The sequence below is a fragment of the Enterococcus sp. 125944 genome (assembly GCF_051909435.1).
Taxonomy (GTDB): Bacteria; Bacillota; Bacilli; order Lactobacillales; family Enterococcaceae; genus Enterococcus_D; species Enterococcus_D gallinarum.
Genome location: NZ_JBQASY010000007.1, coordinates 115,344 through 160,564 on the forward strand (window position 1 = coordinate 115,344; position 45,221 = coordinate 160,564).

Annotated in this window: 37 protein-coding genes and 1 tRNA gene (1 of these 38 only partly in view); 29 read left to right on the plus strand and 9 right to left on the minus strand. The window is 41.9% G+C overall.

All coding sequences use genetic code 11. From position 1 onward, the window contains the following. The 6 genes in view from menB to menC are tightly spaced (at most 21 nt apart) and all read left to right on the plus strand, a layout consistent with a single transcriptional unit that may run on beyond the window. Window positions 1–421, plus strand: the 3' portion of a protein-coding gene (menB, locus tag ACTFWY_RS08295) for a 1,4-dihydroxy-2-naphthoyl-CoA synthase (RefSeq protein ID WP_003127527.1). It extends 395 nt beyond the left edge of the window; the window shows 421 of its 816 coding nt (coding positions 396–816); its start codon lies beyond the left edge, outside the window; it ends in the stop codon at window positions 419–421. Beyond that, window positions 421–1,884, plus strand: a complete 1,464-nt coding sequence (gene menE / locus ACTFWY_RS08300; protein WP_176333192.1) for an o-succinylbenzoate--CoA ligase — start codon at window positions 421–423, stop codon at window positions 1,882–1,884. The genes menB and menE overlap by 1 nt, the downstream gene beginning before the upstream one ends. After that, window positions 1,862–3,238: an isochorismate synthase gene (locus ACTFWY_RS08305; protein WP_439927173.1), complete on the plus strand. Its 1,377-nt coding sequence runs from the start codon at window positions 1,862–1,864 to the stop codon at window positions 3,236–3,238. The genes menE and ACTFWY_RS08305 overlap by 23 nt, the downstream gene beginning before the upstream one ends. Then, window positions 3,216–4,934 (plus strand): 2-succinyl-5-enolpyruvyl-6-hydroxy-3-cyclohexene-1-carboxylic-acid synthase, encoded by a 1,719-nt coding sequence (gene menD, locus ACTFWY_RS08310; RefSeq protein ID WP_208774709.1) that lies wholly within the window; start codon window positions 3,216–3,218, stop codon window positions 4,932–4,934. Before ACTFWY_RS08305 ends, menD begins: the two co-directional genes overlap by 23 nt. Beyond that, window positions 4,918–5,736: a 2-succinyl-6-hydroxy-2,4-cyclohexadiene-1-carboxylate synthase gene (gene menH / locus ACTFWY_RS08315; protein WP_208774711.1), complete on the plus strand. Its 819-nt coding sequence runs from the start codon at window positions 4,918–4,920 to the stop codon at window positions 5,734–5,736. Before menD ends, menH begins: the two co-directional genes overlap by 17 nt. A 21-nt stretch (window positions 5,737–5,757) precedes the next feature. After that, window positions 5,758–6,861, plus strand: a complete 1,104-nt coding sequence (gene menC, locus ACTFWY_RS08320; RefSeq protein WP_439927176.1) for an o-succinylbenzoate synthase — start codon at window positions 5,758–5,760, stop codon at window positions 6,859–6,861. A 119-nt stretch (window positions 6,862–6,980) separates the two neighbouring features. Here the strand turns inward: menC and ACTFWY_RS08325 are convergent, their stop codons facing one another. Beyond that, the gene (locus tag ACTFWY_RS08325) at window positions 6,981–8,507 is read right to left on the minus strand and encodes an AMP-binding protein (protein WP_003127533.1); all 1,527 of its coding nucleotides are present in this window, start codon (window positions 8,505–8,507) and stop codon (window positions 6,981–6,983) included. A gap of 345 nt (window positions 8,508–8,852) precedes the next feature. Between ACTFWY_RS08325 and ACTFWY_RS08330 the strand changes: the two genes are divergently transcribed. The 3 genes from ACTFWY_RS08330 to ACTFWY_RS08340 all read left to right on the plus strand — a co-directional run bounded on the left by ACTFWY_RS08330 (window position 8,853) and on the right by ACTFWY_RS08340 (window position 12,556). After that, window positions 8,853–9,506: a GntR family transcriptional regulator gene (locus ACTFWY_RS08330; protein WP_308052207.1), complete on the plus strand. Its 654-nt coding sequence runs from the start codon at window positions 8,853–8,855 to the stop codon at window positions 9,504–9,506. Between the two features lie 118 nt (window positions 9,507–9,624). Next, the gene (locus tag ACTFWY_RS08335) at window positions 9,625–10,836 is read left to right on the plus strand and encodes a quaternary amine ABC transporter ATP-binding protein (protein WP_003127535.1); all 1,212 of its coding nucleotides are present in this window, start codon (window positions 9,625–9,627) and stop codon (window positions 10,834–10,836) included. Continuing rightward, window positions 10,829–12,556: an ABC transporter permease/substrate binding protein gene (locus ACTFWY_RS08340; protein WP_138371617.1), complete on the plus strand. Its 1,728-nt coding sequence runs from the start codon at window positions 10,829–10,831 to the stop codon at window positions 12,554–12,556. The genes ACTFWY_RS08335 and ACTFWY_RS08340 overlap by 8 nt, the downstream gene beginning before the upstream one ends. A 115-nt stretch (window positions 12,557–12,671) precedes the next feature. Here the strand turns inward: ACTFWY_RS08340 and rnhC are convergent, their stop codons facing one another. Then, complete coding sequence (gene rnhC, locus ACTFWY_RS08345; protein ID WP_003127537.1) at window positions 12,672–13,607, minus strand: ribonuclease HIII; 936 nt, start codon at window positions 13,605–13,607, stop codon at window positions 12,672–12,674. A gap of 205 nt (window positions 13,608–13,812) precedes the next feature. Here rnhC and zapA point away from each other — a divergent pair, with 205 nt between their 5' ends. From zapA to ACTFWY_RS08390, 9 genes are all read left to right on the plus strand, one after another. Beyond that, the gene (gene zapA / locus ACTFWY_RS08350) at window positions 13,813–14,253 is read left to right on the plus strand and encodes a cell division protein ZapA (RefSeq protein WP_003127539.1); all 441 of its coding nucleotides are present in this window, start codon (window positions 13,813–13,815) and stop codon (window positions 14,251–14,253) included. 23 nt (window positions 14,254–14,276) lie between these two features. Beyond that, entirely contained in the window at window positions 14,277–14,831 is a 555-nt protein-coding gene (locus tag ACTFWY_RS08355) for a CvpA family protein (protein WP_003127541.1), read from the plus strand. 72 nt (window positions 14,832–14,903) lie between these two features. Next, window positions 14,904–17,267 (plus strand): endonuclease MutS2, encoded by a 2,364-nt coding sequence (locus ACTFWY_RS08360; protein WP_231450646.1) that lies wholly within the window; start codon window positions 14,904–14,906, stop codon window positions 17,265–17,267. Between the two features lie 94 nt (window positions 17,268–17,361). Further along, window positions 17,362–17,676, plus strand: a complete 315-nt coding sequence (gene trxA, locus ACTFWY_RS08365) for a thioredoxin (protein ID WP_021149372.1) — start codon at window positions 17,362–17,364, stop codon at window positions 17,674–17,676. A 155-nt stretch (window positions 17,677–17,831) separates the two neighbouring features. After that, on the plus strand, window positions 17,832–20,051 hold the full coding sequence (locus tag ACTFWY_RS08370) for a L,D-transpeptidase family protein (RefSeq protein ID WP_219645181.1): 2,220 nt from the start codon (window positions 17,832–17,834) through the stop codon (window positions 20,049–20,051). A gap of 481 nt (window positions 20,052–20,532) precedes the next feature. After that, the gene (locus ACTFWY_RS08375) at window positions 20,533–20,859 is read left to right on the plus strand and encodes a PadR family transcriptional regulator (RefSeq protein ID WP_003127545.1); all 327 of its coding nucleotides are present in this window, start codon (window positions 20,533–20,535) and stop codon (window positions 20,857–20,859) included. Then, window positions 20,846–21,526 carry a DUF2812 domain-containing protein gene (locus ACTFWY_RS08380; RefSeq protein ID WP_138371621.1) on the plus strand — a complete coding sequence of 227 codons (681 nt, stop codon included), beginning with the start codon at window positions 20,846–20,848 and terminating at the stop codon, window positions 21,524–21,526. Before ACTFWY_RS08375 ends, ACTFWY_RS08380 begins: the two co-directional genes overlap by 14 nt. A gap of 25 nt (window positions 21,527–21,551) precedes the next feature. Next, entirely contained in the window at window positions 21,552–22,451 is a 900-nt protein-coding gene (locus ACTFWY_RS08385) for an ABC transporter ATP-binding protein (protein WP_003127547.1), read from the plus strand. After that, complete coding sequence (locus tag ACTFWY_RS08390; protein WP_439927182.1) at window positions 22,444–23,697, plus strand: ABC transporter permease; 1,254 nt, start codon at window positions 22,444–22,446, stop codon at window positions 23,695–23,697. Before ACTFWY_RS08385 ends, ACTFWY_RS08390 begins: the two co-directional genes overlap by 8 nt. A gap of 303 nt (window positions 23,698–24,000) precedes the next feature. On the opposite strand, the gene ACTFWY_RS08395 is transcribed toward ACTFWY_RS08390, so the two are convergent. Both ACTFWY_RS08395 and gloA read right to left on the minus strand, forming a co-directional pair. After that, complete coding sequence (locus ACTFWY_RS08395; RefSeq protein WP_005471805.1) at window positions 24,001–24,714, minus strand: gamma-glutamyl-gamma-aminobutyrate hydrolase family protein; 714 nt, start codon at window positions 24,712–24,714, stop codon at window positions 24,001–24,003. Between the two features lie 184 nt (window positions 24,715–24,898). Beyond that, the gene (gene gloA / locus ACTFWY_RS08400; protein WP_003127551.1) at window positions 24,899–25,273 is read right to left on the minus strand and encodes a lactoylglutathione lyase; all 375 of its coding nucleotides are present in this window, start codon (window positions 25,271–25,273) and stop codon (window positions 24,899–24,901) included. Window positions 25,274–25,418: 145 nt separating this feature from the next. Here gloA and ACTFWY_RS08405 point away from each other — a divergent pair, with 145 nt between their 5' ends. Next, complete coding sequence (locus ACTFWY_RS08405; protein WP_005471806.1) at window positions 25,419–25,880, plus strand: NUDIX hydrolase; 462 nt, start codon at window positions 25,419–25,421, stop codon at window positions 25,878–25,880. Window positions 25,881–25,909: 29 nt separating this feature from the next. Here ACTFWY_RS08405 and yidA read toward each other — a convergent pair whose 3' ends face one another. From yidA to ACTFWY_RS08420, 3 genes are read right to left on the minus strand one after another with little or no spacing between them, the layout of a single operon-like run. Continuing rightward, window positions 25,910–26,731, minus strand: coding sequence for a sugar-phosphatase (gene yidA, locus ACTFWY_RS08410; RefSeq protein ID WP_003127553.1), 822 nt, complete (start codon window positions 26,729–26,731; stop codon window positions 25,910–25,912). A 9-nt stretch (window positions 26,732–26,740) separates the two neighbouring features. Continuing rightward, complete coding sequence (locus ACTFWY_RS08415; RefSeq protein WP_439927185.1) at window positions 26,741–28,111, minus strand: HD domain-containing protein; 1,371 nt, start codon at window positions 28,109–28,111, stop codon at window positions 26,741–26,743. Then, on the minus strand, window positions 28,108–28,938 hold the full coding sequence (locus ACTFWY_RS08420; RefSeq protein ID WP_439927186.1) for a lipoate--protein ligase family protein: 831 nt from the start codon (window positions 28,936–28,938) through the stop codon (window positions 28,108–28,110). The genes ACTFWY_RS08415 and ACTFWY_RS08420 overlap by 4 nt, the downstream gene beginning before the upstream one ends. Window positions 28,939–29,117: 179 nt before the next feature. Between ACTFWY_RS08420 and ACTFWY_RS08425 the strand changes: the two genes are divergently transcribed. Both ACTFWY_RS08425 and rpoE read left to right on the plus strand, forming a co-directional pair. Beyond that, window positions 29,118–29,555: a DUF1934 domain-containing protein gene (locus ACTFWY_RS08425; protein ID WP_439927187.1), complete on the plus strand. Its 438-nt coding sequence runs from the start codon at window positions 29,118–29,120 to the stop codon at window positions 29,553–29,555. Window positions 29,556–29,641: 86 nt separating this feature from the next. Further along, entirely contained in the window at window positions 29,642–30,247 is a 606-nt protein-coding gene (rpoE, locus tag ACTFWY_RS08430) for a DNA-directed RNA polymerase subunit delta (RefSeq protein ID WP_439927188.1), read from the plus strand. Between the two features lie 150 nt (window positions 30,248–30,397). On the opposite strand, the gene ACTFWY_RS08435 is transcribed toward rpoE, so the two are convergent. Next, window positions 30,398–30,469, minus strand: a tRNA-Arg gene (locus ACTFWY_RS08435). Window positions 30,470–30,523: 54 nt separating this feature from the next. Between ACTFWY_RS08435 and rpoN the strand changes: the two genes are divergently transcribed. Then, window positions 30,524–31,837 (plus strand): RNA polymerase factor sigma-54, encoded by a 1,314-nt coding sequence (gene rpoN / locus ACTFWY_RS08440; protein WP_135172101.1) that lies wholly within the window; start codon window positions 30,524–30,526, stop codon window positions 31,835–31,837. Here the strand turns inward: rpoN and ACTFWY_RS08445 are convergent. Beyond that, window positions 31,815–32,015, minus strand: coding sequence for a hypothetical protein (locus ACTFWY_RS08445; RefSeq protein ID WP_081131214.1), 201 nt, complete (start codon window positions 32,013–32,015; stop codon window positions 31,815–31,817). The genes rpoN and ACTFWY_RS08445 overlap by 23 nt on opposite strands. A 258-nt stretch (window positions 32,016–32,273) precedes the next feature. Here ACTFWY_RS08445 and ACTFWY_RS08450 point away from each other — a divergent pair, with 258 nt between their 5' ends. From ACTFWY_RS08450 to ACTFWY_RS08480, 7 genes are all read left to right on the plus strand, one after another. Then, a complete protein-coding gene (locus ACTFWY_RS08450) occupies window positions 32,274–33,311 on the plus strand; it encodes a sugar-binding transcriptional regulator (RefSeq protein ID WP_003127560.1) in 1,038 nt (345 codons plus the stop codon). A gap of 40 nt (window positions 33,312–33,351) precedes the next feature. After that, entirely contained in the window at window positions 33,352–34,353 is a 1,002-nt protein-coding gene (gap, locus tag ACTFWY_RS08455; RefSeq protein ID WP_003127561.1) for a type I glyceraldehyde-3-phosphate dehydrogenase, read from the plus strand. Between the two features lie 99 nt (window positions 34,354–34,452). Next, window positions 34,453–35,643 carry a phosphoglycerate kinase gene (locus ACTFWY_RS08460; protein ID WP_003127563.1) on the plus strand — a complete coding sequence of 397 codons (1,191 nt, stop codon included), beginning with the start codon at window positions 34,453–34,455 and terminating at the stop codon, window positions 35,641–35,643. Between the two features lie 69 nt (window positions 35,644–35,712). Continuing rightward, a complete protein-coding gene (tpiA, locus tag ACTFWY_RS08465; protein WP_003127564.1) occupies window positions 35,713–36,468 on the plus strand; it encodes a triose-phosphate isomerase in 756 nt (251 codons plus the stop codon). A 111-nt stretch (window positions 36,469–36,579) separates the two neighbouring features. Continuing rightward, a complete protein-coding gene (gene eno, locus ACTFWY_RS08470) occupies window positions 36,580–37,881 on the plus strand; it encodes a surface-displayed alpha-enolase (RefSeq protein ID WP_003127565.1) in 1,302 nt (433 codons plus the stop codon). A 227-nt stretch (window positions 37,882–38,108) separates the two neighbouring features. Next, window positions 38,109–39,221, plus strand: coding sequence for a UDP-galactopyranose mutase (gene glf / locus ACTFWY_RS08475; RefSeq protein WP_081131216.1), 1,113 nt, complete (start codon window positions 38,109–38,111; stop codon window positions 39,219–39,221). A 159-nt stretch (window positions 39,222–39,380) separates the two neighbouring features. Continuing rightward, a partial coding sequence (locus tag ACTFWY_RS08480; protein ID WP_439948483.1) for a pectate lyase-like adhesive domain-containing protein occupies window positions 39,381–45,221 on the plus strand: 5,841 nt, incomplete at its 3' end.

Below are 45,221 nucleotides of genomic sequence, written 5' to 3' on the forward strand. Positions count from 1 at the left end.
GGCAGATAATGCGAAATTTGGTCAAACAGGACCGAATGTCGGCAGTTTCGATGGTGGCTACGGTTCAGGCTATCTTGCTCGAACGATTGGCCACAAGAAAGCCAAAGAAGTTTGGTTTATGACGAAACAGTATACAGCAGAAGAAGCTTTAGCAATGAACTGGATCAATACAGTCGTTCCTCTTGATCAAGTGGAAGATGTGACGATGGAATGGGCAGAAACGATGCTGCAAAAAAGCCCATTGGCTTTGCGCATGATCAAAGCCTCAATGAATGCCGATACAGATGGGCTAGCCGGAATCCAACAACTTGCTGGCGATGCGACCTTATTGTATTACACAATGGATGAAGCAAAAGAAGGCCGCGATGCGTTTAAAGAAAAACGTCAGCCTAATTTCGACCAATTCCCTAAATTCCCTTAATGAATGGTAGTTGGCTGCAACGGCAAGCACAACTTCATCCAGAACGACCAGCTTTTTATTGGCAAGATAAAAGCTGGTCGTTTGCTGCCTTGCAAAAAGAAGTCACGGCTTATGCTTGCTATTATGAACATCGGATTCCTCAAACAATCGAGCGAGTAGCGATTTTAAGCAATAACTCTCCTGAGATGTATTTCACGATTTTGGCACTTTGGGAATTAGGAAAACAAATTCAGTTCTTAAACACTCGATTGACTGAAAAAGAGCTGTACTTTCAATTAACCGATGCTGCCTGTCAGTGGGTAGTCACCAATCGATCGCTTTCCTTGCCGACAATCAAGTTCCTGCCTTTTGGCAAATTGCAAGAACGTTTTTTTTCTGCGCCGATTTCGATTTACCAAAAAACACAAGTTGCATCGATCATGTACACTTCTGGCACGACGGGTAATCCCAAAGGAGTGCCTCAAACATTTGGCAATCATTTTGCCAGTGCACAAGCCACGCAGATCAACTTGTCGGTGACTGCTGACGACTGCTGGTGTTGTGTCGTTCCGTTGTATCATATTAGCGGTTTATCAATTTTGTTGCGTTCCTTGGTTTTAGGGATCAGTGTTCGATTATATGATCGATTCGATGCGCAGCAAATCGCATCAGACCTAGCTGCTGGTAAAGGAACGGTGCTCTCGTTAGTGACCAAAATGCTGACCGATCTTTTGCCTTTGACTGGAGACAATGGTTACCCTTCATTGCGCTATATTCTTTTAGGTGGTGGTCCGATTGCCAGATCAGTCTTGATGCAATGCCAAGACAAGTGCTTATCAGTTATTCAATCCTATGGGATGACTGAAACTTGTTCGCAAGTCGTTGCTTTGCCTCCAGATAAAGCCGAGGAAAAAATTGGTTCTGCTGGATTACCATTAGCCCAAGTCAATTTGCGGATTCAGTCGCAGTCTTTGAAAGAATCTGTTATCGAAAAAGAAGGAAAACTGGGGGAAATCCAGTTGCAAGGACCTGCGATCGTTACGTGCTATTTGAATGATCGCGGGTTGGAGCAGTGGACGCAGGATGGTTGGTTTGCCACCGGTGATCTTGGCTATTTGGATTCTGAAGGGTATTTGTATGTGGTATCTCGTTTGAGCGAATTGATTATTTCCGGTGGCGAAAATATTTATCCAGCTGAAGTTGAACAGGCATTAGTTAGCCACCCTGCAATTGAAGAAGCGGCAGTGGTGGGCGAGCCAAGTGGAGTGTGGGGACAAGAGCCAGTTGCTTATCTTACACTCAAAGAGCCGATTACATTACCAGAATTGATCGCCTATCTAACCCCACAGCTTGCTCGGTACAAACACCCCCGTCGCTATTATCAAGTAAAAGAAATGCCGCGTACCGCTAGCGGGAAAATAGTAAAGCGTGTATTGCTGACAGAAGAAAGAGTGAACTACATTGAACAGCAAATCAAAGAATGAGTATCAACAAGCATTAGCTGCTGGCAAAAAGGTGTTTAGTCATTATTACCCACTTGCACCTTGTGATTTTGTTCAGTTATATGCTGCTGCCAGTCAATTTATTGGTGAACGTTATTTTTGGCGATCATCAGATCAAGCAACCTGTTTTTTGGGTATCGGCAGTGTGAAACGGTACGCGAACCCATCATTGATTGGTTTTGAGCGGCAGCGTCGAAACCTTAAAAAGCAGCATTTTCAACCAAATACGGACCAAATGGCTGCTACATTATTAGGGGCTTTTGCTTTTGATGAACAAAGCCAAGGAGCAGCAGAATGGGGCACAATCGGCAATGGTCTTTTTGTGTTGCCGAAAATTCTTTTTAGAAAAATAAATGATGTGTATGGTGTGATCTTGACCGTCGAAGCGAAGGATACGAATGACGTGGAAACGCTGTTCGGACAGTTTGCTGATTTACAACAACTCGTTGAGCAATGGGGAAAACAAGCGCAACAGCCTGTAGGGGCTTGTTTGTTGCAGCAAACAGAATTAGACGTACCACAATGGGTAAAAGCGGTCGATGAGACAGTCGCTGCGATCCGCTCTGCAAAAACGCCTTTGGAGAAGGTTGTTTTAGCTCGGCGAATGAAAATCACTACTAAGAAGGAGATTGATTCCTTTGCGGTGTTGGCCCGTCTTGCAGAGCAACAAACCAATACCTATCTCTTTGCTTTTGAAGACGAGGTTTCGTTTATTGGTGCCACACCGGAGCGCTTGTTAAAGGCGACTGCCAGTCATTTCGAGACAGTCAGCATTGCAGGGTCTGCGCCTCGAGGCAACACACCAGCAGAAGATCAGCAAATAGCTGATGCATTATTAACTGATCCCAAAAATACCCATGAGCATCAAGTAGTTGTCAATCGCCTGGAGCAGGCGTTGTCTTCCTTATTGGCGGAAGGGTTCCATTCAGAGGCGCGATCGATCATCAAGAATCGCGACATTCAGCACTTATTCGTGCCTTTGTCTGGCAAGCGGAAGCCCGCTGTTTCTTTTTTAGAAGCAGTGGCTAAGCTGCATCCAACACCAGCCCTAGGTGGGGAGCCAAAAGCTGATGCGCTGGCATGGATTCGTAACCACGAACCTGCGCGTCGGGGATTATATGGTGGACCAATCGGGTGGCTAGGTATCCAAGAAGATATCGGAGAATTTGCAGTAGCGATTCGTTCTGGTGTTTTTCATGGGACAGAAGGCATCCTTTACGCAGGATGCGGGATCGTCGCCGATTCTGTTGCAGAAGAAGAGCGCCAAGAGACAGCCTTGAAATTCCAACCTATGCTAAGAGGAGTGATAGAGAATGAATCAGCAAGTCATGACTGACTACTTGTTGGCAGCAATCCATGGGTTTAAAGCCGCTGGAATAAAGCGAGCGGTGATCAGTCCCGGATCGCGGTCGACACCGTTGGCATTGCTTTTGCATCGGGATCCAGAAATCACTTGTTGGATCGATGTCGATGAACGTTCAGCAGCTTTTTTTGCGTTGGGAATGACCAAAGTCGATTTGCAGCCGACACTTTTACTATGTACATCAGGTACTGCTGCAGCCAATTACTATCCAGCAATTTGTGAGGCGGAAGCCACAAATTTGCCATTGATCGTCTTAACTGCTGATCGGCCACCGGAACTACGTGGTGTTGGTGCACCGCAAGCCATGGATCAGCAAAGTCTGTATGCTTCTCATGTAAAAAAAATGGTAGAAATGACTGTGCCGGAGAATACACCCAACATGCTGAAGTACAGCTTTTGGCAGGCTGCCACGACAACGATCGAAGCATTAAAGCAGCCACGTGGTCCCGTACACCTGAATTTTCCTTTGCGGGAACCATTACTGCCTGACTTCACGCGGACTTGTTCGATCCAACAAAATATCGCTTACCTCCCTACACAGCAATCGCTACCTGCAGCTGTATTGACAGAACTGGCACCATTGTTTATGAAAAAAGGGCTCCTAGTGGTGGGTGAAAGTTTGACACCTTCTGAAGCAGAAACGCTGCATGCGCTTGCCAATCATCTTGGCTGGCCGCTAGTGGGGGATCCACTGACAAATTTGGCCACTTGCGGGGAAACGTCGGCTCATTTTCTCCCACAGGCTGATTTGATTTTTCCACAACTAGATGCGGACTTTATTCCCGAAGTCGTTATTCGTTTTGGTCGCTTGCCAGTGACCAAAAATGTCTTGCTTTGGTTAAGCGGTCTGCCGGAAGGCATCGACTGGCTTTTCGTGGATGAATCTGGACAGTGGCAAGATCAATTGCATCGCTCAGCCTTTTTGCTACAGCTTACGATAGAGGATTTTGTGGAGCAAGTAAGCAAGTTGCCTAGCAGACCACAACCAGAATGGTTTCAGCCATGGCAAAAGCTGCAAGCCGTCGCTGAGGAAGCATTGGCAACGACTCATTCTTTAACGGAGTGGAATGAAACTGCTGCTGTACGGATCTTGCAACAAACATTGGGACATGATGCCCAATTGCTCTTAGCAAATAGTAATGCGATCCGCTTTGTTGATCGATACGGAACGGTTACAGGTAGTGCTTACCAAGTATTTGGCAATCGCGGTGTGAATGGTATCGATGGGTTGATATCGACCGTTGCTGGGATCGCAGCTGCCAGCCAAAAACCGACCTATTTATTGATTGGCGATCTAGCTTTCTTTCATGATATGAATGGGCTGCAATTGCTCAAACAATATCAGCTGCCAGTCACGATCATTTTACTGAATAATAACGGTGGGGGGATTTTTTCCTTCTTATCGCAAAATACCTTGTCAGAAAGTGACTTTGTGCCGCTATTTGGCACCCCGTTGGATCTTGACTTTCAGCAAGCTGCAAAACTTTATGGCGCGAAATGGCACGCTCCAGCAACTTTGACTGATTTTGCCTCCCAAATCGAGCAATCATTAACGACGCCTTGTTTTCAGATCATTGAAGTAGTTGGCCTGCAAAAAGATCCTGTGATCGCTTGGCAAGCGTTGCAACAGGAGTTTCAGAAAAGGATCTCCAATGAAAATAAACGTTAACGGTGTGAACTATTTGTATCAGTGGTATCGACCTTATCTGGCTGATCTGCCGACCCTCGTAGTTCTGCACGGATTTACTGGCACTTCAGATTCTTTTCGCCCAGTGTTTGCTCAAGAAACGTCCTTCAATGTCTTAGCAATCGATTTGTTGGGTCATGGTGGTTCCGCCAGTCATGTGCACCCGTCACGCTATGAGATGATTCAGATGGTAACGGATCTGGCAGAATTGGTGGATCGTTTAACGGTTGACCGTTATTATCTTTATGGCTATTCAATGGGTGCTCGTACGGCATTGGCATGGACGGTTGCTTTCCCAGACAAGATCGCTGGCTTGATCATGGAGAGCGGCTCTCCGGGACTGGAATCAGAATCTGCCCGCAGTCTTCGCCGACGCAATGATCAACGTTTGGCGATACGATTGATTCAGCAACCGCTGGTTGACTTTGTTGATTATTGGCAAGAACTGCCATTGTTTGCTAGTCAAAAACGGTTACCAAAGGAAATACAGCAGCAAGTACGAGCGACGCGTTTGAGCCAACAGGCGTTTGGTTTGGCGATGAGTTTGTACTATAGCGGAACAGGAACACAACCTAGCTTCTGGCAAAATTTGGCAGACATTCAGTGCCCATTTCTGGTTCTCACTGGGGAATGGGATGAAAAATTTTTCCTGATCGCTAAAAAAATGCAGCAGCAACAACCAGCGTTGACTATCCTCTCGGTGTCAAAAGCCGGTCATTGCGTGCATTTGGAACGTCCAGATGTAGTGGCAAATGAAGTGCATGCTTGGTTGACCGCACACTGATATTGGAAAAGGAGAGCGCGTATGAAAATCGTCAAAGCAGAACGGATTGCTTGTCGACTCCCATTGAGGCAGCCTTTTGAGGCGAGTTATGGTCGCTTGACGGAAAAAGCATTTGACCTGCTTGTACTGACCGACCAAGACGGAACCGTAGGTGTTGGAGAATTGGTGGCTTTTCAGCAACCAGATTATATTGAAGAAACGTTGGCTTCAGCTCGAGAAGTCATTAGCAAGTTCTTATTCCCATTGCTGACAGGAAACATCGATCATCCGCGAGATGTTTGGACGTTATTTCAAACAGTTCAAGGAAATTTTATGGCCAAATCAGCAGTTGAAACGGCGATTTGGGATTTATATGGCCGCCAAAAACATTGCAGTCTGACCTCTTTTTATCCTACAACAAGAGACAAGCTTGCTGTAGGGGTCAGTGTGGGGATTCAAGCATCCACAGAACAGCTAGTCGCACAAGTCGCTGATTATGTAGCGCAAGGATATCAGCGAGTAAAAATCAAAATCAAGCCGGGAGTCGACTTAGAGCCGTTGACAGCCGTTCGGGAAACCTTTCCCGAGCTAGTGCTGATGGCTGATGCGAACGGCGCTTATGAAGATCAACCGGAAAAGATTCTCGCATTAGATGAATTGGGGCTGGCAATGATCGAGCAACCGTTGAAGATCCGGGATCTAGTGGGGCATCGCCGTCTGCAGAAGCAGTTAAAGACGCCGCTATGTTTAGATGAAGATATACGTACTGCAGAAGATGTCGCTGTTGTTGCCTCATTAGATAGTTGCCGAGCAATCAATCTAAAAATTCCGCGAGTGGGAGGAATCACCGAAGCGATGCGAATTGTTTCAGCCTGCCAACATTATGGATTGGATGTCTGGCTAGGTGGAATGTTCGAATCAGGAGTGGGACGAGCGTTGAATCTGCAGTTTGCCAGCCAAGCTCCCTTCCACTTCCCTGGTGATCTATCTGCTTCTGATCGTTATTTTTACGATGACATCGTCACTGAACCTGCGAAGATCAAAAATGGCTGTCTTCAGGTGCCTGTTGGTGTGGGAGCGGGCTTCACACTAGATGAAAAGAAAATAGCTGACTATTGTGTTTCCCGTAATCGTTTGTTAGGTTGAACTTTAGAAATAGTTTTTGATCAGCAGATCAATTATCAAGCAGCAAAAAGCACCTTCTCGCTTTTAGTGAGGGTGCTTTTTGCTGTTATTTGGATAAAAGGGCGTGCAAGCGCCTGTTGCTAAGCCTGTTCTTTAAATTCTTTCTCAATTTGCAAACGGCGAACTTTCATTGTTGCTGTACGAGGGATCTTTTCAAAGTCCCAGAGAATTGGCTGATTCAAACGAGGAAGATCTTCTACTGCTTGCCACCAAGCTGTCCAATCCATTTCACGGTTTGGTGCTAAGGCAATGATCGGTTGCGGTGAATTTTCTTTGTCACGAACGATGACCACTTCAGCTAGAAAATCCAATGTATCTAAAAGCAGATCTTCTAAAGCTAAATTACTATCGATGGATTCAATCAGATCCACTTGGCGGTCTTTCAAGAATAAATGGCCTTCTTCATTCATGCTGCCATAATCGCCGCTATCCCACCAATCTCCATAAACATTCTCAGTAAAACGCTGATCTTCTTTATAATAAGTCAATGCCCGTCCTTTGGATAGGAAGTGGATATGTCCGTCTGTATTTGCAGGCAACTCATTGCCGTCAGCATCTGCGATTCGTGCTTTGGTCAAATCGCCTAAACCAATCCCCATATCGCGAGCATCATTTGATTGTATACTTTCTAGCGTATGTGCTTTTAGGATCATTGGGCCGCACTCGCTTTGGCCGTATACTTGCAAGAAGATGGCATCTTGATTGGCAGAAGTTTGTAAGAAAGCTGCCATTGTTTGATTATTGATGGCATCGAATGTGGAGTGATAATACCGTATTCCAGCAAAAGCTTCAGGGTGTTCTTCTGCAACGAATCGCCATTGCACGAAGTTATTTGGGTGTGTCTCTAAGGCAATCGGTGGATTCTCTTTCAACATCCGAACGACGTGAGGACCATTCGCACTAGCAAGAGGCATCATTGGAAAGCCCATAGACATCAAAGAAGAGATCCCAATATTGAAGCGAGAATGAACCGGTGAAATATGGAACGCCACTAATTTTGTTTCTGCGATTTTTGTGAAGACAGTTCGCTGCCACTTTGTCCGCCACCCCATAGAATTGGCCGAGTGACAAATCAATTTTGGTATTCCTGTTGTGCCTGAGGTGTGGGTCATATAAGAAATTTGATCGTGAGGCAATTCGGTTTGGCCAACAGGTTCAGCTGGTTGCAACAATAGATTGCGGACAGCAATCTGCTTGTTCGGGCTGCTGTTTTTGACAGCTGCCACTCGGTTTTCTGTCTCTTCATCAAAAAGGATATAAGGATCTTCTAAGCGGTCAACAAAGACTTCGATCGTTGAAGCTGGAAAATGATAAGAAATCATTGCTGGGACAGCGCCTAAATAAGCAGCAGCTGTAGCTAAAAGATACGTATCAAATTTTGATGATTTATAGATAATGATTTTATCTCCGGCTTGGACGCCAAGGTGGGCAAGTTGATACGCCCGCTTTAAGATTATTTCATGACTTGAATGATATGTGCTGCGGTAACCCAATTCAGGAAAAGCTGGCAAGATCTCATCATGAATGATTGGGACGTCTGGATAAGCCTCCGCCGCATCGCGGTAATTGGTATAAAGATTCAATGGTTGATACGCTAAAATAGACAAGATAACACACTCCTTTAAATTGATGACGGTGTTTTGTTAACTTCGATGGTTAATAAAGTCACCTTTCTCAAACTATGGTTCATTTTAACATAGCGTTTTTTTTAAGAATAGTTACTTTGGGATTTTTTTCACATAACATCTTAAATCAACTGACTTACAAGCCGGGTAGGGCTATTTTGAGACAATCAAGTTTGATTAGTGATACTCGATTGGTATGTTTTGATTGGCACAAGGGCAACCGAGGATAGTTAGAACAAAAGATTCTATTGCGAACATCAGCAGGACGATGGTTGTCAGTATGTCTTTTTATTGCTATCATGAAAAAAAAGACAAAGGAAGATCCCGATGGCCAAAAAGATACAAAATAAAAAACATGTTTCGCTTCCTCGATACCAGCAGATCGCTGTGGAGATCGCGGAAAGAATCGTGGAAAATCGCTACGAAGTTGGACAAAAGGTTCATGCCCGTTCGACATTAGCCAGTAACTTCAATGTGTCGCCAGAAACAGCCCGTAAAGCAATCAATGTCTTGGTCGATTTGGGGATCATGGATGTCCGTCATGGGAGCGGCGCGTATATTGCCTCAAAAGAAAAGGCGCAATCTTTTTTGGATCAATACAAAGATGTTCAATCGATCCAAGAGATTCGTAAAGACATTTTAGAAAGCGTTGAACGGCAACAACAAGAGCTGGATAATTTTTCGGAACTATTGAATGTTTTGGTTCGACAAACGAAAAAAGTGCATAATATGAGCCCTTTTCTGCCATTTGAATTGTTATTGAAAGAAGATGCCCAGCACTTAGAGAAAAGTGTCCACGAGCTGAATATTTGGCAAGTAACGGGAGCAACCATCGTGGCAATCCAAACGGAACAAGAGTTATTGCTCTCACCAGGCCCTTACGCCAAGTTTAGTGCCGGCAATACGATTTATTTTGTCGGAAATGAGTTGGCACTACAACGTATGACGAACTTTTTTTATCCACAAGACTCCACTAATTGAAGAGCGAAAGATTCCATTTCTAAGAAGAGATGGAATCTTTTTTTGACAAAGTGACCACATGCTGTTAGTATAGTATGGTCACTTTCGTGAAATTTTTCAGAAAAAGGAGTCAGTATAAGTGAGTAAAGTTAAAGTTGCACATTTAACGAAAATCTTTGGCAAGAAGAAGCAACAAGCGTTTGCCATGATTCAAGAACAACGCAGCAAGAATGAAATTCTAGAAAAAACTGGGGCCACTGTTGGCGTCTATGATGTGAATTTTGAAGTCAATGAAGGAGAAATCTTTGTGATTATGGGACTTTCTGGTAGTGGGAAGTCAACCTTGATCCGTTTATTGAATCGGTTGATCGAACCATCCGGTGGGGACATTTATATTGATGGGGAAGACATTGCGAAGATGAGTAAAGAAGAATTACGTGAAGTCCGACGCCATAAGATCAACATGGTTTTCCAAAGCTTTGGTTTGTTCCCTCACCGAACGATTCTTGAGAATACAGAATATGGCTTAGAGGTGCGAGGGGTTCCCAAAGAAGAGCGAGTAGCCAAAGCCGAAAAAGCTTTAGCTAATTCTGGGCTATTATCTTTCAAGGATCAATATCCTGATCAACTGTCTGGTGGGATGCAACAACGGGTTGGTCTGGCGCGAGCATTAGCAAATGATCCAGAGATCTTATTGATGGACGAAGCATTCTCAGCGTTAGATCCGTTGATACGTCGTGAAATGCAAGATGAGTTGTTAGAATTACAAGCCAATGTCCAAAAGACAATTATTTTTATCACTCATGATTTGAATGAAGCCTTGCGAATTGGTGATCGCATTGCTTTGATGAAAGATGGACAAATCATGCAAATTGGGACAGGAGAAGAGATTCTGACCAATCCTGCGAACCAATATGTGAGAGATTTCGTCGAAGATGTCGATCGCTCGAAAGTTTTGACGGCTCAAAACATCATGGTACCAGCACTAACGACAAATATCGAAATCGATGGGCCAAGCGTTGCGCTAAATCGAATGCGTAAAGAGGAAGTTAGTATGTTGTTGGCGGTAGACAAAAAACGTCATCTAAAAGGTAGTTTGACAGCCGAGTCGGCTCGCGAAGCACGCAAAAACAATTTGACCCTAAAAGAAGTCATCGATAAAAATGTACAAAAAATCGACAAAGATATGCTAGTGACGGATATTTTCAATTTAATTTATGATTCCCCGACACCGTTAGCGGTGGTTGAAAATGATCGTCTGATCGGTGTAGTTATTCGAGGCAGTGTGATCGAAGCGCTGGCAGAAACGGATTCATCAGTGACAGAGGAAGGAGTGGTCGTCAATGGGTAATTTTCTTCAACAAACGATTCCAGTTGCTGATTGGGTAGAGTCCTTTACAGATTGGCTAACAGGAACTTTTAGTGGGCTCTTTTCCGCATTGCAGTCTTTTGGTCAGTTCGTGATGGATGGAATGACTAATACTTTGCTTTTTGTGCCACCACTAGTCATGATCTTGCTGCTGACAATCGCTGCATTTTTTGTTTCAAGTAAAAAATGGGGGCTGACGGCATTTACATTTGTCGGGCTACTATTTATCTACAATCAAGGTTTGTGGACTGATTTGATGAATACTGTCACATTGGTTCTGCTCTCTAGTCTGGTATCGATCATTATCGGTATTCCCCTTGGAATCTTAATGGCAAAAAGCGAAAAGGCGCAAAGCATCGTTACGCCAATCTTAGATTTCATGCAAACGATGCCTGGCTTCGTCTATCTGATCCCAGCAGTCGCTTTCTTTGGGATCGGCATGGTACCAGGGGTTTTTGCCTCAGTGATTTTTGCATTGCCGCCGACTGTACGGATGACTAATTTAGGAATCCGTCAAATTTCTCGTGAATTAGTCGAAGCTTCGGATTCCTTTGGGGGAACTGGCTGGCAGAAATTGGTCAAGTTAGAATTGCCATTAGCGAAAAGTACGATTTTAGCAGGTGTCAATCAAACCACGATGCTTGCTCTTTCAATGGTAGTGATTGCTTCGATGATCGGTGCCCCTGGTCTTGGACGAGGTGTCCTATCTGCACTGCAGCGGGCACAAGTCGGAAATGGATTTGTTAGTGGGGTTTCATTAGTGATCTTAGCGATCATTATGGATCGGTTTACCCAAAACTTGAATAAACCCGCTCATAAGAAAAAAGCCGTGTCCGCGAAAAGCCGCAAGCAAAAACGTCTCTTTGGCGGGATCGCTGCCGCAGCTGTTGTTGCGCTCATTGGTGCTTCTGTAGCTTTTGGTCGTGTTTCAGACAATAAAGGAACAGTCAACTTAGCATATGTCGAATGGGATACAGAAGTGGCTTCCACTCATGTGGTAGCTGAAGTGTTAAAAGAAATGGGCTATGAAGTCAAGACGACACCATTAGACAATGCGATCATGTGGGAATCTGTGGCTAAAGGCGAAGTTGACGGGATGGTAGCTGCCTGGTTGCCTTCAACTCATCAAGCTCAATATGAACAATATAAAGACCAAGTAGAAAATCTAGGACCAAACTTAGAGGGAGCTAAACTGGGAATTGCAGTTCCTAGCTACATGGCAGTTGACTCTATCGCAGATCTATCGGATGAGGCAGGAAAAACGATCACGGGAATTGAACCAGGTGCAGGTGTGGTCGCTGCTGCTGAAAATACAGTTGCAACATATGATAATCTTTCTGACTGGAATGTGGCGACATCTTCTTCGGGGGCAATGACTGTGGCGTTAGGACAAGCCATCAAGAATAAAGAAGACATTGTGATCACTGGCTGGTCGCCTCACTGGATGTTTGCAAAATATGATTTGAAATATCTAGATGATCCTGAAGGAACGATGGGAGAAGCAGAGAGTATCAATACGATGGTACGCCAAGGATTAGCTGATGATTTGCCAGAAGTTTATGAAGTACTGGATAAATTCAATTGGACACAAGAAGATATGGAAGAAGTCATGCTGGCAATCAACGATGGAACTTCTGCTGAAGATGCTGCAAAAGATTGGGTAACCAAACACCCAGAAGAAGTGGCAGCTTGGACGAAGTAAGTCAATGAAGCATGAAAGGATCAGATAAATAAACAAAAAAAGAAAGTTTCGCATCTAGACTCGGTGGCCGAGTTCAGGTGCGAGACTTTCGTTTTTTTCACTGTCTACTGACTGTCTACTGATAGTAGCCAGCAATTTTTTGTGCTTTTTCAGTATTGGCGAAATGCAGTTTGGTATACTTCGCTAATAAAGGCATTCCGCCTTTTTGCAAAAGCTGAGCAGCGACCTGATCGGATTTGCTGCCGGCACCCGAAGGAAGCTGTAATCCAACTTCTTGTGAGGCCTTCTCTAGTTCCTCCAGAAAAACAGTGCGGCATAGAATGGAGGCCGCAGCCACTGCTAAATGATATTGCTCCCCTTTTGTTGCAAAAAACAATTTTTCTGTGATTTGATTTTTTTCTGATTTTAGATAGGTACGGTAATTTTTTTCGCTAGTGAATTGATCAATCAAGATAGCATCCGGTGTTTTTGGTGCGATTTTTTGCAACAGTAGCCGAATGGCTTGATTGTGTAGCGCAACTTTCATTCGAACGGTGTTGTATTTAGGTTGGATCTCATTGTATTTAGTTGGTTCAACTGTCAGTAATTGATAAGGCACAAGTTTTTTTATTTTTGGGGCCATTGCCCGAATTTGTGGATCAGTCAACATTTTGGAGTCTTTGACACCTAATGCTTTCAATGCGGGTAGCTGATCTTTACTGGCATAGACAGCGCAAACGACTAAAGGACCAAAATAACTGCCATTGCCAACTTCATCACTACCAACGACACTCCACTGTGAAAAGTCAGCAGGCAAGGAGGATGAAGGAGCCTTGTTGTTCGCATTTGCTGTTTTGGACAAGTCGGCAGAATTGCTCCAACGAGCTGCTTCAGCTTCTGCACCACTACCTTGAAACATCACTTTACCAGAAGTATAAGCGGTGATGGTCGTTTGTTCTTTTTTGGCAACAAACACGGTATAAGGAACTTTTTTATTCAACAGCGCTTGCTGATAGAAGTTCATCATTTCTGCGATAGTTTTTTGAGATACTTTAATGACGATATTACTCATTGTCTTCCTCCGATATACATACTGGTTATTTGAATAGAACATCTTCTTAGATTCTACCATAGGTAAAAATTTTACGAAGCCTCTTTCTAAAAAAACGATTGGCATGGAAATTACACTAGAAATCACGTATAATAGGTAGGAGTTTGCGATACGCGTGCAGAAAGTGATAAAATAGTACAGAACAGCAATGGGAGGAATCTTTCCTATGACGGAGCAAAAGAAACGTTATAAAGCAGTAATCGCCAATCAAAGCTACACGATTATTGGGCGTGAAAGTAAACAACATATGGATATGGTAACGAAATTAGTCAATGACCAATTGACAGAAATCATGGGGCTGTCTTCTCAAGTCGATAAAGAGCAAGCAGCAATTCTATTAGCAATCAATGCGATTTCTGATCAGTTGAAAAAACAAGAGCAAGTATTAAGTTTGCAAAATAAGGTAGAAGAGTTACGCAGTCAAGCGATTAAGGCGACCGAACTAGAGAATCGGATTAAGCGAATCGAAGCGATTGAGTCTGAAGCGCGCCAAGTATTGGATGAGACAGGTCGCGGAGATGTGGAGATCCATAATCATGTGGAGGCTCAACAAATACTAAATGAACAACGTAAGCGCAAAATCCAAGAAAAAGCAGCTCATGGTTAAGTAGGCGCGGAAAGGACTCTGAAATGATAGGATTTTTGGTTCTGGTTCTTTTGTTAGCGGCATTTTATGGTGGCGCACGGCGAGGGACTTCATTGCAGCTGGTCTCCGTTTTAGGATACCTTTTTTCTTTTTTAGTTGCAGTGGCAAATTACCAAGCTTTGGCAAAAAAAATTGAATTATATGTTCCTTATATGTCTGTGACCGCAGACTCAAAGTTGGTCTTTTATAACCTAGATCTTGCTCTAGACCTAGACAAAGCGTACTATGCAGCTGTCGCTTTTATTATGATCCTTTTTGCTGGCTGGTTAGTGACAAAATTGATTTGCATTTTTGCAAATGGACTGCGTTTCAAACGTCTGCGTTTTTTGAAAGGCTATGATTGGGTCGTAGCAGGGATCTTGAATACGCTATTAGTTTATCTGAATATCTATTTCTTTTTTATGATCCTCTCGATGATTCCTTTAGCGACTATCCAAAATTTGTTTGATAAGAGCAGCACGGCACACTTTATCGTTGAAAGTTCGCCAATCATTTCTGATTACTTTTACCGTTTGTGGATCACTAATGTGATTGGTTAGTATAAGGCAGCTGGTCATTAGACCCATGCTGCTTTTTTTCTTAAGTAAAAAAATGAAAAAGTAGGTGAGACTATGAATAAAAAAATTCTTGATGTTTTAGCTTTCGATCAAGTAAAACAATTGGTTGGGCAGTATCTAGTGACCGCCCAAGGGAAAGAAGAATTAGCTCAATTAGCGCCATCAGCAGATGCTCAGCAAATTTCCACTTGGCTGGCTGAAACAGAAGATGCGTTAAAAGTACAGCGATTGCGGGGCGGTATTCCTGTACCAAAAATTGAAAATATTCGTCCGCAAATGAAGCGAATCGAAATCGGAGCGGACCTTAATGGTTTAGAATTAGCGCAAGTAGGTCGAGTGTTGGTGACAGCCAATGAATTGAAGCGTTTCTTTGAAGATCTATCAGACAGCGAAATCGAGTTCGAGCGACTGTATGAATGGGAAAAGCAGTTAGTAACGCTGCCCACGCTTAGCCGTCGCCTGAAAGAAGCAGTGGATGAAGACGGTCGGTTGACTGACGAAGCATCTCCAGAGCTACGTGTCATTCGACAAAATATTCGTCGTTCTGAACGAACGATCAGAGAAACGTTAGATAGTCTCGTACGTGGCGGAAATGCCAAGTATTTGAGCGATACCATTGTCACGATGCGAAATGAGCGTTATGTGATTCCGGTGAAGCAAGAATATCGTGGCGTGTTTGGCGGGGTCGTGCATGATCAGAGTTCTTCTGGGCAGACATTATTTATTGAACCAAAACAAGTGGTGGATCAGAATAATCGACTGCGCCAACATCAAATCGCTGAGCGTACGGAGATTGAACGAATCTTAGCGGAACTTTCTGCAGAGCTAGCTCCTTATCAACGCGAAATTCTGCACAACGCCTATGTGATCGGGATGATGGACTTCATGAATGCCAAAGCACGTTTTGGGAAAGAATTGCAGGCAATCGTGCCGGCTATCAATACAGATAATCATGTCGTTTTCAAACAAGCACGTCATCCGCTGATCGATCAAGAAAAAGTCGTACCGAATGATATTGCTATTGGTGAAGACTATCAAGCGGTGGTAATTACCGGTCCGAATACTGGTGGGAAAACAATCACCTTGAAGACGCTGGGATTGCTTCAAATCATGGGGCAATCTGGATTGCCGATTTTAGTCGATGAAGAGAGCCAAATGGGCATTTTTCAAGAAATTTTTGCTGATATTGGGGATGAGCAATCCATCGAACAAAGTTTATCTACCTTCTCTTCTCACATGACGACGATCGTCGATGTTCTCAAAAAAGTGGACCATACAAGTTTAGTTTTATTCGATGAACTGGGAGCTGGGACCGATCCGCAAGAAGGCGCGGCGTTAGCGATTGCTATTCTTGATGAACTTGGTGCACGCTCTGCCTATGTGATGGCGACGACTCATTATCCGGAATTGAAAGTGTACGGTTACAATCGTGCCAATACCATCAATGCTTCAATGGAGTTTGATGTCGATACCCTAAGCCCAACATATCGTTTGCTGATCGGTGTGCCTGGTCGCAGTAATGCTTTTGAAATCTCCAAACGTCTGGGCTTGGACACCCAGATCATTGAGCAAGCCAAGCAAATCATGGATGGCGAAAGTCAGGACTTGAATGAGATGATCGCCGACTTAGAAAACCGGCGCAAGATGACCGAAACAGAGTATTTGGAAATGCGGCATTATGTAGAAGAAGCGGAACGGCTGCAAAAAGAATTGAAACAAGCATATAACTTTTTCTTTGAAGAACGCGAAGCAGAACTAGCAAAAGCCCGCAAGAAAGCAAATCAAATCGTTGAAGAAGCAAAAGAGGAATCGGAAAAAATCATTTCGGATATCCGCAACATGCAATTGAGCAGCGGACAGAGCCATGTCAAAGAACATGAGTTGATCGCAGCCCGCACAAAATTGTCTGATCTTCATCAAGAAGAACATTTGCAAAAGAACAAGGTCTTGCAAAAAGCCAAAGCTGCGAAAACATTGAAGGTCGGCGATGAAGTGTTAGTTACTTCCTATGGTCAGCGAGGAACTTTGATCAAAAAGATGGGACAATCACAATGGCAAGTGCAATTGGGAATCTTAAAAATGACGCTGTCTGAATCAGATCTACAGCCGGCAGCACCTGTCAAAGAACCTGTGCAGCGCGTCGTTCATACCGTCCGTTCAGCGGAGTCTTCGCATGTTCCTAATCAGCTGGATCTTCGTGGCAAACGCTATGAAGAGGCATTGAATGAAGTTGATCAGTATCTCGATGCGGCGATTCTTGCTGGTTACCCACAAGTGACGATCGTTCACGGAAAAGGGACGGGGGCATTACGGCAAGGAATTACGGAATATTTGAAAAATCATCGTAGTGTCAAAAGTTTTGAGTTTGCACCGGCAAATCAAGGTGGCAATGGGGCGACCATCGTAAAATTTAAATAATCGTTAAGGCTTCTTACCTTTTGTAAGCAGAGGATTTCAAAAAAGCACGTGAACATGCTATACTTTTTTTAGCAATCAAATGGAGGCGAACAATATGGCAAAAGAAATTACAGATAAAACTTTTTCAGAAGAAACCGATAAAGGCTTAGTCCTTATTGATTTTTGGGCAACATGGTGCGGTCCATGTCGGATGCAAGCACCAATCTTGGAACAATTAGCAAATGAATATGAAGAAGACGAATTAAAAATCGTCAAAATGGATGTGGATGAAAATCCTGAAACGCCAGCTTCATTTGGTATCATGTCGATCCCTACGCTATTGTTGAAAAAAGATGGTCAAGTGGTAGATAAAGCCGTTGGTGTTCATACCAAAGATCAATTGAAAGAAATGGTAGCAAGCCACATGTAAGAAAATTTTATAGTAAGCAGCGATCTTAAACGATCGCTGCTTTTTTTTGAGTAGTTTTAAGCGAGGATTTATTCTTGCAATGGTATAATGAAAGTGTGAATATGGGGAGCGTTTACTTTCTATGGAGTGCTTTTATTTGAAAAGGGGGATGAAAAATGAAAAAGAATAGAGGATGGGGGTACCGGCTGCTCTGTATCATTTCCTTGGTCAGTGCACCGCTTGTATCTGCAGGTGCGACCTACGCGGAAACAATTGATACAGGAACTTCTTCAGCCAATCAAGTCACCGAATCAACCACCAATACCAGTAGGACGACAACCGAAACGACTGACTCAACAACTGCGACATCGTCTACAATAGACACGTCAACTTCCGAAGCGAGTAGCAACAGTTCGACTGATAGCTTTGGGGAAACAACTACAAGTAGTTCAGAAATAACTGTTTCTTCCACAGAAGAAACGGATACTTCAGAAGCGAATCCAGTCATCACTGTTAAGGAATTAGCCAATTCAAATCGCTATGTTAAAATCAACACTTTCACAGCGACTACAACGGAGTCGCAAGCAATGGATAGTCGTCAGGTTTTATATACCCTCAATCAATCGCAACTAACAGCCACAGGATCAATTACTGAACTTGCGGGTCACGTTTATAAAAGTGTCAAACAGTACCAAGATACAGCGACGAAAAAGAAGTATAGTGAACTACTTGATGAACAGAATCACGTGATTGGTATTGTTGAAGCAGAGTCTGTCACGACAGCAGATGGGGTGTTTCAGTCAGAAAAAAAATATGCTACTGTTCAAAGTGGCAATTATCCTTTATGGGAGTCAATTTTTTTTGATAAACAGTTAGGCACGACAAAAACAATCAATCAACAAACGTTTCAAGTAAAAGAAAGTTTCAAACACGGAAACGGCTCGACCTATTATGCTCTGTACACGGATAAGAACCAATTTATTGGTTGGATTAATGCCAAAGGAGCCGCGGATGCCAAATCACCTGGAGGCATATGGCAATCTGAATCAAAATACGCCACGATCATCAGTGGCAACTACACATTATGGCAAAATTTTGATTGGTCAGCCAAAAAAGGAACGACAGCTGCTTTGAATGGAAAGACTGTCAAAGCCACAGGAAAATACCGCCATGTTAATGGTGCAACGTATTATTCGTTGTATGACAATAAGAACAAGTGGTTAGGTTATATCAACGCTGCCGGTGTCAAAACGACCACAAATGCACAGGGAGCTTACCAGGCTTACGGTAAATATGTTACTCTAACAAAGAAAAATTATACAATTTGGGGTAATTTTAACTGGTCGAGCAAAAAGAACACTACCTCTTCATTGTATGGAAAAACTTACCAGGCTAAAGGAAAATATGAACATTGGAACGGATCAACTTACTACTCATTGTCTGATTCTACTGGCAAATGGATCGGTTATTTGAATGCTGAAGCCGCTACTGTGGCTAATAATCAAGGTGGCATATGGCAGAGTGAAAACAAGACGATCCGGATGAAAAGTAAGAACTATACATTGTGGCAAGATTTGAATTTTTCTAAGAAGAAAGCTTCGAGTGGCAATTATATGAACAAAAATATCAAAGTCACCGGAAAATATCAGCATTATAACGGTGCGACCTATTACTCATTGTATTTAAACAATACATGGATCGGCTATATCAATGCTACAGGTGTCACAAATGCTCATGTAATCCATTCGCAGAGCAATATTAGCCGTTATGTGATCGTCAACAATGCCAGCGGGAATTTTCTGAATGCTGCTGATCCTAACAGCAGCAAATTAGGAAAAAAGAGTAATTATAAAGGGTATATGGCGAAAGCAACCAAATTAGCCAAAACGAGTGATGGCAATTATCTGTATCTGGTTTCACCAGCAGGGAAAATCGGGTGGATCAAAGAGAATCAGACGTATAGCGTGAATGATAAATTCTGGATGTACACTACTGGTGGCAAGTACCCCTCGCTAAATGTCAAAAATTTAAACATTCATGTGTCCATCAGTAAGCAGCGAGTTTACATTAAGTCAGGCGACAAAGTCATTTATACCATGCTTTGTTCCACGGGGACAGTTTTTACGCCGACACCGTTAGGTAATTTTAGAATTCAGCAGGAGAAAGGCTCCGCCTTTTCAGGAGCGGCTTATTACCGTTCTTTCAAAGATCATGGTGTCTATCTATTCCATACCGTTCCAACAAGCATTGCTTGGTCAACCAATTCATTTAGTTCGGTGGAAGGCAAAAAACTAGGACAGCGAGCTTCTCATGGCTGTATTCGATTAGCAGTCCCTGATGCTAAATGGTTCTATTACAACATACCTTACAACACTCCCGTAAAAATCGTTAACTGATTCTAGCTGCTGCATCCTTTGAATAAGGATGCAGCAGTTTTTTTGTAGCGAAAAGAGTTGTTGATTTGCATTTCACTGTAATTAGAGTTGAAAGTTTTTATCTTCTGAATAGAGATCAAGGCCTTTTTGATATTTTACTTTTTGATATTTTGATAGAAGTTAGATTTGTAAAGTGGGTCAATTGACTAAAAACTGCCCTTTGAAAGCTGTGTCGCCCGTTTGGGAAAAGGATTTCTCTTTTGAATGACTGACATGTTCGTTCGAAGATTGATAGGGAGCATCAATCTCGAATCCCTAGTTGCTAACTAAGGTAAGTATAAAGCGGTCAACTAAGTGTAAATAGTTCTGAAATACGCCGATAGATAATCAGAAAACTACCCAAATCCGGGAGAAAATTGCTTACAAAAAGAGATTGACACTTATTATATCATTCGATAATATATCAATAAGTGATATAGTTTCCTAGGATGGGGGAAAACACATGGATGAACCATTGACCGATTCAACTTATTTGATTTTGTTAGCTTTATTAAAGCCAAAACATGGCTATGTGATCATGAAGCAAATCAATGAATTAAGCCAAGGTACCTATGAAATCGGTCCGGCAACAATGTATACTATATTGAAAAAATTGACCAAAAATGAAATGATCAGTTTAGAAGAGACGACAGATCGTAAAAAAATCTATCAGATCACAGCCAAAGGAAAAACGGCTTTAGAAAAGGACATTCAGCGACGAAAACATTTCTTTGAGATTGGTGAACAGATTATGGGTGAGTTGGGGGGACTGGCAGATGAGCAAACGTAAGACAAAATATTTGTATTCATTAGGTGTTGCCTATTATCCAGAAAAAGAAATGATGCGGCTGCAAGAGCAAGCAGCAAAAGGTTGGCAGTTTGTGCATATGAATCAGTTCGGTTTTTTGAAGTTTATTCAAAGCCAACCACAAGAGAAGAAGTTTGCTGTCGATTTTTTTCAAGGAGACAAATCTGATGTTGATGAATACTTGGCCATGTATGAAGCCGGCGGATGGGAGTATATTAGTTCCTACAAAAACCGTTACTACTATTTTCAGGCTCCTTTAGAGACACCAGCTATTTTTAGTGATCAGCAAAGCTATCAAGAACGAATCGATAGTGAGGCACGCTATCTTATGAAACGTTCTTTTGGCATAACAGGTGTTGGCTTGGTTATTCTGCTTTTGATTTATCTCCTCGCTCGCTGGCTAGTACTTACCTATAATGAGATACTAGGTTTCTCATATGGTGTTGCAGTTGGGCTGATTTGTGCGCCTCTTGTCATCGGTGTGGTGTCATTTCTCATGCGTCGCTTGTACAAGAACCGCGCCTCTTTTTACAAAGAACCAGAGAAACTAGCTAAGCGGCAACACGTGTTACGGGATACGCTGCTCTTTATGGGAGTCGGCGCATTAATTGGAGGAATTATCGGCTTTTTAGCCGGTTATTTATATTAACTTAAAAGACAAGGAAGGTGAAATTGTGTTAGAAGCAAAGAATTTAGTGAAAACATTTGGGGACTATCGGGCAGTGGATCAATTGTCCTTTCAAATCAACGATGGCGAGATCATGGGGCTGATCGGTCAAAATGGTGCTGGTAAAACCACGACATTCCGATTGATTCTAGATTTCTTACGGGCTGAACAAGGAGAAGTACTATGGAATGGCCATCAAATCACAGAAAAGGAATACAATTTGATTGGTTATTTGCCAGAAGAACGGGGACTTTACCCTAAAGTAACCATCCAAGATCAACTGATTTATTTTGCACGCTTGCGTGGAAAAAAGAAAGAAGAAATTGAACCTAAGATCGACGAATGGATGGAAAAATTCCAAGTAAAAGGGAAAAAGACAGATAAAGTTAAATCATTATCGAAGGGGAATCAGCAAAAAGTCCAATTGATCGCAACATTGATTCATGAACCTAAATTAGTCATTTTGGATGAACCATTTAGCGGATTGGACCCTGTCAATGCTGAGTTGCTGAAAGATGGCATTATTGAACTAAAAGAAAAAGGGTCTTGTGTCATTTTTTCTAGTCATAACATGGATAATGTTGAGAAAATCTGCGATCATTTGATCATGCTAAGAGATGGTCAAACGGTTCTCAACGGAAAAGTTCATGAGATCCGTGAATCGTTTGGACGGACAAAAGTCTTCTTGGAATCTTCATTGTCAAAAGAAACCATCCTAGCAGTTGAAGGTGTCGAAAAAGTTCTTCATAAAGAAGATGGGAGTTATGACATTACATTATCGCATCCTGAAGTCGGTCGCACATTGTTTGATTTGGCCACAGCTGATGGCTATATCCCGATGTTTAACCAACAACCGCCGACATTAGAAGAAATCTTTAAGAGAAAGGCGGGAAAAGACAATGAGTAAATTTTGGGTGATCGCGCTCGATGTGTTTAAGAAAAACGTGAAATCGATCTCGTTTTTGATCATGATATTGATTCCATTTATTGCATTGGGCATTATTTATGTGGTAGGAATTTTTACCGATGGAATGAACAGTGCCGATAAAATTGCTGTTTATGCGAATGAACCAGCTATTGCACAAACAATCGCAGCTCAGAAAAATGAAGACTATCAATTTGAAGTGGTGGATTCTGAAGAAGCTGGAAAAAAACAATTAGCGGATGAAAAGGTCGATGCATTCTTGATCGTTACTTCAGAGGCCGACAGTATCAAAGGTGAATTATTGAGTGAATCTTCTATGGGACAAACCACAGAGTTGACGGTTCAGCAATTATTGTCTGGGTTGCAAGCCTCGGGACGTGCCGCAGCACTCGGATTAAATCAGGAGCAAGTGGCTAGTTTAAGTGAGCCAGCAAACTTCAGTAAACAAAAAGTTTCTTTCACCGAAGATGGCAAAATGGAGCTTGGGGAAGACAATAGTTCGATCCAATACATTGTGAGTTATGTCGGAACAATTATTTTATTCATGTTTATTTTGACTTACGCTCAAATCATTGCCCAAGAGATTGCTTCCGAAAAAGGGACCCGGATCATGGAAGTTATTTTGTCCAGTACGAGAGCACAGGTTCACTTTTATGCCAAATTAACCGGTGTAATTATGGTCGCATTAGCTCAGTTATTGGCTTATGCCGGTATCTTTGCTATCAGTTATTATTGGATCAAAGACATTTCAATGGTCAAAGATGTATTAGCCAATTTCTCAATTGATGGATTATTCGGTCCATTCTTGATTTACTCGGTCATCTTTGTCCTATTAGGAATTTTGATTTACTCTGTCCTGTCTGCTTTGTGCGGTTCATTAGTCAATAAAGCAGAGGACACTGCCAAGGCGATCATTCCTGTCACTTACCTTTCTTTAGCCGGTTATATGTTAGGTTTGATTCTAGGCGGTACAGATCCTAACAATATCATTTTGCGGGTCACTTCTTATATCCCGTTTTTATCTTCATTTATCATGCCAGTCCGATTGGCTAACGACACAGTAGGTATCGGAGGCGCGGCAGTCTCTGTAGCCATCTTAGCAGTAAGTACATTGGCATTGATGCTGACCTCAGCAAGAATGTATAAGTCAAACGTACTGATTTATAACGATAACGGCATTTTGGCTTCATTGAAACAATCTTTCGTTTTGATGAAGAATGAAAAATGACCAGCCAACAAATTCTCCGATTAGTTAGGCTTCAATAAAGAAACCGATGAAAAGCTTGTGCTTTCTGATTACCAAATGGTATCCAGAAAACCCTCTGCTTTTCATCGGTTTTTTTCTACGTAGAATTGGGTAAAGTAGCTTTAATGAGTCAAGACCGCCAATTGATCAAGCTAGTATCCAATCAGCCTTTAATTACTAACTATTAAAGTTAAACGAGTCATTTAAACTACTAGTTTCAAATATAACCAAGTCTTTTTTCAATCAGGCATTGCCTCTGCTAGCGAAATCTTTGTTGGCATAATGTCAAAACTGATGAACAAAGTAGTCGAAAATTTGCTGTTCTGAAGCAATCTCTTGTGCGGTTAATTCAGGATGCCATTGGATCCCTAAAATCGGCGCCGCAAAGGCAGAAGTTTCAATGGCTTCTACGATACCGTCAGGGGCAGTTGCGATCACTTGGAAATCTTTTGCAACATCTTTAATGGCTTGATGGTGAAACGAATTCACTTGATAGGTGGTTCCTAATAATTTTCCTAAACGACTGTCAGCAACGATCTCAACGGCATGAGTAGGAAAGCGAAAGGGTGTCGGTGCTTGCACATGCTTGATGGTTGGTTGTTCGACCAATGACAAGTCTTGATAGAGGTTGCCGCCGAAAGCAACATTCAATAGCTGCATGCCACGACAGACACCAAAAATTGGTTTTTCTTGTGCGACAGCTTCTTTGATCAACGCCAATTCAAATGCGTCTCGTTCAGGATGTGTACCTTGGATCAGTGGATGCATCTCTTCGCCATAATAGCGAGGAGTCACATCATGACCCCCTGCCAAAAGTAATTTATCAATCTGGGCAACATATTGGGCGGCATTTTCGGGAGCTCCCATGGGTAAAATAAGGGGAAGGCCAGAGGCTTGTTGAATCTGTGTCACAAAATTTCTCGGGGTATATGTAATCCAATGGGCTTCCCCATCAATCATCGTTCGTTCGTTGCCAGCAATTCCAATCACTGGTTTCATAAGCATTCTCCTTCCAGCTGTTTTGACAGCAGTAATGAATAAAAAACTGCGACAAAAGGAAAACAAAGGAAGCTATCCGAACTGACTTTTTCCACGAAATTGCGAGGACCTACTAGAGAGTAGATGCAATTTCGTTATCGTTCGGATGTTCCATTTGTTGCTGCACTTAAGTCACAGTACTTTTTTATTTTTCGCGAATCACTTCTATTTTGTAGCCATCTGGGTCTTTCACGAAATAGTAAGAAGGAGAAGTACCAGGCAAGCCTTTTAAGTCAGTAACATCAAAACCAGCTGCTTTATGCTGCTCGTGAAGTTTCTCTAAATCATCGGTACTGATCGCGATATGACCATAGCCGTCACCTAGATCATAGCCGGGATGATCATAGTTATAAGTTAATTCTAATTCATAATCATCTCCTGGTAATGTCAGGTAAACCAACGTAAATTTGTTTTCTGGAAAATCACGACGGCGCGATTCTTCAAAACCGAATGCTTCTTGATAAAATGCAAGTGATGCTTCTAGATCTTTCACTCGCACACAAGTATGTGCCATTTTCATTTGTCATTCATCCTTTCAGTTGTGGTAAGCCTATAATAACATAACCCGATTTTTTGTGGTAAGAAAAGTGCACCCCGTCAAGTTGCAGCTTGTCGCCAGTGGCTTCCTAAGGTAGAATGGAAAGAAAGAGATGATGGAGGGAAACATGGGGAACAAGGAGAAAGTGTTTGGGCAAAAAGAGCCGGGGGCTGACTATATTTCACGATTCGGTGCCTATGTCGTGATTCCGAATGAACACCAACAAGTGATTTTGGTCCAAGCGCCAAATGGCGCCTTTTTTTTACCAGGAGGGGAGATTGAACCCGGTGAATCGAAGGAAGAAACGATCAAACGGGAATTGGTCGAAGAAGTAGGATTTGCAGGAAAGATCGCCAGTTATTTAGGGGAGGCGGTTGATTATTTTTACTCGCGACATCGAGAAACGTATTACCATCATCCGGCCTATTTTTATTTGATGACCGATTGGCAAAAAATAGGTGAGCCAACAGAACAACACAACCAACTTTCGTGGCATACACCAGAAGAAGCCATTCATTTATTGAAACGCGGCAGTCATGCCTGGGCAGTGAAACAATGGGTAAATCAAAAAGACAACGATCATGCATAAAGGCAGTGATCGTTGTCTTTTTTACTCTTTTATTTTAGTTCATTTAACACATAGTCATTGATAACTTTAGCTACACCATCTTCTTCATTGGAAGCAGTGATGACGTCGGCCGCTTGTTTGACGTTTTCTGTTGCATTAGCCATTGCAACGCCAAGACCCGCATATTCGACCATCGTTAGATCATTTTCGTTATCACCAATCGCCATGACTTCTGCTTGTGAGATACCTAGTTCCTCAGCTAGCTTCTGAACCGCAGCCCCTTTATGAGCTTTCTTATTCAAGACTTCTAAGAAAAATGGCGCACTTTTGACGATATTGAAACGCTCAGTCAATGAAGTTGGCAATTGTGGAATAATAGCATCGATCAATTCAGGCTCATCGATCATCATCATTTTGATGATATTCAGATCCGCAGTCATTTCTTCCGGTGTACGATATTTCAAAGGCATATTGACCAAAAAGGCTTCATAGACGGTATAAGGACTGATGTCTCGATTCGCTGTGTACATCGTATCTTGGGTTTCCACATGCAAATGAACCCCTAATTTACGGGCAGTCATTTCTACTTCTAAGTATTCTTCATGCGTCAATCCGAATTCAGAAACGATTTCTTTTGTTTTAGTCTTCTGTACGAGAGAACCATTATATGTGATTACGTAGTCCGTTTCTGAAAACAAGTCTAGTTCACTTAATAAATCTTGGACACCTGTTAAGGGGCGGCCAGTACATAAGACGATTCGAACACCCTGTGCCTCCGCAGCTTTTAGTGCTTGGTACACTCCAGGTGTGATTTTTCGATCATTGTTCAGTAACGTGCCATCGATATCGATAGCAATCAGTTTGATGCTCATAACTTCCTCCTAGTTGTTCGTATTGATCAAGGCACCATTGCGAATATGTTTCGCAAACTCTTGATACGTATCCCAAAATAAATCATAGTGATTTTGTAGTGCGGGGTCAATCATTTCTTTTGGAAAATAAAAGCGCTGGTCTCCTTGTGTTTGCCCAGCAAGTGCAGCTACTAGTTGACTAGCCTTGGATAATTCCACTAGGGAGCCGTCTTTTTCTTGCAGTTCGATTTGTGTCCGATGCATGCCGGAAGTTGGGCGATAAAAGTCATAAGGTAAATCGAAACTAGAATTGATTGCTGTGTAATAGTCGGGGTTAAAACCGACTTTTTCGACAAGAGATTGCAGTTCATGAATCAATGGCAATTGAGTGTATTCTTCAAAACGTGCAGACTTCAGCGGTTTGCGGTTCAAGAATCGTTTGGCTAAATCACTAAGAATCGGATCATTTTCTTCCGTCCACTGAGTGAAGTACGTATTCAAGACGCCATCGTCTAGTTTTAGGTATTCTTCCAAAGTAAAGTGCTGTTTAAGAAAGGGCAGCAAAAGCTGGGAATGCGATTGGAAAAGTTCTTCATGTTCTTGATACAATTCGGCAGCGCGATTTAGTAAATGTGCCAAGATAACTTCCATTCCCCGAGAACTGGCATGGAAATAGACTTGGACATACATTTGATAGCGGCTGACAATATAATCTTCTACCGCATGCATGCCACTCATAGAAAATGCGATCCCGCCAGCATAGGGACGAATGACTCGCAGAATACGTGTCAAATCAAATGTGCCGTATTCCGTTCCCGTGAAGTATGCATCCCGCAGTAAATAATCCATGCGATCCGCATCGATCTGACTGGAAATCATTTGCACCACTTGTGGGTTTGGGTATGTCTTAGTAATAACACTGGCCACTTTTTCAGGAAAACCTTCTTCCACACGATTGAGGATTTGATAGACTTCTGTTTCTGGAGAAGTAATGATCGCTACAGTGATGGCTTCGTGATCGGTATGAAAAATATGTTCAAAAGTGTGAGAATAAGGGCCATGGCCAACATCATGCAACAAAGCAGCACAAAGCGTGACCAATCGTTCCCGGTCATCCCAGCCATCAGACCCAACTTTTTCAACTGGGAAATTTCGTTGAAACAAATCACAGATGCGGCGGCTAATTTCGTAAACCCCTAACGAATGTGAGAAGCGACTATGTTCAGCACCATGAAAAGTAAACGAAGAAGTTCCTAGTTGTTTGATTCTTCGCAGGCGCTGTACTTCTTTCGAATTGATCAAGTCCAAGATCACTTGATGCTGCACATGCACATAGTTGTGTACAGGATCACGGAATACTTTTTCAATAGCAAGTGTTTGATACTTATATGGGATGCTCATTGTGAACTCTCCTTTATCGGTTGATTTCGTTGATACATACTGGTCATACGAGCCTCTAGTAATGCCGCTTGATCATTTTTTTCAACCCATTCGGATGCAGTCACAGGGCTGAGAGAGGACTTAGTTAGCCGCATCAAGGCCTCTTGCAGTCGTGAGGCAGCTTCTGATACAGAGAAAGAGCGCTGAAGCACATCTTGGAGTGTTGTCATACTGGTAGGTTCAACGGCGGGATAGCCATTAGTACCAAACTGCTCTTTCAAGCTTCTTTGATAAAACGTTCTTACTACTTCTCCTCGATAGTGTTGGTCGCCGTTGACACTAAGGTACATCATGACTGCAATTCCTGCTTTGATCCTGCGCTGGGCAGTCCCTGCGATTTTCTTTCCGTCCATACTCAAGTCAAAGGTACCGGGACAATAAGAGTTTGGGATTTCATAGGCAGCAATTTCTTTTTCGGGAAATGCTTCTCGCATCAAGTCGACCATTCGCTGATAAGCCGCATCTGTAGTAGCAGCTAACGTTTTTGGGAAAATCCACGATACATTCAGAACACCGGCATCGTTGATGACCCCAAGCCCGCCTGAGTTGCGGATGATTGGTTGAAAGCCAGCAGTCGTCAAAGCGGATATTCCTTCGGTGAAATAAGGCACTCGGGTATCTTTCATTCCTAAAATCATAGTATCAGGCAACTGCCAAAAGTGTAAAAAATCCTGATGATGAACGCCTGCATATTCACTCAATACATCGGTCAATGCAAACGGTAAAAAACGATTCTCGGTAGTTTGGGGATCAAATGGCAACATTTGATCAATCATTTCAATGGTCACGGTAGGCTTAGATTCTCCTTCAATAATAAGATCTCCTACTATTATATATGAAGATCATGAAAAAACTTAATCAAAAAGCTAAGAAAACGTTCTATAGTGGATGTTTTAGCTGAAATGATTGACAAAAGAGGGGAAAAAAGGAAAAATGGAACTGAAATCTGCTAAGGAGGCACACTATCATGAGGGAATTGTCACAAGGAATTCCGATTTCGATCCATTTAACGACAAAGGTCGAACAAGCGGGAGAAACACAAGATTTTTTGTTTGATTTACAAGGACAGGCGGTCAAAATTGGCGATACGCTGTATCTGAGATACAAAGAGATTCAGCCAGAAGGAGCCGAAGTACCAGTGACGATGAAAATTATGCCAGATGGCGTGATCCAACTGATTCGCTCGGGAGAAATGCGAACACGCTTGAAATTCGCTTACAAAGAGCGTTTAGAAACAAGTTATCAAACGCCTTACGGCATGATGCATTTCCATACATATACAAGTCACTTACATGTGAGTCTGAAAGATCGTCCTTATTCAGGTAAAGTCGATGTCCATTATGATTTATTTATGATGGAAGACAAAGTGGGAGAATACAAACTTTCTTTGGAGTTTACTGCTTAAATAAATGCAAATTTTGAAAGAATAAATTGCAATTTGTCTCACATTTTTGTATGATTAGGAGTAGACTGTGAAAGGACGTGTCCCGTTTGGAAATTAATGTATTTGAAGGTGTAAATAAAAACGAATTGTCAATGATCGAAGTTGCCCATGCGATTTTAGAGCAACGCGGTGACGTGATGGATTTTTCTGATTTGGTCAACCAAATCCAAAACTATCTAGAAACTTCGGACAGCGAGATTCGTGATTCTTTGGCGCAGTTTTATACAGACTTGAATATCGATGGCAGTTTTATTTCTTTGGGAGACAATCGCTGGGGATTGCGTTCATGGTATGCGATCGACTCAATCGATGAAGAAGTCAACCACGGAATCGATGATGAAGATGAAGATACACCGCGTCGTCGCAAACGTAAGAAAGTGAATGCCTTTATTAGTGACGATGAAGACGCGATCGATTATAACGATGATGACCCAGAGGATACTGATTTGTCTGATGACGATGAAGAGGATCTTTTTGACGATGATGACGATGAGGATGAAGAAATCTCCGCATATAACTCAGATCTGCAAGAAATTGGTGCAGACAATAACGATGATGACGAAGAGGAACTACCAGGGAATATTGAAGAAGATCTAACGATCATCGATGATGAAGAAGAAGACGAATTTGATGACGAGGAAGAAGAGGAATAGGCCTCTTCTTTTTTGTGTTTAGCAAAGGCAACAGCGTATGGAAGATGGCAAGAGCTCAATCAAAATAAAAAAAATGGAAGTGCTGTCAGCACTTCCGTGGTTTTTTGAATTATCCCTTGAGATAAAGTATACTATAAATGAAATGAAAAACGCGCCTTGAGGGAATCGAACCCCCGTCTCAAGAACCGGAATCTTACGTGATATCCACTACACTAAAGGCGCGAAGCACAAATAACAGTTTAACCAATTTTCTCAGAAAAAACAAGAGGTAAAATGATGAAATTTCAACAACAATTTTCGCAACAACAAAAACAGACACAAAAGTTGGCGATGACGCAGAAATTACAGCAGTCGATCCAAGTGCTGCAATTTTCATCAGATGAACTGCTTGCTTTCGTAGATAATCAGGCATTAGAGAATCCCCTGATCGATTTAACGGACCATGAATATCCGACGAGTTATACTCAAGGCAGTGGGACATCTGAGCAATTCAATGAATATTTGAATCAGATCCCAAATAGAGGAAGTTCGCTCTTTGAGTATTTGATCGATCAAATCCATTTAAATTACCGAGACACCTTTCTACGCACCGTCGTGTTATTTCTAGTGGAATATATTGATTTGAATGGATTTTTGACCATTGATTTGGTGAAGGCTGGTCAAATGATCGGAGCTTCAGAGATTCAGATGCTCGATGCCTTGACACTGATTCAGCAGTTGGATCCAGCGGGTGTCGGCGCACGAGATCTACGAGAATGCCTCATGCTTCAAACTGAACGGGACGATGCTGCGCCAGAACTCGCCTATATCGTTCTTGAAGAATGGTTCACGGAATTAGCAGAGCGCAAGTGGGACAAAATAGCGAAAAATCTAGCAGTTTCGCTTTCAGAAATTCAGAAGGTGTTTGACTATATCCAAACGTTGACCCCAACACCAGGGGCGGCCTTTGGGTCTACAGATGGTTTGTATATCATCCCAGATTTGCGAGTTACGATTACTGAAGGCCAGCCAGTGGTTACCTCTAATCGACGAGCAATGCCGGAAGTCCGTTTCCAACAACACTATTTTGATCAATTAAAACAAAGTGGCGATGCTGAGGTAAAGAAATATTTAGACAACAAAGCCCAAGAATTTGAATGGCTAAAAAAGACTCTCCAGCAGCGAGGAGATACCATCTATCGAGTGGGAGAAGCGATCGTTCATCATCAGCAAGCCTTTTTTTTACAAGCTGACCGACCATTGAAGCCATTGATCCTCAAAGAAATCGCTGACGAATTAGGTATTCACGAATCGACAGTCAGTCGTGCCGTCAATGGGAAATATTTGGAGACAGAATTTGGTGTTTTTGAACTGAAGTCCTTCTTTGGTCAAAAAGTGTCCACCCAAAGTGGAGAGGATGTCACCACGGAGGCAATCAAGCGGCGTTTGGCAGCTTTGATCAACGAAGAGAATAAGCAGAAGCCGCTTTCTGATCAAAAATTGGCTGATTTGTTAAAAGCGGAAGAAGTGGAAATTTCTCGCCGGACTGTTGCCAAGTATCGTGAGGCTCTTAATATTCCTGGATCATCTAAACGAAAGCGGTTTGATTGATTTTTCGATACAGTTCTTGTTCTGGTCCAGCTATTGAAGAAAGATTCAACAAGAATGCCGGCAAAAAGTCCAATGACCCCACCTCTTTTACATAAGAAGACAGGTAAGCAATTTGGGTTTCATATAATCGTAGCAAAGGCAGGGCTACTTGTGATAAATAGCTCTGCCCGCTTTTCATAGGCGGTCGCTGATCCTTTTGCTCGAGTTTTTCTTTGTTGATTTCTTTTACTAGTTTGAAAGCTATTTTTGGCTGTGATAAGAATCCGCTTTACGGTTAAAAAAGTTTGGAGAATCATTTTTTATAATTGAAATAGTTGCATGAGGCGTCCAGAAGTGCTACTATTATTGGTGTAAGAGATGAATTAAATTTTTTTTGGAATAGATGGGTCATTTTAAGTCATTGTAGGACAAAAAAAGTCCAACGGGAGGATGCAAAATGCTCGATGAATTGAAATTGATTGAGGCAATCACCCCGGATATCCTCGCGGTGCTTCAAGAACGTTACCGTATTTTACGGACTATCTATTGGATGCAACCAGTAGGGCGGCGGACATTGTCTGAAAGCTTAGCAATGACGGAACGTGTGTTGAGGTCTGAAACGGATATCCTCAAAAAACTTAAATTGATTGATTCGTCTAAAAGCGGTATGCAATTAACGGCCTATGGCGAAGAAATCTATACAAAAATCGGCAGTTTGATGGATCAATTGTTTGGCATGCATCAAACAGAGAAGCGGTTATCCGAGTACTTCGGGATTGATCGTTGCTTGATTGCCAGCGGTGATGGGGACCGTCAACCGAAAGTGATTGCTGAATTCGGTCAGCTGCTTAATGAGTCGTTAGACTTATTGCTGCCAGATGGTGAGAATACGATCGCTGTGATGGGCGGTACGACAATGGCAAAAGTTGCCGAAGAACTAGGCAATCTTGAAACTGGCAAACGCCATAACTTGTTTGTCCCAGCCAGAGGGGGCATCGGAGAAGCAGTCAATGTTCAGGCAAATTCAGTCGGATCAGTGATGGCGATGCGTACCAATGGTAATTATCGTTCCCTATTTGTACCGGAACAATTAAGCACTAACACCTATGAATTTTTGTTGAAAGAACCAGCGATCCTTGATGTCTTAAACTTGATAAGTCAAGCAAATTGTGTTATTCATAGTATTGGACGAGCACTGCATATGGCAGCTCGAAGAAAGATGTCAGAAAAAGAGATCCTGATGCTGAAACAAAAGAATGCAGTAGCGGAATCCTTCGGTTATTTCTTTAATGAAGCAGGCGAGGTCGTTTATAAGATTCCTCGTATCGGACTGCAGTTGAAGGACTTGCAGAACGTGCCGATCATTTTCGCAATCGCAGGCGGTAAATCAAAAGCCAAAGCGATCAATGCATACATGAAAAATGCACCAAAACAAACATGGCTCATCACAGATGAAGCCTGTGCCAATGAGATTTTAAAAGGGGCAACCCTTTAAAATAAATATTTTTATGATTTTCATAAGGAGGAAATCTTAAATGACAGTTAAAGTAGGTATTAATGGATTTGGACGTATCGGACGCTTAGCATTTCGTCGTATCCAAGAAGTAGAAGGAATCGAAGTTGTGGCTATCAACGACTTAACAGACGCTAAAATGTTAGCACACTTGTTAAAATATGATACAACACAAGGACGTTTCAACGGTACAGTTGAAGTTCATGAAGGATCATTCAACGTGAACGGAAACGAAATCAAAGTTCTAGCAAACCGCAACCCTGAAGAATTGCCTTGGGGCGAATTAGGTGTTGAAATCGTGCTAGAATGTACTGGATTCTTCACTTCTAAATCAGCTGCTGAAAAACATTTAACAGCTGGTGCAAAACGTGTAGTTATCTCAGCTCCTGGCGGAAACGATGTACCAACAATCGTTTACAACACAAACCACGAAACTTTAACAGGTGATGAAACAGTAATTTCTGGTGCTTCATGTACAACTAACTGTTTAGCTCCTATGGCTAAAACATTGAATGACAAATTTGGTGTGATCGAAGGCTTGATGACTACGATCCATGCTTACACAGGTGACCAAATGACTCTAGACGGACCGCACCCTAAAGGTGACTTCCGCCGTGCGCGTGCTGCTGCAGCAAACATCGTTCCTAACTCAACTGGTGCTGCTAAAGCTATTGGCTTGGTAATTCCTGAATTGAACGGTAAATTAGACGGAGCTGCTCAACGTGTTCCTGTTGCAACTGGTTCATTAACTGAATTAGTTACAGTTCTTGACAAAGAAGTAACTGTTGACGAAGTAAACGCAGCAATGAAAGAAGCTTCAAACGAATCTTACGGTTACAACACAGACGAAATCGTTTCTTCTGATATCGTTGGTATGACTTACGGTTCACTATTTGATGCAACTCAAACAAAAGTTATGACTGTTGGCGACAAACAATTAGTTAAAACTGTTGCTTGGTATGATAACGAAATGTCATACACTGCACAATTAGTACGTACTTTAGAATACTTCGCTAAATTATAAGATTTGCGTCGTACATTCATTTAAACCATCGCAAGAGAAAGCGGGGAAGCAGCGCGCTTCTCCGCTTTTTTTAACAATTACATTAGGAGGAATCTGTTCATGGCTAAAATGACAGTTCAAGATATCGATTTAAAAGATAAAAAAGTTCTTGTGCGTGTGGATTTCAATGTTCCATTGAAAGACGGTGTGATCGGTGACGACACTCGTATCAAAGCAGCACTTCCAACAATTAATTACGTGATCGAAAATGGCGGAAAAGCAATTCTTTTCTCTCACTTAGGTCGTGTCAAAGAAGAAGCAGATAAAGAAGGCAAATCTTTAGCACCAGTAGCAAAACGTCTAGGCGAATTGTTAGGCAAAGAAGTGACTTTCGTTCCTGAAACACGTGGGGAAAAATTGGAAGCAGCAATCAACAACATGAAAGACGGCGATGTTGTTGTTTTCGAAAACACTCGTTTTGAAGATGTTGACGGCAAAAAAGAAAGCAAAAACGATCCAGAGCTTGGTAAATATTGGGCTTCATTAGGGGATGTTTTTGTCAATGATGCATTTGGTACAGCTCACCGTGCCCATGCTTCAAACGTCGGAATCGCTTCTACAGGAATCCCAACAGTTGCTGGATTCTTAATGGAAAAAGAAATCAAATTTATTGGTGAAGCAGTCGAAGAACCAAAACGTCCAATGGTAGCGATTCTTGGTGGTGCGAAAGTATCTGACAAAATCGGTGTCATTGAAAACTTGATTCCTAAAGCAGACAAGATCTTGATCGGTGGCGGAATGACTTATACATTCTACAAAGCAAAAGGAATGGAAATTGGTAACTCTCTTGTTGAAGCGGATAAAGTTGAGTTGGCAAAAGAATTGATCGAAAAAGCTGGCGATAAACTTGTTTTACCAGTTGACTCAATCACAGCTGCTGAATTTTCAAATGATGTTCCAACAGAAGAACATACTGGTGATGTTCCTGAAGGTCAAATGGGCTTAGATATCGGACCTGAAACAATTGCATTGTTCGCTGAAACATTAAAAGGTGCAAAAACAGTTGTTTGGAACGGACCAATGGGTGTGTTCGAAATGTCAAACTTTGCTAATGGTACCATCGGTGTTTGTGAAGCAATCGCAAACCTTGAAGATGCAACAACAATCATCGGTGGTGGAGATTCAGCTGCAGCTGCAGAACAATTAGGTTTTGCTGATAAATTCACTCACATCTCAACAGGTGGCGGTGCTAGTTTAGAACTTCTAGAAGGTAAAACTCTTCCTGGATTAGCAGCAATCAACGACAAATAATCAAGCAATGACGCGGCTGCGTTGCAATAAGCAGCCGTGACCCTTAAATAACAAAGGAGTGCCAGAAAAATGCGCAAACCAATTATTGCCGGAAACTGGAAAATGAATAAAACTGCGAAAGAAGCAAAAGAATTTGCTGAAGCAGTCAAAACAAAAATTCCTAGCAACGATAAAGTAGATTCTGTTATCGGAGCACCAGCGTTGTTCTTGGAAACATTAGTAACAGCTGCAGAAGGTACAGAATTAAAAATTGCTGCTCAAAACAGCTACTGGGAAAATGAAGGTGCCTTTACAGGAGAAACTTCACCAGCTGCTTTAGCTGACTTAGGTGTTGACTATGTAATCATCGGTCACTCAGAACGCCGTGAATATTTCCATGAAACTGACGAAGACATCAACAAAAAAGCGAAAGCAATTTTCGCAAATGGTATGATCCCAATCCTATGTTGTGGTGAATCTTTAGAAACTTACGAAGCTGGAAAAACAGCTGAATGGATCGAAGGACAAATCACTGCCGGTTTAGAAGGATTGACAGATGGCCAAGTCAGCAATCTAGTCATTGCTTACGAACCAATTTGGGCGATCGGTACAGGTAAATCAGCAGATGCACAAATTGCTGATGAAATCTGTGGTGTTGTACGTCAAACAGTTGAAAAATTATACGGTAAAGAAGTTTCTGATGCTGTACGCATCCAATACGGTGGTTCTGTAAAACCTGAAAATATTGCAGAATACATGGCAAAAGAAAATGTAGATGGAGCATTAGTTGGCGGCGCAAGCTTGCAAGCTGATTCATTCCTAGCATTGTTGGATGCAGTAAAATAATTTCATTCTCATGAAAATATTGTTTGCAGAAAACAGCTTTTTTCACTACAATTAAGATGTTCGCAAGGGAGATTCCCTTAAGATAAAACAAACTCAAAGGAGAGACAAAACATGTCAATTATTACTGATGTTTACGCACGCGAAGTCCTAGACTCACGTGGTAACCCAACTATCGAAGTAGAAGTCTACACAGAATCAGGTGCTTTCGGCCGTGGAATGGTTCCTTCAGGAGCTTCAACAGGTGAACACGAAGCAGTTGAATTACGTGATGGCGACAAAGCTCGTTATGGTGGTAAAGGTGTAACGAAAGCAGTTGACAATGTAAATAACGTCATTGCTGAAGCAATCATCGGCTACGATGTACGTGACCAAATGGCTATCGATAAAGCAATGATCGCTTTAGATGGAACTCCTAACAAAGGCAAATTAGGTGCTAACGCAATTCTTGGTGTTTCTATTGCCGTTGCTCGTGCAGCTGCTGATTATTTAGAAGTACCTTTATACCACTACTTAGGCGGATTCAATACAAAAGTATTGCCAACACCTATGATGAACATCATCAACGGCGGATCTCACTCAGATGCTCCGATCGCTTTCCAAGAATTCATGATCTTGCCTGTAGGCGCACCTACATTCAAAGAAGGTCTACGTTGGGGTGCTGAAGTATTCCATGCATTGAAATCAATCTTATCTAAACGTGGTTTAGAAACATCAGTAGGTGACGAAGGTGGTTTCGCTCCTCGTTTTGAAGGAACTGAAGATGGTGTTGAAACAATCTTAGAAGCTATCAAAGCTGCTGGTTTAGAACCAGGTAAAGACGTTTACCTAGGATTTGACTGTGCTTCTTCTGAATTCTACGAAAATGGCGTGTACGACTACACGAAATTTGAAGGCGAAAACGGTGTGAAACGTACAGCTGCAGAACAAGTTGACTACTTGGAAGAGTTAGTTAACAAATACCCAATCATCACAATCGAAGATGGTATGGATGAAAACGACTGGGATGGTTGGAAACTATTGACTGAACGCCTAGGCGACAAAGTTCAATTAGTTGGTGACGACTTGTTTGTTACAAACACTGAAATCCTTGAAAAAGGAATCAAAAACGGTATCGGTAACTCAATCCTAATCAAAGTAAACCAAATCGGTACATTGACTGAAACATTCAATGCGATCGAAATGGCTAAAGAAGCTGGTTATACTGCCGTTGTTTCTCACCGTTCAGGTGAAACAGAAGATTCAACAATCTCTGATATCGCAGTTGCAACAAATGCTGGCCAAATCAAAACTGGTTCTCTTTCACGTACTGACCGTATTGCTAAATACAACCAATTACTACGTATCGAAGACCAACTTGGTGAAGTTGCTGAATACAAAGGCTTGCAAGCTTTTTACAACTTGAAAAACAAATAATCTTTCGATGATTACATTGCTCTGAAAGAGCAGCGGTTGATTTAACAACCGCTGTGATTTCAGAGCTTTTTTGCTGTCTGGATTAAGTGATTTGAAACAAGACTTATTTTTCTCATGGAACAGAGAGCAGTCTTTTCTTCTTTATTTTCTTTTTCTAAAAAAAGAAATTATAGTTCTGGTTTAGCGAAACTCTATAATAAAAGAAAAAATAAATTTAGGAGAAATACATGGCGTATGATTATCTAATCGTTGGTACAGGACTATTTGGCTCGGTTTTTGCTTATGAAGCAGCTAAACGGGGACACTCGGTGAAAATGTTGGAAAAACGAGCACATATTGGTGGCAACTGTTATACAGAAAAACAAGTCGGAATTGACATACATAAATATGGTGCGCATATCTTTCACACATCGAGCAAAAAAATTTGGGACTACGTCAATCAGTTTGCTGATTTTTATCCCTATATTCATGAACCTATTGCAAACTATAAAGGTGAGCTATATAATCTCCCCTTCAATATGAACACGTTTTACCAATTATGGGGAACCAAAAGACCAGATGAAGCTCGCATTAAACTAATGGCTCAAATTGAAAAGACAGGAATAAAAAGACCCCGAAATTTAGAAGAACAAGCTCTTTCTTTGGTGGGGACAGATATTTATCATAAGCTGATCAAAGGCTATACGGAAAAACAGTGGGGACGAGGATGTGCTCAGCTACCTTCTTTTATTATTAAAAGACTGCCGGTCCGGTATACATTTAACAACAATTATTTTACGGATACTTTTCAAGGAATTCCAAAATTGGGCTATACAGAAATGATTCAAAAAATGCTTTCAAATCCACTGATTGAAGTTTCTTTAGAAACTGATTTTTTTGCAGACCGTACGCGTCATGAAGCATCAACCAAGAAGATTGTTTATACTGGAATGATTGACCAATATTTTGATTATTGTTACGGGGAGTTGGCCTATCGTTCTTTACATTTTGAAACTGAAACATATGATACAGATAATTATCAAGGAACAGCAGTCATGAACTTTACAGACAGTCAAACGCCCTATACGCGAATCATTGAGCATAAACATTTTTGTCCAGTTGTGACAAAAAAAACAGTTGTCACGAAAGAATTTCCAAAAACTTGGCGGAAGGGAGACATTCCTTACTACCCAATTAACGATCAAATCAATCATGCACTGTATCGCAAGTATGAAAAATTAGCGCATCAGCAAAAAAAATGTTTATTTGGTGGGCGTCTAGCAAACTATCGTTATTATGATATGGATGATACGATTGCAGCCGCTTTAAAACTAGTCAAACATGAATTTCAAGCAGAGTAACTTCTTTTATGGAAGAGGTTGCTCTTTTTTTGTCCCGATTCTGGGACAAAACGTAACTTTTTTACTAGTTATGAAATAATGAATTGTCCTATCTTTTAAAAATAGGACTAGGGGAAGCTTATAAAAATAGTTTTATGAAAGGGGAGAAAAATAAACGTAATGAGTAAAAAGAATAATTATCGAAAGTTGCTACGCTCCAATAAGAGTGAACGCTACAAGATGTATAAAAGCGGAAAACATTGGGTCTATGCAACGATCACTTCTTTTACTGGCATTGCTGGATTGAGTATCACACCAATCGTGGCGCATGCTTCAGAAATCACACCGCCTTTAGATGCAAGTAAAGAAGCAAATGCCGAGAACGTCTTGGCAAATAAAACGAATGCCAAAATTCCTGCTTCATCGACGCAAGAAAGTGAGGCTACTTCACAATCTGAAAGCATGCGTCCATCGGAAAGTTTTTCTGAATCCGAAAGCAACACCCAGTCACAAAGTGCGACAGAGTCAACGAGTGTAACAGAATCACAGAGTAGGAGTGATTCAGAAACTGAAAACAATGCTACCAGTATCGAGGCATCTCAAAGTGTTTCTGAATCAATGAGTCTTTCGGAAGAGAAGAGCGGATCTGAATCAGAAAGTTTGAGTATCTCTGAAAGTGCCTCGATTTCTGAAAGTGGCTCATTGGCGTCAAGTGCCTCAGAATCGACAAGTCTATCGTTGTCACAATCGACAAGTGGCTCTCATTCAACTTCAGTAAGTCAAAAGAACCAACCAAAACAAACTGTTTCCGAAAAAAATAAAGTGGAGTCACAAAAAGCACAAGATCTCTTCGATCAATTAGTACCCAAGAAAGTACAAGCGTCGGTTGACACCACGACGAATGCATTAGAAATTGTTGTCAAAGATGGCAAATCACCAAGCACATCTTTGATTCGGGCAGCACAACAATATGCTAGTGCCAATAATTTGATTGCTAGTTTTGCCATCACCACCCAATCAGGGCAGATTGTTAAAATCAATGTTTCTGCGGATCCAGATATGGGCCGAGAAGAATTTGAGCAGGCAATCAACGATGGTAACAAAACCAATTCACCTTCTGGGGTGACGGTTGATGTTCCGGACCAAGTGAAAAATAAGGAATTATACAAGCAAACAGCTATTGCTAATGGCACTTATGCAGCAGTGAATGACTGGGCTACGCTGAAAGCAGCATATGGAAATGCTTCGATTACCTATATTGAGGTAACCGCTAATATTACGGCAGCTACCAATGTGGCTACCCGTGATTTAGGATGGCGGGCAACGAGTGTGATTATTGACGGTAATGGGTTTACAGTCAATATGGCAGGAGCAGCATTTAATGTAGGGACAAGTTCTACAGTTCGCGGTTCTATCTTTACGATCACAGATGTGAATTTGATTCATTGGCAATCAGGAACCCTCTCGGGAGACAGTGGCACAGGTAATGCAGATGGAGTGATCGATTCACGATCAGCAACCGGTGGTTATGGGTACTGGTTCTTCAATATCAATAATGTGACTCTCGAAGGTCGAGATGGAGTTAACGGGACAGATACCGCTTATCAACCACGACGATTGCTGGATGCAGAGGACAGTCACGTTACTTTATCAGGTAAAATCGTCGCAAATGTCAAACAAGAATTGATGCAAATTGGTGAAGTAGCAATCGCTAACGGAGCCCATGTAGAGTTGAATCGGACAGCTGGTACTACCGGCTACTCCATGTTTTACTATATGGCAATCCGTGGCAATAATGCGAGTGATACAGGATTCAATCACACCTTTAAAGTGGGCGATGGCGCGACAATTATTGGAAACGAGCTTAGTACCTATAACAGCAACAACTATCCCCTTGTCTATTACGGATTTAACTCAATTACTGTCGGAGATGACGTAACTTGGAAACAAGACGGTTTCCAAATGCTACTCGATTTTTCTCGTTACTCGGGAAGTCAATCAAATGACCGAACCGCAACTTTTGGTCAAAATCTGCAGATGACGGCTACTCGCACAGTAGGATCGAACTCGTTGAATGTCACAGATAGGGCGGTTGTTACATTTAATGCAGGAACGGTACTTGATCTGCAACAATGGAATGCCAACACTGTTGTGAACGTGGCTTCCGGTGCAACAGTTCGCTTTATTTCACCGCGGGCATTGCACTTAGCCCGTCTAACTTCTTCAGGAGCTGTTTCGGCAGGTCGATTGATTACCGGTTCGGGAACATTTGTCATGAATAATTCTCAGATCAGTACATGGCAAGGCAGCAGTAGCCAAACCGCTGCTCCAGAAGGCAACCGTAACTTAAAATTCGTGGAAATGACTATTTCAGGTTCGACAACAACTATTAAAGATACGGCTGGAAATGTTACTACATCTAACATTGTAGACACTTCTACCCGTGAATTAGCGACTGTTGCGATTGCGCCAGGAACCGTAACCGTAAATTATGTTGATCAGTACGGCAATATTATTAAAACTGTTGATATGCCAATTGATCCAGACGTTAATTACATTGGTGAGTATCTTGATTTGCAAACATTGGAGTATGCCAATGAGTTAATGCCTGAAAATTATATGTGGGCAATCGGTACCCAAGTTGCTAGTTCAGCTAAAAATGATGGTCAAAGCGGCGGAGATAGTACGACTAATGCCGATAATGGGGACAGCTATGGGCAAGCGACGGTTGCGATTGTTCCAATGGAGAACACAAATTATACTTATAATATTTATGTATATGGTGTTGCCAATCATTCGGTTCAGTACCAATATGTCGACGTTAAGACTGGTCAAGTAATCTCTTCTGAGTATATGAATGCTGGTACCGAAGCTTCCGGAACAGATAGAATTCCTGCAAACTACGGGAATGTTATCGATTGGACAAATAGTTACTATACTTCGACTAATTTGCCTCCAGGTTACTATTATGCAACAGGTGCCGTATTGAATGGCAATGTACAGCCTGGATCTACTACAGTCGGAACTGAAGCGAGTCTGACAACCATTTACGTTGCAGCAGACACACAAACTGTCAATGTAACTTTTGTTAATTCAGATGGCCGTCCATTACAAAACCAAGTTGGCACAGTTGCTATCAATGGGACGACTGGTCAAGAACTAAGCTATTCTGACTTAATCGCGGATTACCTAACTCAAGCTGGTTATTATGCAGATCAAACTGGAACATTTGTTTTTGATAGTACTAGTAATAATGGCAGTACAACAGACAGTGATCAACAATTTATTACGATCACTCTTTATCCATCCTATCAAGAAGTCGGTGTCGTTGGTAATAATCAACCTGAATCAGATCCTGCTACAGGGGAAGCATTTGAGCAAATCCCAGGAACTGTCACTGTTGGAAAATATGGTACTTCCGGTGTTTCAAATGAAAGTTTCACTCTTGGGGTGACAGATGCAGATTTAGAGAGAAACGGGTATATCTATACGGTTACAGGACCAGATGGAGTAGTCTACAATACATTAGCGGAAGCTATGGCTGCCAATCAAACTTTTGATACTACCAGCAATGGAGCATCTCAAACGGATTCTTCGCCACAGATGTTTACGGTCAATTATGAACAAGACCCGGTATCATTGTCTACGTCCGAGTCTATTTCGGGAAGCGAATCATTATCAGAATCCATTGTTACTTCTACTTCTGAGTCAGAAAGTGTTTCTCTTTCTCAATCAATTTCAGAAAGTGACTCATTATCAGAATCGATCTCTATTAGTGATTCAGAATCAATTTCTACATCAATTAGTGCGTCTGTTTCAGTATCAGATTCAGAGAGCAACTCAGTGTCATCGTCTATTTCAGAAAGTGAATCTGACATGAATGACTCGACTTCTGAATCATTGTCAACATCAATCTCTACTTCAACTTCTTTAAGTGATTCAGAATCGGTTTCGATTTCATTGAGTGACTCAGAGTCAACGTCTCTTTCTATCAGTGAATCTGTTTCGGTATCAGACTCAGAAAGTGGTTCGTTATCTACATCTATTTCAGAAAGCGAATCAATGTCTCTATCAATTTCTATTAGTGATTCAGAATCGTTGTCAGAATCCCTATCTGAAAGTATTTCAACATCTATTTCATTATCGGATAGTGATTCAATGTCAGAAAGCCTTTCGGCATCAGAATCGTTATCTATATCAGCTAGTGTATCAGAGTCTGATTCGGAAAGTGATAGTTCCAGCTTAAGTGCGTCTGTTTCTGGATCATTGAGCAACAGTACAAGTGATTCTGAAAGTTTATCTTTATCAGAGTCAGTATCAGTTTCACTCTCGGAATCACTAAGTGAATCCACGTCACTATCTCTGTCAGAAAGTGACTCAGTATCAGAAAGTATTTCAGCATCAGAATCATTATCTGTCGCTATCAGTGAATCGGATTCTTCTTCCCTCAGTGAAAGCATTAGTTTAAGTGAATCTATTTCTGATTCGTTGAGTGCAAGCATGAGTTTATCCGAAAGTTTATCGGAGTCAGAATCGATCTCAAATTCAATTAGTACGTCGATGTCATTGAGCATTAGCGATAGTAATAGTGAGTCTAGTAGTGAATCAGCCAGCTATAGCGGCAGTACGAGTGTAAGTAATAGCGATTCAACAAGTGAAAGTATTTCTGCAAGTAATTCACTATCAGTAAGTATCAGTGAGTCAACCAGTTTGAGCACATCAATCAGTGATTCATCCTCATTGAGTACAAGTATTTCTACCTCACTAAGTGCGAGCGAATCTGCAAGTTACAGCAGTAGTACGAGCGTAAGTAACAGTGATTCGACAAGTGTGAGTACGTCAGTTAGCGAATCAACATCTACAAGTATCAGTGACTCAATCAGTGCCAGCATATCAGCTAGTGATTCTTTATCGGTAAGTATTAGTGATTCAACAAGCTTGAGTACCTCACTTAGTGATTCATCCTCAGTGAGTGTCAGCGTTTCGACATCACTAAGTGCAAGTGAATCAACAAGTTACAGCGGCAGTACGAGTGTAAGTAATAGCGACTCAACAAGTGAAAGTATTTCTGCAAGCAATTCACTATCAGTAAGTATCAGTGAGTCAACGAGCTTGAGCACCTCACTTAGTGATTCATTGTCATTGAGTACAAGTATTTCCGCCTCACTAAGCGCGAGTGATTCCGCAAGTTACAGTGGCAGCACGAGCGTAAGTAACAGTGATTCGACAAGTGCAAGTACGTCAGCTAGTGAGTCAACATCTGCAAGTATCAGTGACTCAACAAGCGTAAGTACATCAATCAGTGAATCATCCTCATTGAGTACAAGTATTTCGGCATCATTAAGTGCGAGCGAATCTGCGAGCTATAGTGGTAGTACGAGCGTAAGTAACAGTGATTCGACAAGTGCAAGTACGTCAGCTAGTGAATCAACATCTGCAAGTAACAGTGACTCAACAAGCTTGAGCACATCAATCAGTGAATCATCCTCATTGAGTACAAGTATTTCGACATCATTAAGCGCGAGCGATTCTGCAAGTTACAGCGGCAGCACAAGTGTAAGCAACAGTGACTCGACAAGCACAAGTACGTCGACTAGCGAATCAACATCTGCAAGTATTAGTGAGTCAACAAGCGCAAGTACGTCGATCAGTGATTCGTTATCTGTAAGCACAAGTATCAGTAATAGTGAATCCGCAAGCGTAAGTACATCAATCAGTGAATCATCCTCATTGAGTACAAGTATTTCGACATCATTAAGCGCGAGTGATTCCGCAAGTTACAGTGGCAGCACAAGCGTAAGCAACAGTGATTCGACAAGTACGAGTACGTCAGCTAGCGAGTCAACATCTGCAAGTATTAGTGAGTCAACAAGCATAAGTACGTCGATCAGTGACTCTATGTCATTGAGTACAAGTATTTCCGCATCACTAAGTGCGAGTGATTCTGCAAGCTACAGCGGTAGCACGAGCGTAAGTAATAGCGATTCAACAAGCGCAAGTACGTCGATCAGTAATTCATTA

Bases quoted from the DNA above. Each gene is read 5' to 3' on its own strand.
- tpiA (WP_003127564.1), top strand. From the start codon at position 35,713: ATGCGCAAACCAATTATTGCCGGAAACTGGAAAATGAATAAAACTGCG.
- yidA (WP_003127553.1), bottom strand. From the start codon at position 26,731: ATGAGCATCAAACTGATTGCTATCGATATCGATGGCACGTTACTGAAC.
- ACTFWY_RS08360 (WP_231450646.1), top strand. From the start codon at position 14,904: ATGAATAAAAAAATTCTTGATGTTTTAGCTTTCGATCAAGTAAAACAA.
- ACTFWY_RS08425 (WP_439927187.1), top strand. From the start codon at position 29,118: ATGAGGGAATTGTCACAAGGAATTCCGATTTCGATCCATTTAACGACA.
- ACTFWY_RS08445 (WP_081131214.1), bottom strand. From the start codon at position 32,015: ATGAAAAGCGGGCAGAGCTATTTATCACAAGTAGCCCTGCCTTTGCTA.
- ACTFWY_RS08415 (WP_439927185.1), bottom strand. From the start codon at position 28,111: ATGAGCATCCCATATAAGTATCAAACACTTGCTATTGAAAAAGTATTC.
- menD (WP_208774709.1), top strand. From the start codon at position 3,216: ATGAATCAGCAAGTCATGACTGACTACTTGTTGGCAGCAATCCATGGG.
- glf (WP_081131216.1), top strand. From the start codon at position 38,109: ATGGCGTATGATTATCTAATCGTTGGTACAGGACTATTTGGCTCGGTT.
- rnhC (WP_003127537.1), bottom strand. From the start codon at position 13,607: ATGAGTAATATCGTCATTAAAGTATCTCAAAAAACTATCGCAGAAATG.
- menE (WP_176333192.1), top strand. From the start codon at position 421: ATGAATGGTAGTTGGCTGCAACGGCAAGCACAACTTCATCCAGAACGA.
- menC (WP_439927176.1), top strand. From the start codon at position 5,758: ATGAAAATCGTCAAAGCAGAACGGATTGCTTGTCGACTCCCATTGAGG.
- ACTFWY_RS08450 (WP_003127560.1), top strand. From the start codon at position 32,274: ATGCTCGATGAATTGAAATTGATTGAGGCAATCACCCCGGATATCCTC.
- trxA (WP_021149372.1), top strand. From the start codon at position 17,362: ATGGCAAAAGAAATTACAGATAAAACTTTTTCAGAAGAAACCGATAAA.
- ACTFWY_RS08390 (WP_439927182.1), top strand. From the start codon at position 22,444: ATGAGTAAATTTTGGGTGATCGCGCTCGATGTGTTTAAGAAAAACGTG.
- ACTFWY_RS08370 (WP_219645181.1), top strand. From the start codon at position 17,832: ATGAAAAAGAATAGAGGATGGGGGTACCGGCTGCTCTGTATCATTTCC.
- menH (WP_208774711.1), top strand. From the start codon at position 4,918: ATGAAAATAAACGTTAACGGTGTGAACTATTTGTATCAGTGGTATCGA.
- ACTFWY_RS08395 (WP_005471805.1), bottom strand. From the start codon at position 24,714: ATGAAACCAGTGATTGGAATTGCTGGCAACGAACGAACGATGATTGAT.
- ACTFWY_RS08355 (WP_003127541.1), top strand. From the start codon at position 14,277: ATGATAGGATTTTTGGTTCTGGTTCTTTTGTTAGCGGCATTTTATGGT.
- gap (WP_003127561.1), top strand. From the start codon at position 33,352: ATGACAGTTAAAGTAGGTATTAATGGATTTGGACGTATCGGACGCTTA.
- ACTFWY_RS08405 (WP_005471806.1), top strand. From the start codon at position 25,419: ATGGGGAACAAGGAGAAAGTGTTTGGGCAAAAAGAGCCGGGGGCTGAC.
- ACTFWY_RS08375 (WP_003127545.1), top strand. From the start codon at position 20,533: ATGGATGAACCATTGACCGATTCAACTTATTTGATTTTGTTAGCTTTA.
- ACTFWY_RS08340 (WP_138371617.1), top strand. From the start codon at position 10,829: ATGGGTAATTTTCTTCAACAAACGATTCCAGTTGCTGATTGGGTAGAG.
- eno (WP_003127565.1), top strand. From the start codon at position 36,580: ATGTCAATTATTACTGATGTTTACGCACGCGAAGTCCTAGACTCACGT.
- gloA (WP_003127551.1), bottom strand. From the start codon at position 25,273: ATGAAAATGGCACATACTTGTGTGCGAGTGAAAGATCTAGAAGCATCA.
- ACTFWY_RS08380 (WP_138371621.1), top strand. From the start codon at position 20,846: ATGAGCAAACGTAAGACAAAATATTTGTATTCATTAGGTGTTGCCTAT.
- rpoN (WP_135172101.1), top strand. From the start codon at position 30,524: ATGAAATTTCAACAACAATTTTCGCAACAACAAAAACAGACACAAAAG.
- zapA (WP_003127539.1), top strand. From the start codon at position 13,813: ATGACGGAGCAAAAGAAACGTTATAAAGCAGTAATCGCCAATCAAAGC.
- ACTFWY_RS08330 (WP_308052207.1), top strand. From the start codon at position 8,853: ATGGCCAAAAAGATACAAAATAAAAAACATGTTTCGCTTCCTCGATAC.
- ACTFWY_RS08460 (WP_003127563.1), top strand. From the start codon at position 34,453: ATGGCTAAAATGACAGTTCAAGATATCGATTTAAAAGATAAAAAAGTT.